The sequence below is a fragment of the Xylanibacter sp. genome (genome assembly GCF_057607445.1).
The window spans coordinates 115,343-173,013 of record NZ_DBLZAX010000001.1; the positions used below are offsets into that span (position 1 = coordinate 115,343).

Genomic DNA, 57,671 nt, shown 5'->3' on the forward strand with positions numbered 1-57,671 from the left:
ATGACCTCAACGGCCAGCAACACCGGCAGCGCCGAGATTACAGTGTATTTCAAGCAGGGCACCGACCCCGACATGGCTGCCGTCAACGTGCAGAACAAGGTGTCTACGGCAACGTCGCTGCTTCCTGCCGAAGTGACAAAGGTGGGTGTTACCACGATGAAGAGGCAGAGCAGCATGCTTATGATATTCGGTCTTTACAGTCCTAAGGGCACCTACGACGAGACCTTTCTTACCAACTATCTCAACATTAACGTAAAGCCGCAGCTGCAGCGTATTTCTGGCGTGGGCGAGGTGAACGTCATGGGAGGCGACTATGCCATGCGCATATGGCTCAAGCCCGACGTCATGGCGCAGTATGAGCTTGAGCCTGCCGATGTAGAGGCTGCATTGTCGAGCCAGAACATTGAGGCGTCAATCGGATCAATAGGCGAAGACTCAAAGAATGTCTACCAGTATACGCTGAAGTATCGCGGACGCCTTGAAAAGGAAAAAGAATTTGAGAATATCGTAATCAAGGCGTTCGACGACGGCCGCGTGGTCAGGCTCAGCGACATAGCCAAGGTTGAGCTCGGCTCTCAGAGCTATACATACACCGGCTCTGTGAACGGTTCGCCCGGTACGACCTGCATGATAAACCAGACAGCAGGCACCAACGCCAACGAGATAATTACCAGTATAAACAAATATCTTGAAGAACTCAAGGAGACACTGCCCGAGGATGTCGAGGTGGTAGAGCTTATGAGCACCAAGAACTTCCTTGATGCCTCTATCAATGAGGTTATTAAGACGCTCATCGAGGCCATCATCCTTGTGGTGCTCGTAGTATACGTGTTCTTGCAGAACCCGCGCTCAACGCTTATTCCAACCATAAGCATCTTCGTGTCGCTCATCGGAACGTTTGCGGCCCTTTATGTGGCAGGCTTCAGCATCAACCTGCTGACGCTCTTTGCCCTTGTGCTTGCCATCGGTACGATTGTCGACGATGCCATAATTGTGGTCGAGGCCGTGCAGACCCGCTTTGACGAAGGCTACCGCTCGCCATACAAGGCAGCCGTTGACGCCATGAACGGTATTTCATCAGCCATCGTAACTTCAACACTCGTGTTCATGGCGGTGTTTGTTCCGGTGTCGTTCATGGGCGGCACGTCGGGCATATTCTACACACAGTTCGGCGTAACCATGGCCGTTGCCGTTGGTATATCTGCCATCAACGCCCTTACGCTGTCGCCGGCCCTGTGTGCTCTTATACTGCGTCCGAACGAAGAAATCATAGAAGGCCGCAAGCCGGGCTTCTCCACGCGCTTCCGCATGGCGTTCGACTCGTCGTTCCGCCGCATCGTGCAGAAGTACAAGTCGGGTGTCAAGTTCTTTGTCAAGCGCAAGTGGGTGGCATGGGCGTCGCTTGGTTTTGTCGTCGTGCTCCTGTTCTATCTTATGTCTACCACAAAGACCGGTCTTGTGCCGTCTGAGGACACCGGGTCAATCTTCGTGAGTCTCGATGCACCGGCAGGAAGCACTCTCGCCGAAACTGCCGAGATTATGGGACAGGTGGAGAAAGAGCTGAAAGACATACCTCAGATAGAGAACTTCAACAAGGTTGCCGGCTTCGGCATGGGTTCGGGCAGCGGCTCTTCTCACGGTATGTTCATCGTCAAGCTGAAGCACTGGGACGAACGCAAGGGCGACGAAAGCAGTGTTGATGCCATAAGCAACGAGATTTACCGCCGCACGGCACACATCAAGAACGCAACCATATTCGTGTTCTCGCCGCCTATGATATCGGGCTACGGTACGGGTAACAGTTTCGAGCTTTACATACAAGACCGCAGCGGTAAGGGCATTGATGCCCTGAGTAAGGTAACCGACGATTTCCTGGCAGAGCTTAACAAGCGGCCGGAGATAAAGATGGCATACACGTCATTCAGTTCCAAATTCCCGCAGTACAGGGTCGACATAGACGAGGCCCAGTGCCAGCGTGCCGGCATAACCACGCAGGATGTCATCAACACGCTGTCGGGATACTTCGGAAGCATATATGCCTCTAACTTCAACCGTTTCACCAAGCTCTACCGCGTCATTATCCAGGCTCCTTCCGACAGCCGCAACAGCATGCAGTCGCTCGACAACATATATGTAAAAACCACGGGAGGCATGGCTCCTGTCAGCCAGTTTGTCAAGCTCAGCAAGACCTATGGTTCCGAGTCGCTCACCAGGTTCAACCTCTTCTCTGCCATCAACGTGCAGGGCATGCCGGCCGACGGCTACAGTTCGGGCGACGTCATCAATGCCGTAACAGAGGTGGCTGCACGCACACTGCCCACGGGCTATGGCTACGAATATTCCGGCATGACGCGCGAGGAGGCACAGATGGCCGGTTCGCACGACACCGTTATCATCTATTGCATCTGCGTGCTCTTCATCTATCTTATATTGTGCGCACTTTACGAGAGCCTGTTTGTGCCTATGGCCGTCATCATGTCTGTGCCGTTCGGTCTGGCAGGAAGTTTCCTCTTTGCCCGCATGTGGGGACTCGAAAACAACATATATCTCCAGACAGGTCTCATCATGCTCATCGGACTGCTGTCTAAGACGGCCATCCTTGTTACCGAGTATGCCACAGAGCGCCGCAAGTCGGGCATGACGCTCACTCAGGCTGCCATGAGCGCTGCCGCCGTTCGTCTGCGCCCAATCCTTATGACAGCCCTCACGATGGTGTTCGGCATGCTTCCGCTTATGTTCGCCTCAGGCGTAGGTGCCAACGGCAACCGCTCGCTCGGTGTAGGCGTGGTCGGAGGAATGGTTATCGGCACGGTTGCGCTGCTGTTCGTAACGCCGGCCTTCTTCATCGTGTTCCAGTATGTTGAAGAGCGGGTGATGAGTAAACGTAAAAATGAAAGAAGTTTATGAAAAATATAAGTCTTGTTTTGTTTATTTTGAGCGGCGTGCTGATGAGCGGCTGCCGCATCTACAGCACCTATGAGCGTCCCGGCAACCTGCCGGTTGACAGCCTTTACCGCGACGTGTCGGCCGATTCTGTTGCCTCGGCCGACACCACCTCGCTGGGCGACATGCCGTGGCAGCAGTTCTTTCAGGATGAGCATCTGCGCGAGCTTATCAGCTACGGACTGAGCAATAACACCGACATGCTTACCGCCCTGTTGCGTGTCGACCAGGCTGAGGCACAGCTCAAGGCCGCCAAGCTGGCCTTCCTGCCGTCGCTCACGTTGTCGCCTCAGGGCTCGCTTAGCTCTGTCGACGGCGGCAAGCCCGCAAAGACCTACGAACTGCCCATAGAGGCCAGTTGGGAAGTCGACCTGTTCGGCAGTCTCCGTAATGCAAAGAAGAGCAGTCAGGCCACTCTCCTTCAGCAGAAAGCATATCAGCAGGCTGTACGCTCTAAGCTCATTGCCATGATAGCAATAGACTATTATGCCCTGCTTTCCATTGACAGCCAGATAGAGATAAGCCTGTCTACCCTTAATGTGTGGCGCGAGCAGGTGCGTACTATTGAGGCCCTGCTGAAGGTAGGCGAAGAAAACGAAAACGCGCTGACACAGGCACGTGCAGGACTTTATGAACTCGAGGCGTCATACAACGACCTGCTGAGACAGCAGCGTGAGGCCGAAAATGCGTTGTGCACCCTGATTGGCACTACGTCGCGCCGCATAGAGAGGGGCACGCTCGACGGGCAGCGCATGCCCGACAGCCTGTCTGCTGGCTTGCCCCTGCGTCTGCTGTCAAGGCGTCCTGACGTTGTGCAGGCCGAGATGACGCTTGCTGCTGCATATTATTCCACCAATCAGGCCCGTTCGGCTTTCTATCCCAGCCTTACTCTTTCTGGCAGCGCAGGCTGGACCAATTCGGCCGGACAGATAGTGTCCGATCCCGGCAGCTGGATTCTCTCGGCTCTGGCTTCGCTCACGCAGCCTATATTCAACCGCGGCAAGCTGGTGTCAAACCTGCGTGTTGCCAAGGACGAGGAGCAGATAGCCTTGCTCAGCTATAAGCAGGCACTGCTTGATGCCGGTCAGGAGGTGAACAATTATCTCTATGCGGCAGAGTCGGCCCAGCGCAGTCTCGACAGTCACAGCAAGCAGTGTGCCGAGCTTGAGCGTACCGTAAAGACATCTGACGCCCTTTATCGCACGGGCAACGCCACATATATCGAACTTCTGTCGGCCCGTCAGGAGCTGCTCAATGCGCGCCTTAGCGTGGTATCAGACATATATAGCCGCTGCGAAGCCATCGTAAATCTTTACAGCGCCCTTGGAGGAGGATGCGAATAAGTTTATTTATATCAATTTGTTTTCTTCATACCTAGGCCCAACCTTCATTTGACGAATAATACATAAACTCTATTGACTTAATGGTCTGGCTACCGGGTTTGGGCCAAGTCGGCATGGCGTTCTGGTGTATCAACCATGTGCCGTGCCGACGTTTTTATGTGTTAGAATGTTATGTTTCTTACAAAGTTTTTGTTTTAAAATAATAATCTATTGTTTTTTGTTTTTATGTTCTGTTAGTTCAATCATTTAAATCTGAAGTTCAGACATTTATATTTGAAGTTCATACCTACTGTTGTTTTTTTATTCTGTACGTATAACATTAATTTGTATCTTTACGCCATGAAAAGTTAGTTTATATGTGAAAGAAACTTCAGAGTTAATAACATTATATTTTAATCTTAAATTTTAGGAGTATGAAAAGAAATACTGCTTTTATAGGAATTCTATTCCTATTTTTGTTGATGTGTTCTTCTGCTGTAGCATCCATACAGTTGGTTAATCCTGTTGTGAATGACTCGGAAAACATGTTGAGAATAACTTTAGTATTGACTGATCAAAAAGGAGTTGCCCTTGATGAATCTAAACTCTATTTTTCTGTTTATAAGGATAATGCAGAATCTCCAGTAACTTTAGAAAAAACAACTTTTCCATATATAGAATCAGACATGACGGAGATTCCATATGGGTATTCAGATTCACAGTTTTATGATATATGGAGTAGCGATGGTACCACTACAATATTTCATCCTTCATCGTGGAGCGGATTTAAGAAACTTGGAGCCCAGGCTATATATCATGATGGCGATAAAACTTATAAGTCAGAAATAGTATGGAGCGACGGAACAATAGGAACTGAAGGTGATGATAGCGGACAGACTGGAGGTGAACCCGGTGGCGAAGAGCCTTCGTTTGACGAGAGTATGCTTATAAGCAATCCTTCTGGAGAAAAGTTTGAGACGGTGCGTAATTCGCTTACATTCTATAAACTTGGCGGTACGTCAATATATACAGGCGAGGATACTGGAGTTATTTCAAATTATGTGAAGGGCGATGATGGTAATCTGTATTTGTTGTGCGTTACAGGAGGAAATTCTACGAATAATTATCTTAAGCTTGAGCCTATAGGTGATAGCAAGTATGTGGCAAAATTGCCTCAGCTTGTGATGATAGAAGAGTATGACGGTGTGAAATATGGATATTATGCAAGCCGTATGGTGAGAGAGAATATCGAGGAAAAGCCAGATAGTATTTTCTATCTTATTTCTGAAACGGAACCTAATGAGCTGAGTTTTACTCTTGAATCAGACGGTACTTTGTCTATGGATACAAAAGACGAGGACGTTATAATGGGACTTACATATTCAGACGGATATTGGACCGGTTATGGCGATGCTATGCTTTCAGATTCTTTAGTATCTTCAAGAAAGAATGTTCTTCCTGAGGGCGTAGAGCTTACTAAATGGATGTTTGAGTATCGGTGGGCTAATTGGAGTGAGTATGGAACTATGAAGAAATTTCTTGATGTAGCTGTTACAGACAAAGAAATATATATAAACAATCCATATAACCAGGATTCAGATCAATGGATTAAGGGCGAAATCGACGGCAACAAGGTTACGTTTAACACACGTCAGCTTCTTGGCCCTGACAATGAAACTAACCGTTATCTTTATTTCCGTGTTGGTAATCTGACTTTAGACACCCAAAGCGAGTATTACTATTATGCTGATGCGGACAAACTTGTTATGAATTTCGATGCAGAGAACAGGACGCTCACCACTGATGATCTTGTGTCTCTTTACATCAGTAGGGGATATGGGCAGCGTGGATATAACGTAAATTATGATTTCCCGAAGTTTACTGCCTATACAGAGAAAGTTTCTAAATTACAGAATCCTTCGTTTACGTTCTTTGCTCCTGATGACAATTACGACAATTATGGCTATTCATATATTCAGGTCAAGATACCGGCTACCGATGTCGATGGAAATGAACTGAATACTCAGAATTTATATTACAGTCTATATGTCGGCGACGATGCAGTTCCTTTTGTTTTCGATGCAGAGACTTATGCTAAAGACTTTACGACGGATGTTACTGAAATTCCTTATAATCATGAAGGTTATGATGTATATCCTGCTTCGGTGGGAAGCGAGCTTCATACAGTGTTCTTCTATTTTTCTACAGCAGACGTGAAACTTGGAGTGCAGAGTATATATTATGCTTCAGACGGAACCGTGTATAAGTCGGATATCGTTTATAACACAAGCACCAGCATTGACGATGTAAGAGCTGGATTTGATAAAAATGCCCCTGTATTTAATATTCATGGCCAGAGGGTAAATCCTGAAAATATGGGAAAAGGTATTTATATCCAAAATGGTAAAAAGTTTATAAAAAAATAATCATGTGATAAATATATTTAGCCCAAATCATCTCGAATGTTAAATTCTTGATTTGGGCTAAATTATGAAAAGAATAATTCATTTCATATTATCTATTTTCTTGAATCAGTGTCCAAGCCAGTTTAAAAAGTCTTTACGCCTTAGGGCACTTATGATTACTTCCTTCTTTTTATCGCCAGCACATACTGTTACATAAAGGCGTTGGTTGTCAATCTTAGTTACATTGTTAATGGCTTTTATAGATGATATCATACTGCGCGAAAGTTGGAAAAAGTCATGATCAGTTACTAAGTCCATGACTTTTTCCATATTTGCTATTTCGGTTATTTCGCAGTTTCCCTCATTAGTATATGCAACAACGTAGCGGTCTTCTATACAGAAAAAAGCGATGTCTGATATATTTATAAATGAAAAGCTCTTATTCTTGGCTATTAGTATTCTGTCAATTTTTTCTTTCTTTGGCAATATAGTCCTGTATCCATCAGACCTGAAAATGTCAGCCATGTCGTCGAGTTTTCTTAGTGAGTGTTCAACGTCTTCCTCTGTTATCGGTTTTAACAGATAGTCTATACTGTTGGTCTTGAATGCTTCAATTGCATATTCGTTGTATGCCGTAGTAAATATTATTGGTATCTTTATATCTGTATTTCTTATTATGTCGAAGCATGTCCCGTCACCTAAGTCAATGTCCATAAAGGCCATGTCGACATTCTCAGATTCAAGAAACTTTATACTTTCGTCTACAGAACTGAGCATTGCTGTAAGTTCATAGTCTGGTCTTACTTTTTCAACTATGTCTTTCAAGTTTTCCCTGGCAAATTCTTCGTCTTCAATTATAATATATTTCATACGGTTTTAATTTAAGTAAGGAACTTTTACAATGAATATATTATTATCATCTTTAATTTCAATCTTTTTTCCATAAGCCTCATACAGCATTTTTAGATATGTGAGGCCTTTGTGTGGTGATGTTGCCGATGTAGTTGGCTTTCGGTTAATTTCGTTGCTCACAGTGAGATAATTGTCTGTAAACTCTATTTTTGCTTTTACTTGTGTGGTACTGCTTACTTTATTGTGTTTTACAATGTTTTCGATAAGTAGTTGCAGCGTAAAAGGAACAATATAGTGTTGCTTTTCTGGGGGCTCGTTATTTTCAGCAGTGAAATTGTTACTATACCTTAACATTAGAATTTTTGCATATTCTTTGGCGAATTTTAATTCGTAATCTAACGTTACCCTTTCATGTCCTTGCTGGTCGAGTACATATCTGTATATGCGTGAGAGCGACAAGATAAACTGTTTTGACTTTTCTGTGTCTTTTCCAACAAGGGCATACAGCATATTAAGGGTGTTGAAAAGAAAGTGTGGATTTACCTGTGCTCGTAAGGCTTCATATTGATATTGTAGGGCTTTCTGCTTGTTCTCGCTAATTTGTTGAATATGGCGTATATGATTCTTTACAAAATATGCAACTTCTAAACCGAGAAGAAGAAAAATGTTGTTAAATACAGTACCTGCCCAGTTTACATGCATGTGCTCTTCAGATACAAAAGAAAGTATTAAAGAAAACAGTAGATTTATTACCGACATACTTACAAATGAAGATACAATGTCTATGGTCAGTCTTTTTAGTGGTGTTTTGAAGGAATCTAGCTTGAATATTATGAAAAGGTTTGTTGTGTAAACTATTGTTATTGGAATAAAATTCAGTAAAAAGTATATTAGAAATTGTTTGAAATTCTCATATGGCCACAGGTTCCGGCTATCAATCAGATTGTAAAATGACTGAAATAGTAAATAGTATGCAGTAATGATACCTATATGCATACATATTCTGTTTTTTAACTTTATTTTTGCTGGCGTATATAATTTAGCCATATTGTTCATGTCGTTTTTCGGTATGTTCAGTTTTCTTGATTTATTAAAAATAGAAGAAGGGGTCGTGACATAAAGTCAAGCGCCCCTTTCTTCAATGCAGTGTCATTTCCTATTCATATCTTTTGTGGAATTCGATGACGGCCTCTATACCCTTGCGGAATATGTCGAGCGGCATGTTCTCGTTGGGCGAGTGAATGGCGTTGCTCTCAAGTCCGAAGCCCATCAGCACCGTCTTTATGCCCAGTATGCGCTCAAAGTCGCTTATGATAGGTATGCTTCCGCCGCGGCGCACTGCCAGGGGCTTCTTGCCGAAGGCCTTCTCAAAGCCCTTTTCGGCAGCCTTATATGCCGGCATGTCTATCGGGCACACGTAGCCCTCGCCGCCGTGCATGGGCGTAACCTTCACCTTTACGTAGTCGGGCGCAATGCTGTTGATGTAGTCTACAAACAGCTTTGATATCTTTTCGTGCTGCTGATGAGGCACAAGTCGGCACGACACCTTGGCGTAAGCCTTCGACGGCAGCACCGTCTTGGCGCCTTCGCCGGTGTATCCGCCCCAGATGCCGCAGATGTCGAACGACGGGCGGCAGCTGTTGCGCTCCAGCGTAGAGTAGCCTTCTTCGCCTTTCAGAGCGTTTACACCTATTGCCTCCATATATTTCTTCTCGTCAAACGGAATCTGATGTATCATGTCGCGTTCAGCCTGCGGCACATCCTCAACGTCGTCGTAGAAGTGGGGGATGGTTATGCGGCCGTCTTTGCCTACAACGGTGGCGAGCATTTCGCATAGAGTGTTTATCGGGTTGGCCACGGCTCCGCCGAAGTGGCCTGAGTGAAGGTCGCGGTTAGGTCCTGTTACCTCAATCTCCCAGTAAGCCAGACCGCGCAGTCCTGTTGTCAGCGACGGCAGGTCGGCACCAAGCATACTAGTGTCAGACACCAGTATAACGTCAGCCTTCAGCAGCTCTTTGTGCTTGCTGATAAATGCGTTGAGGCTCGGCGAGCCTATTTCCTCTTCGCCCTCGAATATAAACTTTACGTTGTGTGTAAGCAGTTTTTCCTTAACCATATATTCAAACGCCTTAGCCTGAATCATGGCCTGCCCCTTATCGTCGTCGGCACCGCGCGCCCATATATGTCCGTCTCTGATCACCGGCTCAAACGGTTCGCTCTTCCACAGTTCCAGCGGCTCAGCCGGCATCACGTCGTAGTGGGCATATATCAGCACCGTCTTTGCATCGTCGCTAACGTGCTTTTCTGCAAACACCAGCGGATTGCCGTCGCTAGGCATCACCTCGGCCCTGTCGGCACCGGCCTCTATCAGCAGTTGGCGCCAGCGTTCGGCGCATGCCAGCATGTCTTGTTTATGACTTTTCTGCGAGCTTATGCTCGGTATGCGTATAAGGCTGAACAGCTCGTCGAGAAATCTCGACTCGTTCTCTTCGATAAATTTCTTTATTTCCATATTCTGAATTTAAGATTAATCCGCCGTAAAGTTACATCTTTTTGCGCAAAGTCAGCGCGTTTGTGCCTAATAAATGTGTCGGTTATCTGTCTTTGGCACCTTGCTGCGGCGTTTATGTTTCGTGTAAAGTTGTGCGTGATGTTATGCCTTGCATACGGCCGTGGCCTGACGGCATTATTGCCGGTCATTTGTTTACCTGAAATTACTCTATGACTTACGGGTGAAAAGTGGCCCACTTTTGCATTAAAAGTGGCCGAGTTACGGGTCGTAAACCGGCCACTAACAGTTTGAAAGTAAATGCGGTTGTATTGGTTAATGAAATGCCTTTAATCATTGTCATGCAGTCGTACTTGTAAGGAAAAGAGTGCGAAAAAGTTACGATTTTTAGCCGATTTTCAAGGATGCGGCTCTCGGGCAATCTCTCTGACCTCGTTATTCTGCGCTTTTGCTTATTGTTGATGATTTCACTTACTGTGGATAACTCGGCTAAATGTGTATAATTATGTTATTTATGAAAATAAGTTTTGTGTGTTACGGCTAATTTCTGTAAATCTGTGATATGAATATACCTACCAGAAATCAAAAGAGTTAGAAGTATTGCCTCATTTCAGGGTAAAGCCCTGGCAACCGTTCAAATTGCCGTGGCCTGCATTGCTTTACTTGCCTGGGTAACTCTTACGGATGTAAAAGTACAAAAATATTCAGACTGAAAGAATATTGGGGATGATTCTTTCTGCTTGTTTTTTGTACCCCTCCTTATGCAGTTTTGGATTTGAAACAATTAACAAGCAAGGAAGCCACGGTAAAAGCGATTCCCGTCCAAACCACACCTGTCCACCCGTAATGCTGCCAAGACAGACCGGAAACGAATGTACCGGCAGAACCACCCAAAAAGTAAATGGTCATATAAACGGTATTGATACGATTGATGGCAGATGCGTCAAGGGCGACTACGCTGGTCTGATTCGACAAATGGATGCATTGCATACCGGCATCAATCAGCAAGATAGCAATTATTATCCACAAATAGCTGTCATTCCCCCAAAATGCCAGTATCCATGCTGCCAACACTACGCATCCTCCGGCAATAGAGAAGAACCTCGCACCGTATTTTTGGACGTAGCCGCTGATGAAAACCACCGTGGATGCACCTGCCAGTCCACACAAACCGAGTGCTCCGATAATGTCGTCGCTAGCAAAAAAAGGTTCCTGTTTCATCCGAAAAGCAAGGCAACTCCACAAAGCGAAGAACGAGCCATAAGCCAATGCCGCCCTCAGCGATGCGATACGTAAGTACGGGTATTGGGAGAGCAGGCGCAACAAAGATTTCATCAACCCTGCATAACTTTCTTGAGAACAGGTAGACAGCGTGGGTAGCATCTTGTGAATCATCAGGAAGCATCCGAGCATAAACAAGCAAGCCACAAAATAGACGGAACGCCATCCCCATACGTCAGCCAGAAAGCCACTGAATACCCGTGAACCAAGAATGCCTATGAGCAGGCAAGATTGTATAATCCCTACGTTGCGCACCTTGTGCGCAGGGAGTGAATAGTAAGATACTAACGGAATGAAAAATTGTGGCATAACCGAAGATGTGCCGGCAAGCAATGATGCGCCCCACACCCAATAGATGTTCGGGGCAAGGGCTATGGCAAGCAAGGCGCACGAAGATATGATATAATTGGTCAATATCAGCTTCTTTCGTGAGACCAAATCACCAAGCGGGATGACAAACACAAGTCCGGTCACATAGCCTATCTGTGTCAATGTCGCTACCATGCTAGCAGAAAAGTCGTTTACCGCGAAATCTTTTGCCATGCTACCCAACAAAGGTTGGTTGTAGTAGCAGTTGGCAACGGAAAGTCCGGTAGCAACTGCCATCAGAGCCAGCAGAGGTACCGGAATGCCTTGGTTCTCTCTTAATTCATACTTCATTTGTCGCCTCCTTTCAGTATGACACGACTTTCAATCCTATCAAGGATGCAATGAGCGTGAAGAGGAAGAAAAGCCGGATGGGAGTGGCGGGTTCCTTGAAAACGAATATCCCAATCAAAACCGTACCAACCGCTCCGATTCCCGTCCAAATGGCGTACGCAGTTCCCAAAGGCAAAGTCTGTACCGCTTTGGCAAGCAAAGCCATGCTCAGTACGGTAGAGGCAAGGAAACCGCTTCCCCACAAATAAAATTCAACTCCTGATGCCGCTCTCGTTTTCCCTAAACAGAATGTGAGGCTCACCTCAAACAATCCTGCCAATAATAAGATTATCCAATTCATACCTATGATTTATTAAATTCGGGCGCAAAAATAAACAAGTAATCCCTAACAGCTTTTTGCATTTGGCAAAAACAGCTTTTGCATTTGATAAAAACAGCTGTTTATTCTCGTTTCCGTATGCTATTTTATAATTTTGCACACCGACAACAGAAATGAACTATGGATATAAAGGAAATCATCAACCAAAGATATGCCATGCCGGACGCATCTTTGAACAGGTTGCGGCAATGCCTGACGGAAGTTTCATATCCCAAAGGATTCCGAGTATTGGAAAACGGCAAGGTGGAGAAAGACATATTTTTCATTAGACAAGGCATTGTACGTGCCTATACTTCGGTGGACGGGAAGGAAATTACTTTTTGGGTCGGCAAAGAGGGAGCAACCCTTGTTTCTATGAAAGGCTATGTAAATGACGAGCCGGGATATGAAACAATGGAGCTGATGGAAGATTCCGTCTTATATGTATTGAAAAGGAAAAAACTGAAAGAGTTGTTTTCGGAAGACTTGCACATCGCCAATTGGGGGCGGCGTTATGCGGAGATGGAGTTGCTTGCCACTGAGGAACGGCTGATTTCTATGTTGTCCGCTATCGCTTCGGAACGGTATAAGGAACTATTGGAGAAAGAGCCTGATTTGTTACAGCGATTGCCGCTGGGAAGTATCGCCACCTATTTAGGCATCACGCAAGCGAGCTTGAGCAGGATTAGAGCACAAATAAAGTGACGTTTCAACCAACGGGAGTATTGCAAGCGGTTTGGGTCTGCCCGAAACACAAACTTGCTACCCTTCCGTTGTTATTATTTATAATCCAAAACCTTTGCCCTTTCAGTGCGGTGTAACAGTCCTCCTAATGGACGAGGATAACTTGTCAAACTGCTCCTTGAACCACTCACCAATCAGTTGCCCGTTGATGGCAAGCGCAAATTTAGCTTTGTCTGTCGTGTCTTTCACTACTTGGAAACCTGCCCTTTCAGTCTTAAACTTGCGCCTGTGTTCCTCCGAATAGAGTTCGCCCTCGTAGAACAGCGGCTTGCCGCTGATGAGCGTGGTGATTTGCCTTTCGTTGAAACCGACTTTAAGACAAAATTTCTCCATGTACACCAACTTTTGGAACAGCGGAAACCATTTTTTTGCTTTAATTTGCTTTAAGACGGTTTTCAACTGTCTGCCCAACTTCTGTGTTTTTCTTCTAACTCCCTAATTATCAAATCCTGTTGCGTTAATCTGCAACAAATCGGCGGATATTCCAGAGATTTTGTGTATCTTTGTATTTCATAAAAGTGCCCTGAGCCTTAGCCTTGTTATGGAGATATGACCAAAGAGGCAGCTGATAAGCTTTATGGCTTAACGGAGCATTTTATATAAATGACGTGTGGCTAATGGCGTTGTTGTTGGCATAAGACAGAAAAATAACGAACATAAAAATAATAAAAGTATGATTATTGATTTTGAGAAGATTAATGAAGAGTCGGTTATGAACTTTAAGGGCGGTGAAGGACAGCTCGACACACGCAACTTTGTTGACTCTGCCAATAAAATAATGATGAGCCGGCTGAAGCCGGGAGCTTCAAGCGGATATCACACTCACGAGAACAACAGTGAGATAGTTTACATAATCAGCGGCGTAGGCCATTTCCGCTATGACGGCACTACGGAGAACGTGAAGGCCGGCGACGTGCATTATTGCCCGATGGGACACTCTCACGCCATGTTCAACGACGGCACAGACGACCTGGTTTATTTTGCCATCGTGCCGGAACACAAACTTTAATTCATAATTCACAATTTATAATTCATAATTGGGTTGCTTAAATGTAGTCGGGCAACCCAATTACTTTTTAATGCAGCAAATACGAATTATAAATTCCATTTTACCGAATCATTTATACTGCTGCGCTTTACCAACAAGGCGAATCATAATTGGCTTGCGCCGAACTTTGTTTTTCCATTCTCAATTCGCCGTTTTCAATTATTTTAGGGATTTCCCTATGTTTTTTAGGAAGTTATAGCGTTGCGTTATTAAAAATAATCCGTAAATTTGTAATGTTTAAAACTTATATATCTGCGCAAAACGCAGGAGCTGACTTATAAATTGGCATTGTCAGAGTTCTGCCGTGTTCAGAACCTTAAACGGAAGGAGAGTTATTTATGAAAAAAACATGTGTATTGCTTTTGTGCTCATCAATGATAGTGGCGGGCTGCACCACAGGTGCGGGCACCGGAGCCTATGCCGGTTCAACGCTCGGCGCGCTGCTCGGATCGGCCATTGGAGGCATTGCCGGCGGACCGCGCGGCAGCGACATCGGCACGCTTGTGGGCATGGCAGGAGGCGCTGCCGTTGGCGGAGCCTTGGGCGCACAGGCCGACAAACAGCAGCAGGAATATCAACGGTATGAAGACGCAAGGTTTGAGCAGAAGTATGCCGAGCACCGTCGGGCTGCCACAGCCGGAAACGACGGATACGACAGGCATTACGATGACAGCTATGACAGCCGGAGTTATGACGGTATGAATAACGGCGGCGGATATGAAGACAGCGGATTCGACCCTACTAACAGCGGCGACGATGTGCTCTACGACTTCAACGGCTCTGATTATACGGGCAACTACACCGCCTCTCATCCGGAACATGTCGTGCCGTCGGCCCGGTATGACGAGATAGGTACGCCGGCAAAGGTGGACGACAGGCTGCCGCTGGAGGTGCGCAACGCACGCTTTGTTGACGACAATCAGGACCACAAGTTGAGCGGCGACGAGCTGAGCAAAGTGATATTTGAGATTTACAACGTGTCGGGCTCAACGGTCTATGACGTTCAGCCAATGGTGGTTGAAACTACAGGCAACAAGCGCATATACGTGTCGAACAGCATACACGTGGAGCGCATCGTGCCGGGCAAAGGCGTAAGATATACGGCAATGGTGAAGGGCGGCAAGAAACTGAAGGACGGCACGGCCTGTTTCCGCATATATGCCGTTCAGGGCAACGGCAACGTGGTGTCTAATGTGAGTGAGTTTAACATTGCAACTGCCCGGCGCTGAGGCTTGCACGGAGTGGGGCAGGGCACAGGCAGAGCTTAAATAAGGAGGAAAGAGCAGATGAAGAAAAAGAAGATTGCCTATATTTCTGTTGCGGTTGTGGCCGCATTGGTTTTGCTGACGTTCGGCGCCGGCTGGTTTATGCTCGACTATGCCCTGAAGCCCGATGAAGGACGCAGGGACACCACGGCGTTTTATAAGCAGATGAGGCAAGAGTATCCATGGACAACTCCCTGGCTCGACAGTCTGAAACATGCCGGAGCGCTGCGCGACACCTTTATAACAACGCTCGACGGCGAGCGCCATCATGCCATCTTCGTGCGTAATCCGCGCTCAATGGGGCGCACGGCCATACTGGTTCACGGATATAAAGACTGCTCTATACGCATGCTGCCAATAGCAAGCATATACGAACGCATGGGGTATAACATACTGCTGCCCGACCTGCATGCCCACGGACTCAGCGACGGCAACGACATACAGATGGGGTGGAAAGACCGCAAGGACATAATACGCTGGATATATGTTGCGCGCGGAATGTTCCGCAGCACCAAGTATCAGCCGCGCATGGTGCTCCACGGTGTGTCGATGGGAGCCGCCACGGTGATGAACGTGTCGGGCGAGAATCTTCCTGACGGCATCTGCTGTTTTGTTGAAGACTGCGGCTTCACGAGTGTGTGGGACGAGTTTAGCCGTCAGCTCGGCGACCAGTTCCATCTGCCCGATTTTCCTGTGCTTCATGTGGCAAGCCTGCTCTGCAAGCTGCGCTACGGCTGGACGTTCGGCGAGGCGTCTCCGCTCAGTCAGTTGGGCAAGCAGCACACGCCTATGTTCTATATCCACGGCACGTCTGACGATTATGTGCCGTCGGCAATGGTGCTTCCGCTCTACAACATGAATCCGGCCTACGAAAACAAGGCCGACAAGACGCTGCGCTATAATGACATCTGGCTCACGCCGGGCTGCGCCCACGCAAAGTCGTATCACGACTATCCGTATGAATATGAACGGAAGGTGAGAAACTTTGTAAGCAAGCATGTCGGAATGTAGTAAGGGTTGAACGGATAACGGAATTTATTAACAGGCGGAGAGCAAAAACATAGGGACGTACCCGAGGTGCATCCGCCTTTCGGCTTAGAATGTTTTTATGTTGATGATATTGCTTTTATTTGGACGCACCTGGGGTACGTCCCTATAGGAAATGTTATTGGAATATCGCTTGTGATTACGTTATAAGGCTATGTAAATCAGTGAGTTATAATGATATTGATGTGAAAATATAGATATAAACAAAACGGACAACAGTAACGCGTTACTGTTGTCCGTTTTATTTTCTGTATGTCAAAATGCTTAGGGACATATCCGTAAGAGCCTGATTAAGCCCTTTATAGATGATGCTTGTTCACGTCATATTGTTTCGGCTATATATACTTATACCTGTTTCTCGGTTGAAGCTTCTTCGAGCAGCAGGCGTATGGCGTTGCGTATGTTGTTGCGTGCGTTGTCTTTCTTCATCGCTTCGGTTATGTCTTCATCGTCAGGCGTTACGGCCGCTACACGCGTAAATCCGGCATCAATCAGAGCCTGTCGGTCGTCCACTTTTCCGGCGATGAGCCATGTCGGCATACCTTTAGCCTTTGCCGCCTTCATCACGTGATAAGGCATTTTGCCCATTAGCGTCTGGCGGTCGGCATGTCCCTCGCCCGTAATAACACAGCAGTCTTTGGTCAGTCGACTGTCGAAGTCGGCCAGGCTGAGCATAAGTTCGGCGCCCGCCTTCATCTCTGCTCCGAGATATTGCATGAAGGCATAGCCCAGTCCGCCTGCCGCTCCCGCTCCGGGCCTGTCGGACAAGTCGTAGCCGAAGTGGCGAGCCGATATTTCGGCAAACTTCATTGCGCGGCTGTCGAGCATCTTAATCATGTCGGGCGTTGCCCCTTTCTGCGGTCCGAACACTGCAGCAGCCCCGTCGGGGCCGTAGAGCGGATTGGTTACGTCAGAAGCAAGAGTGAAGCGGCAGCCGTCGCGCAGTTCTGCGGCAATGTCGTCAAAGTGGCCGCCCCTAGGTGCCAGCTTGTCGGTTATGGCCATCATCATGCCTATGCCCGCATCGCTTGTTGCGCTCCCGCCCAGACCTACAATAAACTTTCTGCATCCGCGCTTGAAAGCCGACGCTATCAGTTCGCCTGCGCCATACGACGTGGCGCGCATGGGGTTGCGCTCCTCCTCGTCTACCAGCGTCAGTCCGCATGCCTGTGCCGTCTCTATTATTGCCGTGCCGTCGGCCGTTATTCCATACTCAGCCTCCGTGAGCCGCATCATTGGGCCGTGTACGGATGTTGTAACGATATCAGCTTTGAGAGCGTCGGCAAATGCCTTCAGCATGCCTTCGCCTCCGTCAGAAACAGGAATGAGTTCTGTCTGAGAACTGTTGTTGTAGTCGGTTATGGCTTCGCTGACTGCCTTTTCGGCTTCGTATGACGTAAGGCAGCCCTTAAACGAGTCTATTGCCAGAATATATTTCATGTCTTATATGGTTTTTTGAGTTTTTCTTCGGTTAATGATCATCTTCTGCACGCCGGTTACATTCATGTGCGATGCGGTCATTGCAGACTTGGCTTTAGGCGTCAGTCATGCAGTCTTTTTTATTAAAACACCGCAGTCAAACTGTTTGCCGGCTGTGCCGCCGTAAAAAATCTGTACAGGCTTTAATTTGCGCAAAGGTAAGCATTTATTATGATTTGCACAAACAATGAAATCATGCATGTTGCATTTATGCAAGTTTTGTCCTTTTTGAAAACAGATGACGTTCCTTTTTGTTTTTCCATTGGTACGGGACATTATGTTAAATAGGTGAAAATAAATAGGACGATATTCGTCGGCTACGAAAAAATGTTGTAATTTTGTGTTACCAAAATCTGTTAAATTTAATATTATGCTCAATTTAGATGATCTTTACAGAGCGCGGTATGTGCTTGGTGAAATATTAAGACGTACTGACCTTGTCAGAGCTCCTAAGCTTAATCCGGAAAGTGATATATATCTGAAACCGGAGAACCTTCAGATAACAGGTTCGTTCAAGATCCGCGGAGCTTATTACAAAATATCTCAGCTTACAGAGGAAGAAAAGAAGCGCGGCGTTGTGGCCTGCTCAGCCGGCAACCATGCCCAGGGCGTGGCTCTCGGTGCTACGTCACACGGCATCAAGTCGCTCATCTGTCTTCCTGAAGGCGCGCCTATCAGCAAGGTTGAGGCTACGCGTCGTCTCGGTGCCGAGATTTGTCTCGTGCCCGGTGTTTACGATGATGCATATCAGCGTGCAATGCAGTTGCGCGACGAGATGGGTTACACCTTCGTTCATCCGTTCAACGACGAACACGTGATAGCAGGACAAGGCACAATAGGTCTAGAACTGCTCGAGCAGCTTCCTGATGTTCAGGCAGTTGTCGTGCCTATCGGCGGTGGCGGTCTGATCAGTGGTGTGGCATACGCCATGAAGTCGCTCAATCCTAAAATAGAGATTTATGGCGTTCAGGCTGCCGGTGCTCCCAGCATGTATGAGAGCATCAAGCAGAAACAGGCTATAACATTGCCTCAGGTGTCTACTGTTGCCGACGGTATTGCCGTTAAGACTCCTGGCGACCTTACTTACGACATCTGCTCAAAGTATGTTGACGATATCTGCACCGTGTCTGAAGACGAGATATGCGCTGCAATCCTGCGTCTGCTTGAAGAGGAGAAGATCGTTGCCGAGGGAGCAGGAGCTGTAAGCGTTGCGGCTGCTATGTTCAACAAGGTGCCTATCAAGGGCAAGAAGACCATCTGTCTTGTCAGCGGCGGAAACATCGACGTTACTATTCTTAACCGTGTTATCAACCGCGGTCTGGAGAAGGGTGGCCGTATATGCACAATATCAATGGAGCTTGACGACAAACCCGGACAGCTCTATGAGGTCAACGGCGTTATCGCAGGCATGGGCGGCAATGTGCTTAGCGTATATCATGAGCGCAGCGCATACAGCAAGAAGATCAATGCATGTGAGCTGAGCGTAAAGATTGAGACACGTAACCACGAGCATGTGGAGGAGATTAAGGAGAGCCTGAAGTCAAAGGGCTTCAAACTTAAATAATCAGCCTTCAATCGGCGTGTACACAGTCATGGCGCGGCAGTTGCTTATGCGTATGGTGTGTCATGCAGAACAATTAAAGCAATAAGACAATAATAACAATAAAATTTTTAAAATTAAAGAGAAATGAAAGCACTACATTCAGACAAAGCTCCAAAGGCTTTAGGTCCTTACAGCCAGGCTATCGTAGCCGGTGGATTCGTATTCGCATCAGGTCAGGTGCCAATCGACCCTGCAACAGGTGAATTTGCAGAAGGCGGTATCAAGGAGCAGACAAAGCAGTCGCTCACAAACGTTACCAACGTATTGGCTGAGGCTGGTATAGACCTTACACATGTTGTTAAGACAACAGTATTCCTTTCAGACATGGACAACTTCGCTGCCATGAACGAGGTTTACGCTACATTCTTCAAGGAGCCGTTCCCGGCACGTTCTGCTGTTGCCGTTAAGACTCTGCCTAAAGGCGCTCTTGTTGAGATTGAAGTTGTTGCAACATTAGAGAAATAATATTGCCAATAATAAAGTTTATGGGGAACCGGCTTTGGCTGGCTCCCCATTTTTTTGTTGTTTGTCTGAATATATTATGTTCGGGCGTATTTATGGCCTCTGGTTTTATTTAGTTTTGCAGTAATGGCTGTGCGCCTATTGCGGTGAGATATAGCTTCTCAGCGCCTCTACATATTCCTCAAAGGCCTTCAGTCCCTTATCGGTTATGAGGCACGTTGTGCGCGGCTTCTTGCCTTGAAATCCCTTTTGGATCTCAATATATCCTGCGTTGCTTAGTTTGTCAAGCTGCACGCTCAGGTTGCCAGCCGTGGCCCTGGTCTGTTCTTTCAGATAAACGAAGTCGGCTTCGTCTACGCTCATCAGTATCGACATAACGGCCAGTCGCAGTTCGCTGTGCAGCAGCGGGTCAAGTGGTTTAAACATTCTCGCTTTTCTGTTATTGTTCTTTCTCGTTCAATTTTGCTTCGTTCTGTCTGCCTTTGGGCTTTCTGTTCCTGTATAATGCGATAGCCCCTGGTATAACCATCATCAGCATTCCGCCAAAGATAACGGCCGCCATCTCTTCCGGTCCGTTACAATCAAGGGCTGCTTTTATGCTGGCATATGAACCACTGCAGGCGAACAGCGATATCATCTCGCTTTTCAGCACGATGCCGGTCATTATGGCTGCAAAAGTCATGCAGATGTTTATTGTGGCAGATATCGGCAGTTCTTGGGCTATAGGGTCATTTCCAAAATTGGTAACCTGACTCGCCACTGTTGAAGTGAATATTACCACTGCAAATGTTCTCCATATATTTTTTGTGATGTCATTTATGAATGATTTTGGTACACCGGCTGTGTCTTCTTCTTTAATCATTTTGTGGTTGATTATCAGCCCGATGAAGACCATCACAATCCATCCGAGATTGCAGTAATAAGAGTTTGTGTAGCTCCACAACAATCCTATAACGGTTGCCGTTACGCATATAAGAATGCCCCATGTCAGAAGAGTTATTGCGCAGTTGCGTGTAATTACTTTTCGGCTTTGCTCAATAGTTTCGCGTATAATCTCGATACTGTGTTCTGCTGAAAGCTTCTTGTTTTCTTCCGTTTCCATATCGTTATTTTTTATATTGTCGGTTAATGATTATTCCGGGTATCACCAGAATGAAAAGCGATGTAATGCATATTGCAAGCGATTCATACGGGCCGGGATACATAAGCGCAAAGTTGGCTGGCACCACTGATGCCACGGAGAATGCGGTTATGAAGGTGTGGCGGAGCACAAGGCCCGTAATCAGCCCCGTGAGTCCCAGCAGAAGTATCAGCACTGTCGTTATAGGCAGCTTGACCATATATACCGTGCTGTCAAACGAAAGTGTGCCTATGACGGCTGCTATGAGTGCAAACAGACCGAAAGATATCCATGATATTTTGAGCACTCTGCTGAAGAAGTTTGTTGGCCTTTTCTTGTCCTTGCGGCTCTTTGCTGCCGTAACGCTCCATCCAATGACGGTCATCAGGAACCAAAGTGCATTCCATGACGGATTGTCCGTTGTCTGCCATAAATAACACACAGCCACAGATGTTATGCATGTGAGTATGCCCCAGAATATCATCGGCATTCCGGCGTTGCGCATTATGTCGGTGCGGCTTTGCTCAATGGCCTCGCTTATTATCTTGAGGCTGCGTTCAGCCGAGAGTTTTTCGTTATTGTCCATTTCAAATTTAATTTTGTTGTTCTTAATATTGTATAATCTCTGGCACCGGCCCGCTTTTAGTGGCCGGTGTTAGGAGGTTGTCAGCCGGTCAGTCTGCCTGCCTGTCATGTCCCTTCATCTTGTCGGGGACATATATAAGCTCGATGTCTACCTTGCTGTTGCTTTCGCTCAGTTCATAGTCTCCGAAGGCGCAGTATTCCATAGGTATATTGTCCTTCTCGTCGAGTTGTCCGTTGCCGTTCTCGTCATGAAAGACATATATGGTGCCCTTCCCGTCGGGCACGTCCTTTATGGTGGTTTCAATCTTGCCTTTCTCGGCTTTAACCTTAGCCCATTGTCCGCTCTTAGTGGCTACAAGTATCTGCCCCTTGTCGTTCGGTATGTTGCTTACGGTGAGCTGCATGTCTCTTTGTGCCGAGGCGGTTGCTGTGGCCATAAGTGCTATGGCCAGCATAGCGGTGTTTAATATCGCCTTTTTCATAGGAATAGGTTTTAACTGTTATAAACTTCATTTACAGTTCTCATACTCGTTTCAGTCACTCTGCAGCTGTGGCTTCACGAGTTTTATCCGGATATATTGCAAATATAAAGCAGTTTATAATATAAACCAAATAAAAGTGAAAATAATAGTTGCTTGGTTTAAATATTTTAACATTATGATGGCCTTATTCAGGGAAAACGCCAAAACGTTAACTCATTGTCGGGAAAATTATATTATGCAGAACGCTGTGATTTACATTGTAAAACACCGTCTTTTGTGTTCTCATATGCCGTGTTTTGCATTATGAAAGGTGCCCTTTTGGATTGTGGTTAGGCATATCTTGACAAGTAACGGCATGATGTATGCCACTTAATGGCGGCAGGGTAGGGGGAAACAAAAAATTTTTTGTAAAAGAAACGTCACTCGTCACAAACGGCCATAACCTGCTGTTATGTAGTCAGTTATAGTGTGACGAGTTGAAAAGACAACTCATCACGGCATGTCTCTTTATCTGATTTGGTCCTGTATGTCCTCTCCTAAATTTTAGAACTTAAACAGGGTATATCTTGATAAAGCTCAAATTGGGTATTTGATTTTGAGTGAAATCTCTTCGGTTAAGCAGACAGCTGTTGAGGGTTGGCTCTGTTATTCGATGAAGAGAATATTATTGTGAAATTTAAGGCATGCATTTTTGTGCTTGACGTATGCCGGTATGTACATCTTGCAGTATTGCTGCGTGCTCGGTTATGCCATATTGTGGCTGAAAATATTAATATGTGATGAGTTGAGAATGCAACTCGTCACACTGTATGTTGTTGAATACGAATGTGTTACGTGCAGATGTGATGAGTGACGTTTCTCTTTAAAAAACTTTTTCTGTTGCGTGTGCGTTGCGAGTTTTGCCGTGTAAGCCACGCGTTATGCATACGGGAAACATAAGTCAGACTATTGTTTTTTGTTCTTCTTGTTATGTTCCTTATGTTCTTTATGCTTCTTGTTTTCCTTATGTTTCTTGTCTTTTGGCTCCTTGCCTTTGTGTTCTTTGCCTTTCTTGTTGTTCGTCTTGCTTTGTTCTGTGCCGTTTCTCATCCATTCCGGCGTGAAGTCGTCGTCCTTCTCCGTTATCTCATAGTCAAGTTCGGGCAGTTCAATTTTTTTCTCGTTTCTGAACGGAACGCCCTTCTCCTCTTCATATTTTTCCACCCTGACCATGGCCACGCCAGCTCTGATTATGCCTATCTCCTTTGCCGCGGCGTATGACAGGTCGATAATGCGGTGACCGCTGCATCTGTCGGCCACTCTCACGACAACGCTTTTGCCGTTTTTAATGTTTGTAACCTTCAGCATGGTGCCCAGTTCGTATTTCTTGTGGGCGCAGATGAGGCTGTCTCTGTGGTATCTTGTGCCGTCGCTCATCCTCCGTCCATGCAGACGGTTAGAATAATAGCTGGCCATACCTTTCTCCTGTGCCGGGAGAAAAGTATGGCCAAGCCATAAAAATGTAATTATGAGAATTATTCTGTTTATCACTTATATCTCTAAGGTATTAGATAATACCCTGCTCGAGCATAGCCTGAGCCACCTTCATGAAACCTGCGATGTTAGCACCCTTAACGTAGTCGATAGTGCCGTCGGGCTGTGTACCATATTTAACACAAGCCTCGTGTATGCTCTTCATGATGAAGTGGAGCTTAGCGTCAACCTCTTCAGCTGCCCATCCTAAGTGAGCTGCGTTCTGTGTCATTTCAAGACCAGATGTTGCAACACCACCTGCGTTAACAGCCTTACCAGGAGCGAACAGTATGCCGTTAGACTGGAATTCGTGGATAGCTTCAGGTGTACATCCCATGTTAGATACCTCGCAGCAGCACCATGTACCGTTAGCGATAAGTTCTTTAGCGTCGTCACCGTTCAGCTCGTTCTGGAATGCGCAAGGAAGTGCGAGGTCACACTTAACAGACCATGCTTTCTTTCCAGGAGTGAATATTGCTTTGCCAGGGAATTTGTCTGCCATCATAGAAACCTGGTTGCGGTTAGAAGCGCGCATTACCAACATGTAGTCGATCATGTCCTTTGTGATGCCTTCAGGTATCTCGCATACGCCGTCCGGACCAGATATTGCGATAACTTTTGCACCGAGTTCAACAGCCTTTGTTGCAGCACCCCATGCTACGTTACCGAATCCAGACAATGCAATTGTCAGACCCTTGATGTCTTTGCCAGCCTTGTGGAGCAAGTGCTGTGTGAAGTAGAGAGCACCGAAACCGGTTGCCTCAGGACGAAGGATAGAACCGCCCCATGTAGCACCCTTACCTGTTAACACACCTGTGTTGTATTCGCGAGCGAGCTTTTTGTACATTCCGTACAAGAAACCGATTTCACGTCCGCCAACACCAACGTCACCTGCAGGAATATCTGTATCAGGACCGATGTTCTTCCAAAGTTCGAGCATGAATGCCTGGCAGAAACGCATGATTTCAGCGTCAGACTTGCCTACCGGGTTGAAATCAGAACCACCTTTACCGCCACCCATAGGCAGAGTGGTCAATGCATTCTTGAATGTCTGCTCGAAGCCTAAGAATTTAAGCATAGATACGTTTACAGCCGGGTGGAAACGCAAACCGCCTTTGTACGGGCCGATAGCGCTGTTGAACTGAACGCGGTAACCGAGGTTGTTCTGTACCTCACCTTTATCGTCAACCCATGTTACACGGAATGTGATGATACGCTCAGGTTCTACCATTCTTTCAACAATCTTGGCTTTCTCAAACTCAGGATGCTGATTGTAAGTGTCTTGAATTGATTCCAACACTTCTCTTACGGCTTGTAAGTACTCTTTTTCGCCCGGATGCTTCATTTCCAGGTCTTGCATTATTTTCTGGACTTCCATAGTATATGTTTTTAGTTAAACTAACATTGTGTCGTTTTCTTGATGACAAATGTAGTCTTTTCTTGTGTAACTGCCAAGGAAAATCCAATTTATTTGATATATGAAACTTACTTTTTGTACTTTTTTACATTATAATTGGCATTTTTGCCCCCTAATGGCTAAAAATAAGCGGAGGCAACATGTGTTACAATGTCGCCTCCGCTGTTGTCGCTATATGAAAAATGTAACTTTTAGTCGATTTTCGACAGAGCCTGCTTCAGGTCGTCAATGAGGTCGTCGGCATCCTCGATACCTATCGACAGACGTATCAGGTCGGGGGCTATGCCGGCTTCTTTCAGCTGCTGTTCGCTCAGCTGGCGGTGTGTGTGGCTTGCCGGATGCAGCACGCATGAGCGGGCGTCGGCCACGTGTGTGGCTATGTTTATAAGCTCGAGCGAGTCCATGAACTTTATTGCTGTGTCGCGGTCGCCCTTCAGTCCGAACGACATTACGCCGCATGAGCCGTTGGGCAGGTACTTGCGGCCCAGCTCGTAGCTTGCGTCATCCTTCAGTCCGCAGTAGGTTACCCATGCCACGTGCGGGTCATTGTGCAGGAACTCTGCCACCTTCTGGGCGTTGGCGCAGTGCTGGCGCACGCGCAGTGCGAGTGTCTCGAGGCCGAGGTTGAGCAAGAAAGCATTCTGCGGCGACGGTATAGAGCCGAGATCGCGCATCAGCTGTGCCGTGAGTTTGGTCATGTAAGCAATCTTGCCGAAGGCCTTTGTGTATGTAAGTCCGTGGTACGACTCGTCGGGAGTGGTCAGTCCGGGGAACTTGTCGGCATGTGCGTCCCAGTCGAAGTTGCCGCTGTCAACCACGCAACCGCCCACCTGTGTTGCGTGTCCGTCCATATATTTAGTGGTAGAGTGGGTAACTATGTCGCATCCCCATTCAAACGGGCGGCAGTTTATTGGTGTAGCAAAGGTGTTGTCTATGATGAGAGGCACGCCGTTCTTGTGTGCGATGCGTGCAAACTTCTCAATGTCGAGCACCTTGCAGCCCGGGTTAGATATTGTTTCGCCGAACAGAACCTTTGTGTTAGGTCTGAAAGCCTTCTGTATTTCCTCCTCGCTGCTTTCGGGGTTGACGAAGGTACACTCTATGCCGAGCTTCTTCATCGTTACGCCGAACAGGTTGTAGGTTCCGCCGTAAATTTCGTTTGACGTTACGATATGGTCGCCTGCCTCACAGATGTTGAACACGGCGTAGAAGTTGGCAGCCTGACCTGACGACGTAAGCATTGCGCCGACGCCGCCCTCAAGAGCTGCAATCTTCTTTGCAACATTGTCGTTTGTCGGGTTCTGCAGGCGTGTATAGAAATATCCTTCCTTCTTGAGGTCGAACAGCATTGCCATCTCTTCGCTGTTGTCATATTTGAATGTGGTGCTCTGAACTATCGGCGGCTGCACCGGTTCGCCGTTTTTAGGTTCCCATCCTCCGCGCACGCAGAGTGTAGACGGTTTCAGATTTTTCTTCATCTTTCCTGTTTTGTTAGTTTATATATGTTATGCTTTTTTGTTATCCTCTATGCAGCGGTCTGTTGCTGAGGGGCTGTCTTCAGCGGCATAATGATGTGCCGCTCATGTCCAGGGGCCGTTCTGCCGGGTTGTTACCTATTGTTTGCTTTGTCGTCGCTGTTGCCTTATTGTCAGCATAAGTGTGCTTATGTTTGTCAAAATGCCATGTGCGTTGCTTAAAATACAATGACATTTAAACGGTATGCACGCTTTGTCTTACATGGCTGACAGCTGGGTTAAGTGTTGCAAAGTTAGCATAAAAATTTGATTGAACGAATATTCTATGGCTTAATTGACTTTTGTTATGATGCGTTTACGCATTACTAATATTATAATAAGGTGTAAATGCCGCCGCATGAACTTTTCGCGGCTTATGGCCGGATAAAATAAAAAAAGCAGAAAATAATCTCATATTTTCCTGATTTTTCAGATTGTTTTCAGATTCGGTTGCTTTATTTGCAAAAAACAAAGGGAGAATATATGCCGCGCGGCGATGTTGCCGACGGGCAGACAGGGCTCCTCTGAGAAAAATAAATGTAAAAAAGAAACAACAGTATAAACAGAAAAAAGGATTATTATGAGAACAATTGATTTTTTGAAGATGACAGCAATCTGCGCTTTCGGCGCACTGGTTACAACATCCTGCAATGACGACGACGATGACGACAAGGTTCAGGTGCCTGGCGTTGTGCAGGAAGCCTTCAGTCAGAAATATGCCGGAGTGCAGCATGTAGAGTGGGAGATGGAGGCTAACGGATATCTCGTTGCCGAGTTTATCAAGGACAGCAAGGAGCATGATGCATGGTATATGGGCGACGGAACATGGATGATGACCGAGGTTGACCACGGCCGCGACCTTACGGCTCTGCCGCAGGCTGTGCAGGACGGATATGCACTTACGGTGTATGCGCAGCAGCAGTGGACTGTGGACGACATCGACGAAATACAGCGCAAGGGCTATGAGACAATTTACAAGATTGAGGTGGAGAAAGCCGGACAGCCCGACCACGACCTCTACTTTGACGTAGCCGGAACACTGTTCAGAGATGTTCAGGACCAGGACGACGACCGCAACGAAGGACTGCTGCCGGGACAGATGCCTGCCGAAATACAGGCTTATGTAGACGCCAACTATGCAGGAGCTATGGTGGTTGACTTTGAGAAGGAGCGCAACGGATACGAGCTTGACATCCGCCACGGCGGCAAGAGCATAGAGATACGCTTTGACAGCTCATACAACTGGGTGCAGACTTCAACCGACTGCAAGAGAGACATTCCTGCCAACATCCTTGCTGCTGTCAACGCCGCATATCCCGGAAAGGTGATTGACGACTGCGACTATATCGAGACAGCTGCCGGAGAGGCTTATTATCTGATTGATCTCGACAACTATGACAAAGACCTTAAGGTTACCGCCGACGGCGCTATAACCGAGGTGATAGATTACTAAATAATTTTAACGCTGCGGGCGGGGGCACATGTTTGTGCCTCCGTTCGTTTTTTAGTGGGATAATGTCAAAAAACTTTGATATTGTTTCACTCTTTTCTTACTTTATTAGTATCTTTGCGGAAAAAGACTTTTAACCCAAATCGTTATTAGTATTCGGTCAGGATTTTGCTTAATATAGAGCGGCTTTTCGTTAGATTTATTTCATGCATAGCGTGCTATGTCAAGAAGAAGCCGGCAAAAAGACGCCAATAGATACAAAAAAACAGGCTGAAAGCATGAAAGCACAAAATAGGTAAAGCTATGTGCGGTCTAATGACCGGTTGGGGTTTAATCTTGTCTAATCTGAGAAAGACTGTAAAGTATGGGCTTGTTTAAGTTTTATTCGCATTTAGCCAAGCCGGTGGCACGTCGCCGTGAGCTGTTCCTGCTGCTTTTGGGCGCAGCCATGCCAACCATGTTGCTGCTGCCTTTTGTCGGCAGTTTCAGCCTGTTTGTCATTATTCTCATGTTCTGGTGCATGCTTGTAGCCACGCTTTATTGTCTTTATAAGGAGAAAAAACATAATAACTGACATAACAATATGAGCGAAAACGAGCCACAGCAGTGGAAAAAATTTTATCTGAAGGATGTGTCGTTCATGAACCTTATGACACATCGCATATTCAATGTGCTTATAGTTGCCAATCCGTATGATGCCTTCATGCTTGAGGACGATGGCCGTGTTGACGAAAAGATATTCAACGAATACACCGAGCTTGGCCTTCGCTATCCGCCGACGTTCACCCAGGTGAGCACCACGGAGGAGGCTGCCGAGGTGCTGGCTTCTACCAGCATCGACCTCGTGATATGCATGCCTGGCAATGCAGACAATGACGCCTTCACGGTGGCACGTTCCGTAAAGGCAAAGTTTCCCGACATTCCCTGCGTCGTTCTTACGCCCTTCTCCCACGGCATAACGCGCCGCATGGTCAACGAAGACCTGTCAATCTTTGAGTATGTGTTCTGCTGGCTGGGCAACACCAACCTGATTCTGTCCATCATAAAACTGATAGAGGACAAGATGAACCTTGAACACGACATTGCCGAGGCAGGCGTGCAGATGATTCTGCTCGTGGAGGACAGCATACGCTTCTATTCGTCTTTGCTGCCCACTCTCTACAGCTTTATCCTCGCCCAGAGCCAAAGTTTCGCCACGGAGGCACTCAACCCCCACAGCGCCGCGCTGCGAATGAGGGGCAGGCCTAAGGTGGTGCTGGCAAGAAACTACGACGAGGCAATGGAACTTTACACGAAATACCGCGACAATACGCTCGGAATAATCTCTGACTGCCGCTTCCCGAAGGGCGAAGAGAAAGACCCCGAGGCCGGACTGAAGCTGCTCCGCGAGATAAGGAAGGACAACGAATACATACCGCTGATACTGCAAAGCAGCGAGAGCGAAAACCGCAAGAAGGCCGAGGCCGAACGTTTTCTGTTTATTGACAAGAACTCAAAGAAGATGAACCTCGACCTGCGCAGACTCATGGAGGAGCACATGGGCTTCGGCGACTTCATATTCCGCGACCCGAAGACGCATGAGGAAGTGATGCGCGTGCGCACGCTGAAGGAGCTGCAGGACAACATCTTCAAGATACCTTACGACTCGATGCTCTATCACATATCCCGAAACCACATGAGCCGATGGCTGTGTGCCAGGGCGATATTCCCCGTTTCGGAGTTTCTGAAGAACGTTACGTGGCACAAGCTGCAGGATGTTGACCTTCACCGCAAGATTATCTTTGAGGCCATTGTGCAGTATCGCCACATGAAGAACATAGGCGTCGTGGCTGTGTTCGACCGCGGAAAGTTCGACCGCTACGCCCACTTTGCACGTATCGGCGACGGCTCTCTTGGCGGAAAAGGCCGCGGACTGGCCTTCCTCGACAACATAATAAAGAGCCATCCTGAGTTTAGCGAGCGCGAAGGCGTCAAGGTGTCTATACCCAAGACCGTGGTGCTCTGCACCGATGTGTTCGACAGGTTCATGGAGAGCAACAACCTCTATCAGATAGCCCTGAGCGATGCCAGCGACGAGGAAATACTGCACCACTTCCTGAAGGCGCAGCTTCCGGACAAGTATATATCAGACTTCCTCACCTTCTTCGAGGCAACCGACCGGCCTATAGCCATACGTTCGTCGAGCCTGCTCGAGGACTCTCACTATCAGCCCTTTGCCGGCATATATTCGACATATATGATACCGAAGCTCGACGACAAGTATCAGATGCTGCAGATGCTTGCCGCCGCCATAAAGAGTGTGTATGCCTCGGTCTACTATCGCGACTCGAAGGCATACATGACGGCCACGAGCAACGTGATAGATCAGGAGAAGATGGCTGTAGTGCTGCAGGAAGTGGTCGGCAAACAATACGGAGACCGCTATTATCCTAATATATCAGGCGTGTTGCGTTCCATCAACTATTACCCTGTAGGCAACGAGACATCAGAGCAGGGCATTGCGAGTCTTGCGCTCGGACTGGGTAAGTATATCGTAGACGGAGGACAGACGCTGCGCGTAAGTCCGTATCATCCTGACCATGTCATGCAGACAAGTAAGGTGGAGCTTGCGCTTAGTCAGACGCAGACACAGTTTTATGCTCTTGACATGAAGGACGTAGGCGACGACTTTAAGGTTGACGACGGATTTAATATTCTCAAGCTTGACGTGGCTGATGCCGACAAGGACGGCGCCCTGACATACATAGCCTCTACTTTCGATCCTTATAACAACATGCTGCGCAAGGGGGCATATGATGAAGGCTGGAAGGTGGTTTCGTTCTGCGGCGTCTTGCAGAACGGGGCTTTCCCGCTGCCCGAACTGATGCAGATGGCTATGAAATACGGAGCCGAGGGCATGAGGCGTCCGGTTGAGATAGAGTTCGCATGCAATATAAACAACGACCGCACGGGAGAATTCTATCTGCTGCAGATGCGTCCTATTGTAGACTGCAAGCAGATGCTTGACGAGGACTTGACCAAGATTGACGACAAGCGGTGCCTGCTGCGTTCTCACAATTCGCTCGGACATGGCGTCAGCAACGAGATAATGGACATAGTATACGTTAAGGCAGACGAGAATTTCACGGCGGCAAACAATCCGCTCATTGCAAGTGAAATAGAGCATATCAACCATAAGTTTGTTGAAGAAAACAGGAACTACATTCTCATCGGACCGGGCCGCTGGGGCTCGAGCGACTCATGGCTTGGCGTTCCCGTAAAGTGGGCATACATCAGTGCTGCCTGTCTGATTGTTGAGGCCGGACTGGCAAACTATCGCATCGATCCGAGTCAGGGCTCACATTTCTTCCAGAACGTAACAAGTCTTGGCGTTGGCTATTTTACCATTGACGATTACAAAGACGACGGTATCTACCGTAAGGATTTGCTCGACGCCATGCCGGCAGTGTACGAAACGGAGTTTGTGCGCCACGTGCGCTTCAGTCGTCCGCTTAAGATAATGATGGACGGCATGAAGCAGGAGGGCATCGTTCTGCTGCCTGAAGATGACTGACGCTTACTTTTTATTATTATATCGCGGCTGTTCCACTTAGTGGTGGGGCAGCCGTTTTTTTGTGCTGTCATGTGTTATGGAGGTGCCTGTATGCACATTTGTTAGACGGTTGCGTATTTGCTTCTGATAAGTTCCATGTGTCGTGAGAACAGAAAACTTTGCGGTCTGAACAAACCGGTTGAGCCCCTGAGACGGCAGTATTTGAAATCAGAATGCATTTTGGCGTGAAAACGGCATAAAATGTGCGGTTTATGTAATTCTCTGATATGTAGTGCTTTACGGCATTTATTGTGGCTTGAGAAACTGAAATTCTGCCTGTTCCGTTGTGAAATGCAGTCTTTTACATGGCAAAACATGGCCTTTTATGTTATGAAAAGCAATGAATTGCAGTGTGAAAACATATCTTTTTGAGCGTAAAACGTCTTTTATGTGTTAAATACATTAACCTTTCTGCCTTTTGATGCCAAATGCCTTAACATTTTGTAAGACTTGAATTTCTATTTCGTCAGAAAACTTTGTAAAAGTTTTTCTTGCCCTTTCTGTCAGCCTGCTCCTGTATGTTCAGTGGCACGTATTGGCAGTTTGTAGTGTCATGGCATGATGTAACGCTTTCATTAAGTAAACGCTCGGCCGGATAAAGGCTGTTGTAAGTCTGCCTGAATGATGCTGAAAGACAAATGAAAGTATCATGGCGCCTGGCGGATGAAAACAATATTAGGCCGGGAGTGCAGATAGGGGTTTAACTCTTTTTACGTAGACAGATGCCCCGAAAGCCGCGTTAAAGCATTATTTTTGCAGTGAAATTAACGCCGTTTTGGCAAAACCGAAGACATAATAATAACAATAAAAAGAAAAAACAGAATATGGACAACAGACAAGAGTTTTATTCGCGGCAGGTAGAAAGCCTGTCGGCCATGATACAGCGGCTGAAGCGCAAGGGGCGCACCTATGTGGCAATGGAACTTGTGACGTTTTGCCTTGCCGTGCTGGCCTTTGTGTTCTTCTGTCTGCGCGGACTGCCCGTAGGTCTGCTTTGCCTTGCCGTGGCGTTTATGGCAGCCTATGTAGTGGCTCGCCGTGCTGACGTGCGCAACAGCGAGACCACCGACATGCTGCGCCGCCGGCGCCAGGTGTATGAGAAGGAACTGAGCTATCTGCGCGGCGACTACAGCTGCTTTGGCAGCGGAAGCCGCTACATCGACTCGTCGCACGCGTTCACTTACGACATGGACGTGTTCGGCCGCGACTCGCTCTTCAACCGCATTAACCGTACGGTAACCACCGGCGGAAGCGACTTTTTGGCTTCATCGTTCCAAAGTCTGCTTAAAGACAAGGCTGAGATAGAGGCACGCCGCCGCGCCATAGCCGAACTGGCGGGCATGGAGAGCTGGCGCACGGAGTTTCTGGCGCTCGGTCAGCGTTTGGCGTCGGACACAAAGAAGAAGGGCGAAGCCATCGACACTGCGATGATAAACCGTGTGGTCAGTGAGATTAGCGCCATGAACATTGCTCCTCAGGCAGGCAGCATGCTTGCTCTCGTGGTGGCATGGGCCGCCATAGCAGGCTTCATTGCCGTCATGGTATTGGCAATAGTGGGCATTGTTCCGTCGTCGCTTGCCGTCATGTGGGGCGTGGTGCAGATGTTCCTCGTCATAGCCCTCAACATGAGGTCGCTGCGCCAAATAAGCCGCGCCGTCGAGAAGTTGCACGCACATCTGCACGACTATATCGGACTGATACGCCACATAGGCTGTGCAGAGTTTGAGAGCGAATGCCTGCGCGACTTGCGCAGCAGGCTGACATCGGGCGACGACGGCGCGCTGACTTCGTTTGGAGAGCTGTCAGATATTCTGAAAAGTCTCGACCGCCGTGGCAACTTCATCGGACTTATTCTGTTCAACATGTTTGCCCTGAGCGACTTTTTCCTCGTGCGCCGTTTCCTCAGATGGCAGCGCCACTATATGGAGCGTATAGCCGACTGGACCGGCTGCGTGAGCCAGATCGACGCTCTTGTGTCGATGGCTGTATACAGCTACAACGAGCAGCAGGCTGTGGCGGCAGAGGTGGTTGAGGCAGACGGAGTGGTGTATGAAGCCAAGGGCATTTATCACCCCTTCCTCGGAGCCAAGGCCGTGCGCAACGATTTCATCATTGATGACGGCAACTATTATATCGTAACCGGTGCAAACATGGCTGGCAAGAGCACCTTCTTGCGCTCTATAGGCGTCAACTACATTCTAGCAATGAACGGAATGCCCGTGTTTGCCGAGTCGCTGCGCGTGTCGGTGTTCAACCTTTTCAGCAGCATGCGCACCGCCGACGACCTGAGCCGCGGCATATCCTACTTCAACGCTGAGCTGCTCCGTCTGCGCCAGTTGATAGAGAGCTGCAAGCATGCAGCCCGCACGCTGATAATACTCGACGAGATTCTGAAGGGCACCAACTCGCTCGACAAGCTCAACGGCTCGCGTCTTTTTCTTCAGGAAATATCCCGCCTGCCCGTGTCAGGCATAATAGCCACCCACGACCTCGAACTGTCGAAGATGGAGGACGATGCCCCGTCGCGCTTCCACAACTGGTGCTTTGAGATAGAGCTGGGCGGTAACATAACCTACACCTACAAGATAACGCCCGGCGTGGCACGCAACCAGAACGCCACGTATCTGCTGAAGAAGATAATCGAGGAGATATAGTTCCGTTTAAGGAGTTAAAGTAGTTAGAGGAGTCAGAGTAGTTAAAGTCATTAGTATTCAGGTTATGTCCGGTTTGTAAAGATAGCAGAAAATTTATTGAAATATATCAACAAAACCAATGACTTTAACTACTCTGACTCCTCTAACTGCTTTAACTCCTTGCCTTAAATATTGATTTAAATCAACAAATCACTGTTATATTGCATTTTATACACTCAAAATATTGCATATTAGTAAAAAATCCGTACCTTTGCATCGTGTTTTTCATAGTATTAGATTTAAGGTTAACAAGGTTGGAGTACAGCGGTACTCCTTTTTTTATGCCCTTATCTAAATAACCGTCTTTTAACAGTTTTGCTTCCTTTATGTTTTTATGCCGCGGCACATGTCTGGCATTCTGCAATTAATTGTAAAACTCACATTGCAAAATATTATGCCGTTTTTGGGCAATGTACAATTAATCTGAAAATTCACCGGAATGCAACACTAAAAGTTGGATTATTCTTTTGTATTGAGAAATTAAAATACTAACTTTGCGCTGTGTAACAGAACGTTTATTTATAAAACATAAAAAAAGGTATTATGGTAAGTTATAAGACACTAGGCTTGGTAAACACCCGCGAGATGTTTAAAAGAGCCATTAACGGCGGTTACGCCATTCCGGCATTCAACTTCAATAACATGGAGCAGCTTCAGGCTATCATCAAGGCTTCTTCAGAACTGAAGTCTCCGGTAATCCTGCAGGTTTCTAAAGGTGCGCGCAACTATGCCAACCAGACACTGCTCGAGTATATGGCTCAGGGTGCTGTAGAGTATGCTAAGGAACTTGGCTGCGCTCATCCTGAGATAGCACTTCACCTTGACCACGGTGACAGCTTCGAGCTTTGCAAGAGCTGTGTAGACATGGGCTTCTCTTCTGTTATGATAGACGGTTCTGCCCTGCCTTATGACGAGAATGTTGCTCTTACTAAAAAGGTTGTTGAGTATGCTCATCAGTATGACGTTACTGTAGAGGGTGAGCTCGGTGTGCTCGCCGGCGTTGAGGACGAGGTTGCTTCTGAGGTTTCTCACTATACAAAGCCTGAGGAAGTTATCGACTTCACAAGCAAGACTGGCGTTGACTCTCTCGCTATCTCTATCGGTACAAGCCACGGAGCTTACAAGTTTAAGCCGGAGCAGTGCACACGCGACCCGAAGACTGGCCGCCTGGTTCCTCCTCCATTGGCATTCGATATTCTTGATGCTATCATGCAGCAGCTTCCCGGATTCCCAATCGTGCTCCACGGTTCTTCTTCAGTTCCTCAGGAGTATGTTGACATCATCAACCAGTACGGCGGCAAACTGCCCGACGCTGTTGGTATTCCTGAAGAGCAGCTTCGCAAGGCTTCTAAGAGCGCCGTTTGCAAGATTAACATCGACTCTGACTCTCGTCTGGCTTTCACAGCTGCTGTTCGTAAGACTTTGGCTGAGAAACCTGCTGAGTTCGACCCGCGTAAATACTGCGGACCTGCACGCGACCTCATGGAGGAAATGTACAAGCACAAGATCACAAACGTGCTCGGTTCAGACAACAAGCTGGCTCAGCTCGACTAATTCTGATATTCGGCACATTAAGAAATATAAGTGCATAGATATTTATAAAAGTGAAAATTCCACAGTGAATTTTCACTTTTATTGTTTCCAGCCCTACTTCTCATCCCGTTTCCTGACATTTATAATTGTTGATATCTTGCGGGATATGCCGTCATGCAGGCATTACTTTCATTTGTATATATGCTGCTATTGTTTGTAAAAGGCACTAAACCGCATTGTGAAACGTATGCTTTTGCATGCCGGAATACGTCCTTTTGCGTTGCGAAAGCTATGCTTTGGCATAGGCTGTGGCCAGTGTCGGTTTAATTGAAAAATATTTTTCTTAGAAACTTATCACTCATCACAAGCGCCATTAACGTTTTGACAGTCAGTGAGATATGGTGTGATGAGTTGAGGCTTCAACTCGTCATACTCTAAGATATTGAGGTCCAATATGTTAAGCACTTATGTGATGAGTGATGAGTTTTTAAGAAAAATTTTTTAGTTCAAGTCTAGCCTGATTCTTGTTCCAGAGAAAATATAAATGCGGCATCACGTACCTGTTGTGCGTAGTGCCGCATTTGTTGCTTTTATAATATATTTATGCGCATATAGCCTCGACGGCTTGTTGCCGTGGTTATAGCGGTTTTCTGCGTTATGTCCTTATCAGGTTGCGTCCCGCGTCAATTCTAAGGAAAATGAACAGCAGTATGGTGAAGCCCCATAATGACGAACCTCCATAGCTGAAGAAGGGCAGGGGGATACCTATGACAGGCGTAAGACCGAGCACCATGCCCACGTTGATGAACACGTGGAAGAGGAATATGCTCAGCACGCAGTAGCCGTAGACACGGCCAAACTTGAACGGCTGCCGTTCGGCCATCTTTATAAGGCGCAGTATGAGCGCAAGGAACAGCAGCAGCACGCCTGCCGAACCGAGGAAGCCTTCTTCTTCTCCCACGGTGCAGAAGATGAAGTCGGTGTCCTGTTCGGGCACGAATTTCAGTTTGGTCTGTGTGCCGTTCAGAAATCCTTTGCCTTTAAGTCCGCCCGAGCCTATGGCTATCTCGCTCTGGTGGACGTTGTATCCCGCTCCGGCAAGGTCTTCGTCGAGGCCGAGCAGAACGTTGATACGCACCCTCTGGTGGGGCTCCATGATATTGTTGAGCACATAGTCGGCCGAATAGAAGAAGGCTATTGAGCCGATTGTGAACAGCAGGATGTAAAGATAGTGCTTTATGCGCCTGTTCATCCAAAGGTAGACCAGATATCCCACAAGACCTGCGCTGACAGCCAGCTGCACCCATACGATGTCGAACGGGATGACGAACACGGCGAAAAGAAGCGCAAGGAGAGTTATGCCTACAGAGTAGACAAGTATGGTCAGGGCCTGCTGCTTGTCCTTGCAGTAGACGTAGACCATGCCCGACGTGAATATCTGTACGAGCAGCAATACGGCAAACTTGCCTATTGATGTCGTAGTGTCGAACATCAGAGCTTCCTCGTAACGTATGCCCACAACGAAATAGATAACCATTGCAACGCCCGTGAACAGTACGCTGCCGGTCATTCCCTCGCGGTAGAACATGAGGAAGAAGGATATGTAGACCAGTGCCGAGCCTGTTTCTTTCTGTGCCACGATGAAGAGCATCGGCAGCAATACCACCGCGAAGGCGGCCGCCATGTCTTTCCATCTGTGCATGTTGAAGCCGTATGTGCTCATAAGTTTCGACACGGCAAGGGCTGTGGCAAACTTGGCAAACTCGGCAGGCTGCAGTCGCAGCGGGCCAAGCACGAGCCATGAGCGCGAGCCTTTTATCTCGTGGGGGTTGAATATCGTTGCAAACAGCAGCAACAGCAGTATGGCGTATATGATATAGGCGAACGTGTCGTAGAAGCGGTCGTCGAGCATCAGCAGCACGAAGCCGAGGCAGATAGACGTGCCTATCCACACTATCTGCATGCCCGAGCGTGTGCTCAGACTGAATATGTCGGTGTCGCCGTAGGTATAGCTTGCACCGCACACGCTCAGCCAGCCGAATGCCAGCAGAGCCAAATATATGCCTATCGTCCACCAGTCGAGCGAACGAAGTACGCTTGGTTGTTTATCTGTTTGCTGCCCCATAACTTATACGTCTGCGCTGGAAGTCGGTCGCCCTCTTCTCTGATTCGGGCGAGAGCTTGCCTTTGATATACTGTTCCATCATAAGTGCACCGATAGGCACACCATAGTCGGCGCCAAATCCGCCGTTTTCTACATACACGGCGATGGCTATCTTAGGATTGTTCATCGGCGCGAAGCCCATGAAGATAGAGTGGTCTTGTCCGTGGTTCTGTGCCGTACCGGTCTTTCCGCACACCTCATAGTCGGCCCTGTCGGCGGCGCGGCATGTTCCTCCGGTTACTGCACGCCTCATGCCTGCCACGATATATTCGTATGCCCTGCGGCTGGCTTTTGTGTAATGTTTCTCTCTGAACTTGGCTTCGAGCTGTTCGCCTTTCACCTTCTTCACCACGTGCGGTGTGTAGAAGTATCCGCGGTTGGCTATCGTTGCCCCGAGGTTGGCTATCTGCAGCGGCGTAAGCAGCACCTCGCCCTGTCCTATGGCGATGCTGATTACGGTCAGGGCATTCCATGAACCCCTGTATGCCTTGTCGTAATATTGTGCGTTTGGTATCAGGCCTCGCTTCTCTCCGGACAGGTCGATGCCCAGTTTGTAGCCGAATCCCATGCTCACCATGTAGTCGCGCCATGTGTTCATGCCTTCCTGTACGTTCTTGTATTTCTTCCTGTTGCCGAGCATATAGTAGAGTCCCCAGCAGAAGTAGCCGTTGCAGGATGTTCCTATTGCTGGTACAAGGCTTATGGGTGAGGCGTGGCCGTGGCATCCAACGTGGAGTCCGCGGCAGTAGAATCCGTGATGGCAGGGGAACGATGTGCCCGGGCCGATTATGCCTTCGGTAAGGAAGGTGAGGCCTTGTGTGGTCTTGAATGTTGAGCCCGGAGGATACATACCCATGATAGAGCGATTGAGCAGCGGCTTCCACGGGTTGCGTGAGAGCATGGCGTGCATCTTTCCGCGCTTGCGTCCAGTTACTGTCCTCGGGTCGTATGTAGGCGATGATACCATGCACAGCACCTCGCCGGTGGACGGCTCGATGGCCACGATGCTGCCTATCTTTCCCTCAAGGAGCCTCTCGCCCAGTGCCTGCAGTTTTATGTCGAGGCTCAGAGTGAGGTCTTTGCCCGGCACAGGCCTGCGGTCGAACTTTCCGTTCATGTAGCTGCCCTGTATCCGGCCGTGGGCGTCGCGCAGCATTATCTGCACGCCCTTCTCGCCGCGCAGCTGCTTTTCGTATGACTTCTCCACGCCCATCTTGCCTATGTAGTCGCCGGGCTGATAGTAGGAATCTTCCTCTATGTCGGCTGCCGACACTTCAGCCACGTCGCCAAGTACGTGTGCGGCATACGGCATGGTGTATTGTCTTACGCTTCGGCGCTGTACGTAGAAGCCCGGAAAACGGTAAATCTTTTCCTGGAATACGCTGAACTCTTTTTCTGACAGCTGGCTCATGAAGAGCTGCTGCGTGAAGCGTGAGTAGCCGGGATTCTTGTTGCGGTCTTTTATCTCCTCCATTCTCTTGATGAAAAACTCTTTTGTTATGCCAAGAGAATTGCAGAATTCGGTGGTGTCGAGTCTTCCTTTCTCCTCGTTCATCACCACCATTATGTCGTAGGCATTCTGGTTGTATACGAGCAGTTTGCCGTTTCTGTCGGATATGACGCCACGCGCCGGAAACTCAACTTTCTTGAGGAAAGCGTTGCTGTCGGCGTTTTTCTTGTAGTCGTCGCTCATTATCTGCAGCGTGAAAAGGCGTATGATGTAGACGGTGACTATGAATATAGCCACTCCCGCAATGACATAACGTCTGTATTCAAGTCCGTATTCCTTGTCCATAATCCGGCCTTTCCTGCTTTTAGAACATTATCTTTTTCTGACGTTTTCGATTACAATTATCAGGATTACGGTGAGCACGGTGCTTCCACCGATGTTTTTGAGCCATTGCAGCCAGTTGAAGAAGTTGAACGACTCAATGGTGAAGAATATGATATTGTAAGCGAAAACGCATATTATCGTGTAGTAGATAAATTTTGCCATGCCCAACGATCTTATCGTAGGCTTGAGGTCTTCAGGCGAGTCACGCTGTATGAACAGATTGAGGACGTATGGCTGCATCAGGCCGAGCAGTGTGGTCGACGTTGCCGCCACGCCCGGAGTGTTGGAGAAAATGTCGATGCAGAGGCCTGTGAAGAAGCTCCAAAGCAGTGTGCCCCATCGGGGATAGTCGTGTCTGAACAGCAGTATGAAATATACATACAGCAGCGGCGTGGCGCAACCGAACAAGTTGATGTGGTTGAGCACCAGAGCCTGTGCCAGACATAGGATGATGAATGTGAGAAACTGTTTTATTATTTCTATGTTCATTCTGTTGTCGTTATCCTTAGTTCTGCTTTATTTTTAATGAGTCTTCAGCCGAGCGGAGCAGGTTGATGCGCTCCTCCATTGCCGAATTGTCAATGATGCATACGTCGCGGATGTTGCCGAAATCAGTTGTAAGACGCACCTGTATTCTGTAAGAGAGTCCGTCGTGCGAGTTGTATACGTGCAGTATCTGTCCTACGATAATGCCCGGAGGGAATATCGAAGAGTAGCCGCTCGTCTCAACAAGGTCGCCGAGACGGAAGTGTGCGTGGCGCGGGATGTCGTCAACATAGGCCAGCTCTGCCGCACCGCCTGTCCAGTGCAGATATCCGTAATAGCCGCGCTTCTTGATGGTGACGCTGATGTTCGACTTGGAGTTGAGCACCGGTATGACCACAGAATAATGCTCTGACACCATGTAAACTACGCCCACGACGCCGTTTCCACAGGCCACGCCCATGTCCTTGCGCACGCCGTCGGCCGAGCCTTTGTCAAGGGTTATAAAGTTGTCTCTCTTGTCGATAGAGTTGGTTATAACCTTTGCCGGTATGAGCTTGTAGTCTTTCAGTATCTCCATCTGTGCGCGCTGAAGGCGTGTAGAGTCGCCCGTGTTGCTCTTTATCTGTTCAGACAGCTTCCTTACTGTCTGCTCGAGATAAAGGTTGCGCGTATTGAGTTGCTGGTTTATCTTTGTCAGGTTGAAGAATGTCTTCACTGCAGCGTCCCATTCGTATACCTTTCCGGTTACGGCATTGGCCGACGAGAAGAACACGCTGCCCTGATAGCTGTTGAATCTGAACAGCAGCGTCAGGCTGATAACTTCAAGTATGACAAAGAGAAACCAGTGGTTATATTTCGCAAGAAATTCCAGTAGGTTGCGCATGGCTTATCTCATCAAGAACGAGAAGCGGTCAACGTTCTTCAATGCAATACCCGCTCCTTTTGCTACGCTGTGCAAAGGATCGTCGGCCACGTGGAACTGGATGTTAATCTTGTCGGTGAGACGTTTGTCGAGACCTCTGAGCAGTGCGCCTCCTCCGGTGAGGTAGATACCGTTCTTTACGATGTCGGCATAAAGCTCAGGCGGAGTCTTCTCGAGAGCAGAGAGCACGGCGTTCTCTATCTTGGCGATGGTGCGGTCAAGACAGTGGGCTATCTCCTGATAGCATACGGGCACCTCCATAGGCAGGGCCGTAATCTTGTTAGGTCCGTGTACTACATAGTCTTCGGGAGCTTCTTCTCCAAGGTCTGTCAGTGCCGATCCTACGTGTATCTTGATGCGCTCGGCCATACGTTCGCTGACCTTGACATTGTGCTGGCGGCTCATGTACTCCTGAATTTCGGCAGTGAGGTCGTCGCCGGCAGTGCGGATAGAGTTGTTCGACACGATGCCTCCGAGAGAAATTACGGCAATCTCGGTGCTTCCGCCGCCGATGTCGACAATCATGTTACCTTCGGGAGCTTCAACGTCGATGCCGATGCCGATGGCAGCAGCCATAGGCTCGAATATGAGGTAGACGTCGCGTCCGTCGGCATGCTCGGCAGAGTCGCGCACGGCGCGCAGCTCAACTTCGGTAGAGCCAGACGGCACGCCTATCACCATGCGGAGTGAAGGCGAGAAGAAACGTCTTCCGGTGTGTACCATCTTGATAAGTCCGCGCATCATCTGCTCACAGGCAGTGAAGTCGGCTATGACGCCGTCGCGCAGCGGGCGTATCGTGCGGATGTTGTCATGAGTCTTCTCATACATCATCTTAGCCTTTTCGCCTACGGCTATCATTTTGTCTGTGCGGCGGTCGAGCGCTACTACAGACGGCTCGTCAACAACAATCTTGTCATCACTGATAATGATGGTGTTGGCCGTGCCGAGATCCATTGCGATCTCCTGGATAAAAGAAAAAAATCCCATTACTTGATAAAGTTTATAGCTATAAATATAATTTTATTGTCTCTTCTTGAAGTCTTGCGTCTTTCGCCCGGCAGGGCGAAAGACGTCGAGCGGATTGTCTTGTCTGTGTCTTATTTTTCAAACCATTCGTGAATGGCGGTGTCGTAGTGGCTGCTTACGCCGAAGGCGCGTGTAGCCAGCATGCGGCGGTCTTCGATGTCGGTCTGTGCGCCCTTCTTGTTGAGGATGTCGAGCAGCACGCCGTATTCAGCCTTGCTGGGCACGATCACCACGTCTTTGAAGTTCTTTGCTCCGGCGCGTATCAGAGATATTCCGCCAATGTCTATCTTTTCGATTATGTCGGCCTCAGAAGCTCCGCTTGCAACGGTCTGCTCGAAAGGATAGAGGTCTACGATAACCAGGTCGATTTCAGGTATTTCATACTGCTTCATCTGCTCCTGGTCGCCTTCGTTGTCGCGGCGGCCGAGGATGCCTCCGAATACTTTGGGGTGAAGAGTCTTCACGCGTCCTCCCAGGATAGAGGGATATGTCGTTACGCTCTCTACGGCCTGGCATTCATATCCGAGCGACTCGATAAACTTCTGTGTGCCGCCTGTAGATAAAAACTTTACTCCTTCTTCGTTCAGCTTAGCCAGCAGCTCGTCGAGTCCGTCTTTGTGAAACACGGACACGAGTGCGGTCTTGATTCTTTTTGTTTCAGCCATGTCTTTAAAAATTATCTGTTTTTTAGAGTGCAAAGTTACTAAAAAACGTTGATTTTACAATATATTTCAACCAAAAATTATAAATGTTTTGATTTAGGACAATAAATGCGGGCAGTGCATGGTGTTTTGGCGTTTGAAATGTGTTTCGCCGGGTTTTGCCGGGCCTTTCCGGCTTTGGCTGCGCCGGACTTGCCTTCTTGTGGTCTGTTGCGTCATGTCTGTATCGTGTTTTGCGTGTATGTTATGGCACGTTGCTGTGCATCTTATGACCTGATACCAAGTGATTTAGCAGTCTTCCGTCCGTGTGCTTTGATGCTTGATTCTGCTCCGGCTGTTGTCTGTCTGAAGCCTCGTTCTATGCCGTGGGGTGTAAGCATTATGGCTGTTTTATGGTGCAATGTGTCATTATGATTTTGTACGCGTTTCTGCTCGAAATAGAATTTGTGCAGCCGTTGTTTTGCGGCTTGTTCGGAATTTTCTTTACGAAACAATGCAAGAACATAGGTTTCACATTTCCGTTTGATGCCTTTCGCTCTGTAAAAGGCAAGCTTTCGCGTCCGTATTGACCGGCTTTTGCTGCTTGAAACGTGGCTTTTCGTACTGCTTTCCGGTGATTTTTATTGCACATTTTGTCTGTGCCCTTCGTATCGTCCGGTATTACAGTGCTTTATGATTGCACACGATTTTTGCGTTATTTTAAGCCGTATGCGTGTCTGTTTCTGAAAAGCTGAGTTCTGGAGCCTTGTTGTAAATCAAAATGCAAGCGTTTTGGGGCTTATTCTGTCAATGTGTCGTGTGCTGCTGTGGCTTGTCGATAGTGGTTTATCTGTTACTGCTTGATTTGGTTGTCTGTTGTGGTCGTCTTGTCTTGTTGTCTATTTTGTGCTTTGTCTGCTTCGTGGTTTCTTTTGTGTGAGCGGCAACTTGTTTTTACGTGCAGGCTTTGTCCGTTCATGCGTTGACCGGTTGCCGCCTTTTTTTGTTGGTGCGTGTGGGGAGGGTTGGGGCTTAAATCGGCTTAAGGGAATATAAAATAAAAGAGCCGCAACGTCTGTTGCGGCTCTTGTTGTAGCGGGGGTGGGACCCGAACCCACGACCTCCGGATTATGAATCCGACGCTCTAACCAGCTGAGCTACCCCGCCATCATTTTTCTTTGCGGTTGCAAAGGTAATACAATTTCTTTAAACACCAAAAAATATTTCAACTTTTTATCAAAATCTTATGCGAAAGACGTAAATTTGTGGCAAATAACCAATGAAATGCCTTTAAACTATGGAGAAAAACAAAGTAAACATTGAACATGAGCTGCGTTCTAAGTCGGCCGGATTTATATGGTCGATGCTGAGCACGCCTGAAGGATTGGCCAAATGGCTTTCGGATGAAGTGAGGCTTAATGGCGATTTGTTTACCTTCACATGGGGTAACGTGTGGAGCGACCATGAGATAAGAACTTCGGCTGTGATAGACAAGAAGAAGTTCGACTATATACGCTTCAGATGGTGTGGCGAGGAGTATAAGGACACGTATTGGGAGCTGAAAATGAACAAAAGTGACGTAACGGGTGATTTTGTCCTGATGATAACCGACTTTGCCCCCGAGGGCGAAAAGGATACCGTGGTGGATATCTGGCAGGCAAATCTCAGTGCGCTTAGACGGGCTACGGGGCTTTAGCGGCTTCGTAGCCTTTGTTTTTTTGCGTGTCCGTCATCCCGCGTTGCGCGGCTTCGCGGCTCTCGCCGGCATATTGTTTCGTGCCGGTGTCCGTGGCTTTGGCATGCCGTTTGCATGCGCTTTTAGGGCGCGGTGCCGTGCCTTGTGCTGTTGACTGCTTTGCGTTGCGGCGTGGCAGGATGGCGGTGCCTTATACATCTTTTATTAAATAAAAAACGCAAAACGTTGTGGTTTGTGATATTTTTGTGCTAATTTTGCAAGCTGGTAAATCTGCTGTATAAATGTCAGAATTAGCATAAAAATGATTCTTAGAGTCAAAAAATTAGATAAATTTATCGCAAAACAGTTCGGACTCCTCTTTGTCGGAACGTTCTTTATATGTCAGTTCGTGCTGATGATGCAGTTTCTTTGGCGCTATGTCGACCAGCTCATCGGTAAGGGTCTGACCATGGACGTGCTGGCCCAGTTCTTCTGGTATATGAGTCTTATGCTCGTGCCGCAGGCGCTTCCGCTGGCCATCCTGCTTTCGTCGCTTATCGCCTTCGGTAACTTGGGCGAGAGCAGCGAGCTTACGGCCATCAAGGCTGCGGGCATATCGCTTATGCAGGCGTTCCGCTCGCTTGTGGTCATCGTCATATTCATAGCCTTGGGCTCTTTCTATTTTCAGGACGTAGTGGCTCCGAGTGCCAACATGTCGTTCTCGAGGCTGCTCCTTTCCATGAAGCAGAAGAGTCCCGAACTGGAGATTCCCGAGGGTATATTCTATGACGGCATTCCGCAGTGTAACCTGTATGTGCAGAAAAAGGACATAAAGACAGGCATGCTCTACGGTGTGATGATTTATAAGATGACCGACAGCTATGACGATGCCGCCATAATTCTGGCCGACTCGGGCATGCTGCAGTCTACGGCAGAGAAAAAGCATCTTGTGCTTACGCTGCACAGCGGCGAATGGTTTGAGAACATGAAGTCGCAGGAGTTTTCGGCAGGCGTAAGCGTGCCTTATCGCCGCGAGACCTTTGTCAAGAAGAGAATAGTGCTCGATTTCGATGCCGACTTTAACGTTGCCGACGCAAGCGCGCTCTCGAACAACGCACGCGGAAAGAGCATCGGACAGATCAACCGCGACGTCGACTCGCTTAATCACGTGTACGACAGCGTCGGCCGTGTGTTCTACAAAGATGCCAAGATGTCGTATTATTCTCCCGTGGCTGTGTCAAAGAAAGACTCTCTGAGAGCCGTCAAGATGGCCGGGACAAAGACTTACAGCTTCGACTCTGTCTACTCGAGACTTTCTGCCGACAGAAAGCTTGAGGCTGTTGATGCGGCCCTCAGCAAGGTGCAGCGCGAAATGAACGACCTCGACTTTAAGGGCATGATAACGGCAGACGGCGACAAGCTTATACGACAGCACAAGATAGAGGCCATCAACAAGTTTACATTGTCGCTTTCGTGCCTGATATTCTTCTTTATCGGTGCGCCCCTGGGCGCCATCATCCGTAAGGGCGGACTTGGCGTTCCGGTGATTATCTCCGTGCTGGTGTTCATCGTGTATTACATTTTCGAGAATACGGGCTACCGCATGTCACGAGGCGGTATGTGGGCAATATGGTTCGGTAAGAGCATCGCTACGGCTGTGCTTACGCCGCTCGCAATATTCTTCACATACAAGGCCAACAACGACTCTGTCGTGTTCAATCTCGATCTCTACCGCAACTTCTTCATGAAGATGTTCGGACTCAGGATAAAGCGTGCCGTGTTCAAGAAGGAGGTTATAATAACCGATCCCGACTATGCGGCCGACTCGGCAACTCTGACCGAAGTGAACCGAGAGATTGGCGACTATGCCCGCGAACACAATCTTTGGCTTGCGCCTAATATAATTAAGGTGTTCTTCAAGTACAGGCCTGACCATACAATCGAGGAAATCAACGAGAAGATAGAGACTGTCATCGAGGATTTGTCGAACACGAAGGACAAGGTGATACTTTCATGTCTTAACGCCTATCCTTTCATGGCAGTAAAGGCACATACGCGCCCGTTCGACCGCAAATGGATGAATGTGGTTGCGGCAATCATCGTTCCGGTGGGCCTGTTCCTCTATTTGCGCATGTGGCGCTTCCGCCTGCGGCTCATGCGCGACCTGAAGGTCATCAGACAGACCAATGATGCCGTGATAGCACGTATAGAAGAGTTAAATAGCTCAGGCACGTCAAAGGCCTGATATATATAATAAGGTAAACGCTGTTTATGGAAAATTTAAAAATTAATACAATCGAAGAAGCTCTTGAGGACTTCAAGAGAGGCGAGTTTGTAATTGTCGTAGACGATGAAGACCGCGAAAATGAGGGCGATCTTATTATTGCCGCTGAAAAAATTACAGCAGAGAAGGTTAATTTCATGCTGAAGCATGCTCGTGGTGTGCTCTGTGCGCCGATAACGATAAGCAGATGCGATGAGCTTGACCTTCCGCGTCAGGTTGTAGAAAACACATCAGTGTTGGGCACTCCTTTCACTGTTACAGTGGATAAGCTCGAAGGCTGCTCTACCGGTGTGTCGGCTCACGACAGGGCCGAGACAATCAAGGCTCTTGCCGATCCGGAGGCTACGCCAAGGACATTCGGACGCCCTGGCCACGTAAATCCGCTTTATGCACAGGACAACGGCGTGCTCAGAAGAAGCGGACACACGGAGGCAACAATAGACCTCTGCAAGCTCTCTGGCCTTTATCCGGCAGGTGCGCTGATGGAGATAATGAACGACGACGGTACGATGGCACGTCTTCCGCAACTCGTGGAGTTCGCAGCAAAATATAATCTTAAAGTCATAACAATTAAGGACCTCATTGCATACAGACTGCAGCGAGAGTCGCTGATAAGCGTAGGCACTATGGTGGATATGCCGACTGAATACGGACATTTCAAGCTTGTTCCGTTCCGTCAGACCAGCAGCGGACTCGAGCACATGGCTCTGATAAAGGGTGAGTGGAAAGAAGACGAGCCTGTGCTCGTGCGTGTTCATTCTTCATGCGCCACCGGAGATGTGTTCGGAAGCATGCGCTGCGATTGCGGACAGCAGCTGCACAAGGCAATGCAGATGATAGAGAAAGAAGGCAAGGGCGTGCTGATATATATGCAGCAGGAAGGACGCGGCATAGGACTTATGAACAAGATTGAGGCCTATAAGCTGCAGGAAGAAGGCCTTGATACAGTTGATGCAAACATACATCTCGGATTCAAGCCCGATGAGCGCGACTACGGCTGCGGCGCGCAGATGCTGCGCAAGCTCGGCGTGCACAAGATGCGACTTATCACCAACAATCCTACAAAGCGTGTAGGCCTTGAGGCTTACGGCCTTGAAATTGTTGAAAATGTTCCAATCGAAATAACGCCTAACGAGTACGATTATAAGTACTTGAAGACAAAAAAAGACCGCATGGGACATACTTTACATTTGTAATTGTAAAAAAAACATTTGTAAAAAAATCATTTTAATAATTGGAATAAAAATATAACATCATTTATTTTTATAGAACGAATAAATTGCTTAAATTTGCAGGAGCATAAATTTAATATATGACAATGGCACAATTATCAGACCGTCTTAATCGCTTGGCACCTTCAGCCACTCTCGCCATGTCACAGAAAAGTGGCGAGATGAAAGCACAAGGTATTGACGTTATTAATATGAGCGTGGGTGAACCAGACTTTAACACGCCAGACCACATTAAGGACGCTGCCAAGAAGGCTGTTGACAACAACTTCTCAAGATATTCACCTGTCCCGGGATACATGGATTTGAGAGAGGCTATTGTTGCAAAGCTTAAGAATGAGAACGGCTTAACATATACAGTCAATGAAATATTAGTGTCTAACGGCGCAAAGCAGAGCGTTTGCAACGCTGTGATGGCACTCGTTAATGAAGGTGACGAAGTTATCATACCGGCACCATATTGGGTTAGTTATCCGCAGATGGTTAAACTGGCAGGAGGAGAGCCTGTAATTGTAGAGGCAGGGTTCGAACAGAACTTCAAGATGACTCCGCAGCAGCTTGAGGCGGCTATTACACCTAAAACTAAAATGCTGATATTGTGCTCTCCGAGTAATCCTACTGGAAGCGTCTATTCAAAGGAAGAACTCGAAGGACTGGCTGAGGTCATAAAAAGACATGAAGACCTGTATGTCATTGCCGACGAGATTTATGAGCATATCAACTATATTGGCAAGCATAACAGTATAGCGCTTGTTCCCGGAATGAAGGAGAGGACAATTATCGTAAATGGTGTGTCAAAGGCTTATGCAATGACCGGATGGCGTATCGGATATATTGCTGCTCCCGAATGGATCGTGAAAGGCTGCAACAAGCTTCAGGGACAGTATACCAGCGGTCCTTGCTCAGTTAGCCAGAAGGCTGCAGTTGAGGCATACACTGCTTCGCAGGAGTGTGTCGAGACAATGAGACAGGCGTTCCACCGCCGTCGTGACCTTATAGTAAAACTTGCAAAGGAGATACCGGGCCTTGAGGTTAATGTTCCCGAAGGAGCTTTCTACCTGTTCCCGAAGTGCAGTAATTTCTTCGGCAAGAGCTATGAAGGGCATGTCATAAATACTTCTACAGACCTTGCGATGTATCTGCTTGAAGTGGCTCACGTAGCTACAGTGGCAGGCGATGCTTTCGGCGATCCTGCTTGTTTCAGAATGAGCTATGCCACAAGTGACGAGAATATTTGTGAGGCTATGAGGCGTATAAAGGAGGCGCTGGCTAAGCTTAAATAACAGCCGAGATAACGATTGCACAAATATATTTTAATGTAAAATACAGAGGAAACGCTGTTAAAACTTATTAATAAATCTTCTTATTGATCATTAATTGTTATCTTTGTGCAGTCTTATTTGGGATCTTGTTTGCAAATATAGGGAAAAACTGTAATTTCATTAATCGGAAACTTTATAACTTAAATTATTAATAACTAAAATTTAAATTCAAAATTATGGCAACTACACAAAAAGCAGCAAGCCCTACAAAGAAAAATCAGGGCTTCCAAGGTATTAGAGCAGCGATCTGGGTTATCGTTGTATGTTTCGTTATTGCGCTTTGCATTTTCAAGTATCTGCTTGGTAATCCGGCAAACTTCGCAGGTAACGATCCCGCAGGTCACCCGACAAACTTGCTCGGTACAATTTACAAAGGTGGTGTTATCGTGCCTATCATCCAGACACTTTTGCTTACTGTAATCGCTCTGAGCATCGAGCGTTGGATCGCTCTTCGTTCTGCATTCGGAACAGGCTCACTTGCTAAGTTCGTTCTTAACGTTAAGGCTGCTGTAAGCAAAGGCGACTTCGCTGAAGCACAGCGCATCTGCGACAAGCAGAGAGGTTCTGTTGCTAACGTTGTTTCTGCTTCTATCCGCGCTTACAAGGAAATGGAAGCTACAGCAGGCATGAAGAAGGCTCAGAAGGTTTCTAAGATCCAGCAGGCTCACGAAGAGGCTACTCAGCTCGAGATGCCTACACTGCAGATGAACCTTCCTATCATCGCAACTATCGTTACACTCGGTACTCTTACCGGTCTTCTCGGTACCGTTATCGGTATGATTCGTTCATTCCAGGCTTTGGCTGCCGGTGGTGGTGGTGACTCTCTGGCATTGTCTACAGGTATTTCTGAGGCTTTGATCAACACCGCATTCGGTATTTTGACTTCTTGGGTTGCTGTTATTTCTTATAACACATTCACAAACAAGATCGACAAGCTGACATACGCCCTTGATGAGGTTGGTTATTCAATTGCTCAGACATACGAAGCCAATCACGCAGACGAAGCTTAATTTTACTAACCCTTTAAAATTTTATTACTATGGGTAAAGTAAAAATTAAGAAAAAAGCGATCTGGATCGATATGACTCCGATGAGCGACGTGATGGTCCTCTTGCTTACATTCTTCATGTTGACATCAACATTCGTTAAGAATGAGGCAGTTAAGGTTCTCACGCCGGGTTCGGTATCGGAGCTAAAGGTTCCGGAGAATAACGTCTTGAGCATACTGATCGACAGTAGGGGCAAGGTGTTCTTGGGCTGGGACAAACCTGGCGATATGGAGGCCGCGCTCAGCACTATGGCTGATCAGTTTGGCGTAAGCCTTAACGGCACTCAGATGAAAAACTCTCGCAGCGCAACCAATATCGGTGTGTCTATGGAAGATATGGGCGCATTCCTGAGTCAGGATGCTGCTCACATGAACGACTATCAGAAAGATAAGGGCGTTCCTACAGACAGTATCGACGGCGGTATGAGCGAGTTCCAGTTGTGGGTTAAGACAGTTACTGACAACAACTCAGATATGAAACTGGCTATCAAGGCTGATGAGAAGACACCCTATAAGGTTATCAAGAAAGTAATGTCTGAACTTCAGGACATGAATCAGAATCGTTACTATCTTATCACTTCTTACAAAAAAGTGGAGGAATAAGTCATGGCAAAGCAGAAAGAAAGCAAACAGAAGAAGATTGACCTACGCGTAGACTTTACGCCTATGGTGGACATGATGATGCTTCTTATCACATTCTTCATGCTGTGTACGTCATTGAGCAAGCCTCAGACAATGCAGCTGACGATGCCAAGTAACGATGAGAACGTGCAGAAAGAGGACAGAACTGCTACCAAGGCTTCGCAGACTATTACAATCTACGTTGCAGGTAATGACAAAATTTACTACGTAGCAGGTATTCCTAATTACAATGATCCTAATTGCCTTAAAGAAACAACTTGGGGCAAGGAAGGTATCCGTAAGGTCCTTATCAACCATGTCACTGAAGACGGTACCATACCGGTGTCTACGATTATGAAGGCTAAGGCCGAGCTCGACAGCAAAAAGTTGAGCAATCCTGGAAAATACCCAGATTCTGTATATAATAGAGAATTGGAGAAGCTGAAGAATGGTGAAGTTGACGGGCAGAAGATTCCTACCCTGACAATCATTATCAAGGCAACTGACAATGCTTCTTATAAGAATTTGGTTGATGCTCTGGATGAGATGCAGATTTGCAGTATAGGTAAGTATGTCATCGATAACATTACTCCTGAAGACAAAGGCCTTCTTACTAAAAAAGGAGTGAAGTAATCGTTGAGTAACATTTAAAATGAAAAGACAATGTCAAAAATAGATCTTATATCTAATGCATGGTGTGACCTCGTGTTCGAGGGAAAGAACCAGGCATATGGAGCATACAAGCTCCGTAAGGGTACCGCAAAACGTAACCTTTGGTCTATCATTATCGTACTTATTGCTGCAGTTGCTATTTTCTCGGCTATAGCTATTAAGAATGTTATTGAGGCGAACCAAAAAGTTGCGATTGTCACTGAGGCTAAATTGTCTAAAATAGACAAGACGCCGAAAGTTGAGAAGAAAAAGGTAACTCCTAAAATCGAGCAGCCCAAAGTTGTAGAGAAGGTAAAGAGCTCTATCAAGTTTACTGCTCCTGTTATCAAGAAGGACTCTGAGGTAAAGCCTGAGGAGGAAATGAAAACTCAGGAAGACCTTCAGAAGACAAAAACTACTATCGGTGCGTTCAACGTAGTTGGTAATGACGAATTTAACGGCGAAGTGCTCAAAGCTAAGGAAGAAATTGCCCAGCCTGAACCTCCAAAGAACGAGGAGGAGAACAAGGTGTTTGACGTGGTTGAAGAGCAGCCTTCATTCCCTGGTGGACAGGGCGCTTTGATGGCTTGGCTGAGAGACAACATCAAATATCCGGTTGTTGCTGCTGAGAACGGTATCCAGGGTAAGGTTATTGTACAGTTCGTAGTAGGTAAGAATGGTTCTATTTCTAATGTGAAAGTCCTGAGGTCTGTTGACCCGTCTCTCGACAGAGAGGCTGTGCGTGTTGTTAGCAGCATGCCTAACTGGACTCCTGGAAAGCAGAACGGTACGTCGGTTAACGTAAGATATACGTTGCCAGTAACATTCAAACTGCAGTAATTACGTGATATGAGAAGAAAACTATTCTACAATTTGGTAGGATTGATGCTGCTGTCGGGCATGTTGGCCGCTTGTGCCGACAAACCCAAAAGCGGCAGAACAGATACTTATTCGTCAGGAGCGATTTCGTTCGCTTCTGACGAAAGTTTTAGTCCTATAATCGACGAAGAAGTTCAGGTCTTCGAAAGTATATATCGGGATGCCAAGCTTACTCCGATTTATACAAATGAGTATGATGCTATAAAGATGCTGATGAATGACAGTCTGCAGCTGGTTATTGCATCAAGAAATTTCACAAAAAATGAGTTGGAGAATCTAAAGTCACGCAATTATTTGCCCGTGGCTATACCTTTGGCTTATGATGGCTTGTCGCTTATCATAAACAGAGAGAATAAAGATTCTTGTATTTCTGTCAAGAACATAAAGCGTGTTCTCAGCGGAGAGGCAAAGAAATGGAGCGATATAGTTCCCGGTTCAAGTCGCGGCGAGATACTTGTGGTGTTTGACAACAGCAAGTCGAGTACGGTTTCATTCTGTGTTGACTCGATATTGGACGGAAAGCTGATAAACAGTCCGAACATTGTTGCCACAAACACGAGCAAGGAGGTTATCGATTATGTCGAGAAAACTCCTAATGCCATTGGTATCATCGGTTCAAATTGGCTTAATGACAAGCGCGACACAACGAACACTACATTCAAGAAGAATATAACTGTTATGTCGGTAAGCAGGTTTGACTCGGCTACAGCCATGAATAGCTGGAAACCATACCAGGCATACTTACTCGACGGACGTTATCCGTTGGTAAGAACGATATATGCATTGCTTAATGACCCTATCAATGGTCTTCCATGGGGCTTTGCCCATTTTATAGAGCAGCCTAAGGGACAGCTGATAATATTCAAGTCAGGCTTGTTGCCTGTACGCGGTGATATTACAATAAGGTCAGTAAATGTAGGCGATGATTAAACCTTTGCATCCTGAGGCAGTCAATATTAATAAAGGCTGCCTTGTTTATGCAAACGGTTCTGAGTGAGAAAACTTAAACTATTTACAATTTAATTATAGCGATTATGAATGCGATTAAATATTTATTGGCTGGAGCCGCTCTCACATTGTTTTCGGCTCCAATGATGGCGCAGGACGTACAGTCTCAGATTGACGCCATTACTAAAGTTATTGTTAACAGCAAGTCTAATCCTGATGCTGCAAAGGACCAGGTTAAGGACTTTATCAAGGAAAACAAGAAGAATGCAGTTGCTATTGCAGGTGTTGGCCGCGCATATCTCGACATTAAGGACACTCTTAATGCCAAGAAATATGCAGAGATGGCTATCGACCGTGACAAGAACAACGCTGCCGGTTATCTCCTTATGGGTGATATCGAGGTTGTAAACAATGATGGCGGTGCTGCTGCAACATGGTATCAGCAGGCTACTCTTATGGATCCGAAGAATCCTCAGGGCTACATCAAGTATGCAAATATTTACCGTAAGCGCAGCCCGGAGCTTTCTGTCCAGATGCTTGAGAAACTTCGTACAGTTCAGCCTGATTATCCTGTAGATGCTGAAGCAGGACACTTCTTCTATACAGCTAACCGCTTTGACAAGGCCATTGAATATTTCTCAAAGGTTGATCTGGGCAAATTCAATGAGAACTATCTGACAGAGTATGCAACTGCCACATATCTTTCTTCTGACTCAAAGAAGAGCCTTGAGATTTCTCAGTATGGTGTTCAGAAGAATCCGCGTGACGCAGCCATGAATCGTCTCTGCTTCTATAACTACACAGACCTCAAGGATTATCCTAATGCCTTGAAGTATGCTGATGCACTTTTCAACAAGTCAGACAGCGCTAAGTTCTCTGCTCGTGACTATCAGTATTACGGATATGCACTGATGGGTGACAGCGCTTTCGACCAGGCTATTGCTCAGTTTGAGAAGGCACTTGAACTTAACTCTTCACTCAATGATGTTAAGAAGCAGCTTTCTGATGCATATATTGCAAAGAAAGATTATGTTAAGGGACTTGCTCTTTATGATGAATATCTGAAAGCTGTTGAGAAACCTTCTGTAGGTGATATCGACGGATTGGCTAAACTTTATGCTGATCAGGCTGCAAGTATTGCAACTCTTAACGAAGAGAAGATTGCTGCTTTGAAGAAGGCTGATGAGGTTTATGGCATGCTCGGAGAGAAATATCCTACCAACCTGCTTTATGCAACAATAATGAGAGCACGTATCAACTCACAGCTTGACCCGGAAACAACTCAGGGCTTGGCTAAACCTTATTATGAGCAGTATATCGAGTTGGCTAAGAAGGAGAATCCTGATAATCCGAAGCTTCTTATTGAGCCTTACTCATATCTCGGATATTATTATTACATAAAAGAGGACAAGGCTAATTCAGATAAGTATTGGAAACTTATCCTCGAGATAGATCCTAATAACACTACTGCAAAGCAGGCATTGGGTATCTAATAAAGTAGTAACAACAATACATAGTTTACATAAATATAGCCTCTGGCGCATTTTAATGCACCAGAGGCTTTTATTTTGTATTGTATGGAATTCTATATATGGCAGCTATTTGGCAGATGCAGAAAAGAAAATCCACCATTTTCCCATCTTTCGGGAAATGGTGGATTTCGTTATGTTTATACCTTAATGTGTATTCTAAAGCCAATCTTGACTTTTACTCCAAATTGTCTTTATGTTTCGGCCGGATTGCCAGTTTTATATTGATTTTATTTCCCTTTGCTTATTTCAGACGCAAGCCATGTCAAGGCGAAGCAGATTGTATGCCCGCTATGTGGGATAAAAGCTGTATGAAACTTCTTAAAAACTGAAAAATCAAACTATGGATGCCTAGATAAACTCTTAGTTTGCAGAGTGAAGCGTTCGGGCTTAAACTCCTTTTAGGTATTTAGGTGCCCTATGTTCAGCGCTTTGATATCTTCAGTCCTATGTCCGAAATGCCGGGCATAATCTCGCGCTTCATGATATGGCGGACGCATATATGAAGCGAATCGCCTTTGCGCAAGTCTATGTCAGAAACAATGAAACTATACTGAAAGCAGCTTACACCACGTCCGAGCACGTTACCTTTGTCATCAGCCAGCCGGCAGTTCACGGTGTCTGTATATAGCATGTGTCCCGGTTCTACGGTGCGGTCGACAACAAGGCTCAGGCCGGTGAAGGGGAACGAGGTGCTGGTGCGAAGTCCAAGTTCAAGACGGTAACGGCCAGACTCCTTCATTGGAGGTACGTCGAAGGCCAGAGTATCGTTCTTTTCCCATCCAGTCAGCTGAGTATGGTTGTATTTGTCGTACACAACATCGCTGTTACATGAGCACAAAGCCATGGCCACGCAGGCCATGGCTGTAAATATATGTAATCTTAATCTCGTCATTGCTTGTCTGCCTTCTCTTGCTTTTCGGCTCCATGAGGCTTCTGCTGTCCTTTCTCGGCCTGAGCCTTGCCGCGTCCTTTTGCTGAAGCCTGGCGTGCCGGGCGGTTCTTTGAACGGCGCTTCTTCTTGCTCTTGTCAAAACGCGTAAGACTCTCGTTGGCCAGCAGGTCAGCAGGATGACTGCTCTGTTCCTTTATGTTGCCGTCGCTCTGCAGCGACATGGGCTTTTCGCCCCTTCTGTTCATGTCTATTATGTCGAGCGCTCTCTTGGCTGTTATTGTCTCGAGGTTGGCCGGCACCTTCTTGTCTGATGAATATGTTACAAGTCCGGCAAGGATGTCAGACTTGAACAGATAATATTCGCCGTCTTGTGTCTCAAGCACAACTTCGCGGCTTGGCAGCCTGCGGCTCGCCTCGATATAGTTGTCAACCTCGTAGTTAAGACAGCATTTCAGTTTTGCACACATACCTGCCAACTTTTGCGGGTTGAGTGATATTTCCTGATAACGGGCTGCACCAGTGCTTACCGACACAAAGTTTTTCATCCAGGTGGCGCAGCACAGTTCACGGCCGCACGGACCTGTGCCGCCAATACGTCCTGCCTCCTGACGCGCTCCGATCTGTTTCATCTCTATGCGCACGTGGAATGTCTCTGCCAGCACCTTGATAAGCTGGCGGAAGTCTACTCGCTCGTCTGCTATATAATAGAATATAGCCTTGTTGCCGTCGCCCTGATATTCAACGTCGCCAATCTTCATCTGCAGATTAAGGTTCTTGGCTATCTGTCGGCTCTGTATCATCGTAGCGTGCTCGCGGCTTTTTGCCTCGCGGTATTTTTCCATGTCCACGGGCTTTGCTATGCGGTATATGCGCTTGATGTCGTCGGCCGATTTCAGATTGGCCTTCTTAATCTGCAGCTCTACCAGTTTGCCGGTAAGCGTAACTACGCCGATGTCGTGCCCCGGGTTTGCCTCTACGGCAACGATGTCACCCTTTCTGAGGTCAAGGTTGTTGACGTTGTGATAATATCCTTTGCGGGTGTTCTTAAACTGCACCTCAACAAGGTCAGTACTTTGGGCGTTGCCCGGTACGTCTGCCAGCCAGTCGTAGGTGTTCAGCTGGCGGTCCTGCCGGCCACATCCTCTCAGGCACAGACCACGGTCGCACCCGTTGTATATAAAGAATTTCTTGTTTTTATAATCCATCTGCTGTTGCAATTAAAATATATATATGTTATTTCGGCATAAAGCCTACGGTTTTCTGATAAGTGAAACTATGATGTGCGTTGCCATATCGAAGAACACTATTTTCGGATTTGCGTTTTGTCCGATGTCTCTTATGGCGCGGCTCATTAGTTCTGAGAGCTCAATTACATTGGCTTCATTGACAAAGCGCGCAAAGTTTCGCGCAAAGTTTTCCTCGTCCTGCGTCATATAGTTGAGTTCGCCTATGCGGAAGTTGTAGACAAAGTTTTCGCGAATCAGGTGTACAAAATATGTGAGCATCCTGCGCTGGCGTTCACGCCCGTATGCCGCAGCCGTATCGCTCCATTTGCGCAGCTCCTTGATGTTGCGCGTATAGGCAAGTCTCATCAGGCTGACAAACATGTCGAGAAATAGCTTTTTCTCACTGTCTGAGTTG

General features: G+C 47.3%; 46 protein-coding genes, 1 tRNA gene and 1 pseudogene (2 of these 48 running past the window's edge). 24 read left to right on the top strand and 24 right to left on the bottom strand.

Annotation, left to right across the window (positions count from 1 at the left end; translation table 11 throughout):
- From ACZMIG_RS00500 to ACZMIG_RS00510, 3 genes are all read left to right on the top strand, one after another.
- Nucleotides 1-2,907, top strand: the 3' portion of a protein-coding gene (locus ACZMIG_RS00500) for an efflux RND transporter permease subunit (RefSeq protein ID WP_288948221.1). 234 nt of this gene lie to the left of the window's left edge; 2,907 of the gene's 3,141 nt are visible here — the last part of the coding sequence; its start codon lies beyond the left edge, outside the window; the stop codon is at nt 2,905-2,907.
- Nucleotides 2,904-4,286 carry an efflux transporter outer membrane subunit gene (locus tag ACZMIG_RS00505; RefSeq protein ID WP_125105467.1) on the top strand — a complete coding sequence of 461 codons (1,383 nt, stop codon included), beginning with the start codon at nt 2,904-2,906 and terminating at the stop codon, nt 4,284-4,286. Before ACZMIG_RS00500 ends, ACZMIG_RS00505 begins: the two co-directional genes overlap by 4 nt.
- A gap of 665 nt (nt 4,287-4,951) precedes the next feature.
- Complete coding sequence (locus ACZMIG_RS00510) at nt 4,952-6,691, top strand: hypothetical protein (RefSeq protein ID WP_487888825.1); 1,740 nt, start codon at nt 4,952-4,954, stop codon at nt 6,689-6,691.
- A gap of 105 nt (nt 6,692-6,796) precedes the next feature.
- On the opposite strand, the gene ACZMIG_RS00515 is transcribed toward ACZMIG_RS00510, so the two are convergent.
- The 5 genes from ACZMIG_RS00515 to ACZMIG_RS00535 all read right to left on the bottom strand — a co-directional run bounded on the left by ACZMIG_RS00515 (nt 6,797) and on the right by ACZMIG_RS00535 (nt 12,312).
- On the bottom strand, nt 6,797-7,540 hold the full coding sequence (locus ACZMIG_RS00515) for a LytR/AlgR family response regulator transcription factor (protein WP_053398832.1): 744 nt from the start codon (nt 7,538-7,540) through the stop codon (nt 6,797-6,799).
- Nucleotides 7,541-7,546: 6 nt separating this feature from the next.
- Nucleotides 7,547-8,569, bottom strand: a complete 1,023-nt coding sequence (locus ACZMIG_RS00520; RefSeq protein WP_162207771.1) for a sensor histidine kinase — start codon at nt 8,567-8,569, stop codon at nt 7,547-7,549.
- 109 nt (nt 8,570-8,678) lie between these two features.
- Nucleotides 8,679-10,034 carry a dipeptidase gene (locus ACZMIG_RS00525; protein ID WP_053398830.1) on the bottom strand — a complete coding sequence of 452 codons (1,356 nt, stop codon included), beginning with the start codon at nt 10,032-10,034 and terminating at the stop codon, nt 8,679-8,681.
- A gap of 756 nt (nt 10,035-10,790) precedes the next feature.
- A complete protein-coding gene (locus ACZMIG_RS00530; RefSeq protein ID WP_021855205.1) occupies nt 10,791-11,972 on the bottom strand; it encodes an MFS transporter in 1,182 nt (393 codons plus the stop codon).
- A 13-nt stretch (nt 11,973-11,985) separates the two neighbouring features.
- Nucleotides 11,986-12,312: a DMT family transporter gene (locus ACZMIG_RS00535; RefSeq protein WP_118931237.1), complete on the bottom strand. Its 327-nt coding sequence runs from the start codon at nt 12,310-12,312 to the stop codon at nt 11,986-11,988.
- 159 nt (nt 12,313-12,471) lie between these two features.
- On the opposite strand from ACZMIG_RS00535, the gene ACZMIG_RS00540 reads away from it, so the two are divergent.
- The gene (locus tag ACZMIG_RS00540; RefSeq protein WP_021964608.1) at nt 12,472-13,035 is read left to right on the top strand and encodes a Crp/Fnr family transcriptional regulator; all 564 of its coding nucleotides are present in this window, start codon (nt 12,472-12,474) and stop codon (nt 13,033-13,035) included.
- A 102-nt stretch (nt 13,036-13,137) separates the two neighbouring features.
- On the opposite strand, the pseudogene ACZMIG_RS00545 reads toward ACZMIG_RS00540, so the two are convergent.
- A pseudogene (locus ACZMIG_RS00545) lies at nt 13,138-13,449 on the bottom strand (MobV family relaxase); the annotation flags it as partial.
- A gap of 298 nt (nt 13,450-13,747) precedes the next feature.
- On the opposite strand from ACZMIG_RS00545, the gene ACZMIG_RS00550 reads away from it, so the two are divergent.
- From ACZMIG_RS00550 to ACZMIG_RS00560, 3 genes are all read left to right on the top strand, one after another.
- Nucleotides 13,748-14,083, top strand: a complete 336-nt coding sequence (locus tag ACZMIG_RS00550) for a cupin domain-containing protein (protein ID WP_487888826.1) — start codon at nt 13,748-13,750, stop codon at nt 14,081-14,083.
- Nucleotides 14,084-14,460: 377 nt separating this feature from the next.
- Nucleotides 14,461-15,351, top strand: coding sequence for a YMGG-like glycine zipper-containing protein (locus ACZMIG_RS00555; protein WP_487888827.1), 891 nt, complete (start codon nt 14,461-14,463; stop codon nt 15,349-15,351).
- Nucleotides 15,352-15,408: 57 nt separating this feature from the next.
- Nucleotides 15,409-16,398: an alpha/beta hydrolase gene (locus tag ACZMIG_RS00560; protein WP_053398828.1), complete on the top strand. Its 990-nt coding sequence runs from the start codon at nt 15,409-15,411 to the stop codon at nt 16,396-16,398.
- A 381-nt stretch (nt 16,399-16,779) separates the two neighbouring features.
- On the opposite strand, the gene ACZMIG_RS00565 is transcribed toward ACZMIG_RS00560, so the two are convergent.
- Nucleotides 16,780-17,874, bottom strand: a complete 1,095-nt coding sequence (locus tag ACZMIG_RS00565) for a glycerate kinase family protein (protein WP_487888828.1) — start codon at nt 17,872-17,874, stop codon at nt 16,780-16,782.
- A 409-nt stretch (nt 17,875-18,283) separates the two neighbouring features.
- On the opposite strand from ACZMIG_RS00565, the gene ilvA reads away from it, so the two are divergent.
- Both ilvA and ACZMIG_RS00575 read left to right on the top strand, forming a co-directional pair.
- The gene (gene ilvA, locus ACZMIG_RS00570) at nt 18,284-19,477 is read left to right on the top strand and encodes a threonine ammonia-lyase (RefSeq protein ID WP_125105670.1); all 1,194 of its coding nucleotides are present in this window, start codon (nt 18,284-18,286) and stop codon (nt 19,475-19,477) included.
- 123 nt (nt 19,478-19,600) lie between these two features.
- Nucleotides 19,601-19,981, top strand: coding sequence for a RidA family protein (locus ACZMIG_RS00575; RefSeq protein ID WP_021855215.1), 381 nt, complete (start codon nt 19,601-19,603; stop codon nt 19,979-19,981).
- A 135-nt stretch (nt 19,982-20,116) separates the two neighbouring features.
- On the opposite strand, the gene ACZMIG_RS00580 is transcribed toward ACZMIG_RS00575, so the two are convergent.
- The 7 genes from ACZMIG_RS00580 to ACZMIG_RS00610 all read right to left on the bottom strand — a co-directional run bounded on the left by ACZMIG_RS00580 (nt 20,117) and on the right by ACZMIG_RS00610 (nt 26,572).
- A complete protein-coding gene (locus ACZMIG_RS00580) occupies nt 20,117-20,404 on the bottom strand; it encodes a winged helix-turn-helix domain-containing protein (RefSeq protein ID WP_487888829.1) in 288 nt (95 codons plus the stop codon).
- 13 nt (nt 20,405-20,417) lie between these two features.
- On the bottom strand, nt 20,418-21,080 hold the full coding sequence (locus ACZMIG_RS00585) for a hypothetical protein (RefSeq protein ID WP_302023845.1): 663 nt from the start codon (nt 21,078-21,080) through the stop codon (nt 20,418-20,420).
- Between the two features lie 4 nt (nt 21,081-21,084).
- Nucleotides 21,085-21,684 (bottom strand): hypothetical protein, encoded by a 600-nt coding sequence (locus ACZMIG_RS00590; RefSeq protein ID WP_484446262.1) that lies wholly within the window; start codon nt 21,682-21,684, stop codon nt 21,085-21,087.
- An 88-nt stretch (nt 21,685-21,772) separates the two neighbouring features.
- Nucleotides 21,773-22,165: a DUF2141 domain-containing protein gene (locus tag ACZMIG_RS00595; protein WP_288948261.1), complete on the bottom strand. Its 393-nt coding sequence runs from the start codon at nt 22,163-22,165 to the stop codon at nt 21,773-21,775.
- Nucleotides 22,166-23,110: 945 nt separating this feature from the next.
- Nucleotides 23,111-23,620, bottom strand: coding sequence for a septal ring lytic transglycosylase RlpA family protein (locus ACZMIG_RS00600; RefSeq protein WP_302023848.1), 510 nt, complete (start codon nt 23,618-23,620; stop codon nt 23,111-23,113).
- Between the two features lie 91 nt (nt 23,621-23,711).
- On the bottom strand, nt 23,712-25,055 hold the full coding sequence (gene gdhA / locus ACZMIG_RS00605; protein ID WP_021855223.1) for an NADP-specific glutamate dehydrogenase: 1,344 nt from the start codon (nt 25,053-25,055) through the stop codon (nt 23,712-23,714).
- 230 nt (nt 25,056-25,285) lie between these two features.
- The gene (locus ACZMIG_RS00610; protein WP_487888830.1) at nt 25,286-26,572 is read right to left on the bottom strand and encodes an O-acetylhomoserine aminocarboxypropyltransferase/cysteine synthase family protein; all 1,287 of its coding nucleotides are present in this window, start codon (nt 26,570-26,572) and stop codon (nt 25,286-25,288) included.
- A 616-nt stretch (nt 26,573-27,188) separates the two neighbouring features.
- Between ACZMIG_RS00610 and ACZMIG_RS00615 the strand changes: the two genes are divergently transcribed.
- The 5 genes from ACZMIG_RS00615 (at nt 27,189) to ACZMIG_RS00635 (ending at nt 35,897) form a co-directional block, all read left to right on the top strand.
- Nucleotides 27,189-28,061: a PepSY-like domain-containing protein gene (locus ACZMIG_RS00615; RefSeq protein WP_082335088.1), complete on the top strand. Its 873-nt coding sequence runs from the start codon at nt 27,189-27,191 to the stop codon at nt 28,059-28,061.
- Nucleotides 28,062-28,422: 361 nt separating this feature from the next.
- Complete coding sequence (locus tag ACZMIG_RS00620) at nt 28,423-28,632, top strand: hypothetical protein (protein WP_487888831.1); 210 nt, start codon at nt 28,423-28,425, stop codon at nt 28,630-28,632.
- 9 nt (nt 28,633-28,641) lie between these two features.
- Nucleotides 28,642-31,611: a PEP/pyruvate-binding domain-containing protein gene (locus ACZMIG_RS00625; protein WP_288948272.1), complete on the top strand. Its 2,970-nt coding sequence runs from the start codon at nt 28,642-28,644 to the stop codon at nt 31,609-31,611.
- Nucleotides 31,612-32,474: 863 nt separating this feature from the next.
- Entirely contained in the window at nt 32,475-34,304 is a 1,830-nt protein-coding gene (locus ACZMIG_RS00630) for a MutS-related protein (RefSeq protein WP_418873997.1), read from the top strand.
- 582 nt (nt 34,305-34,886) lie between these two features.
- On the top strand, nt 34,887-35,897 hold the full coding sequence (locus ACZMIG_RS00635; protein WP_021855229.1) for a class II fructose-bisphosphate aldolase: 1,011 nt from the start codon (nt 34,887-34,889) through the stop codon (nt 35,895-35,897).
- 634 nt (nt 35,898-36,531) lie between these two features.
- Here ACZMIG_RS00635 and rodA read toward each other — a convergent pair.
- The 7 genes from rodA to ACZMIG_RS00670 all read right to left on the bottom strand — a co-directional run bounded on the left by rodA (nt 36,532) and on the right by ACZMIG_RS00670 (nt 44,116).
- The gene (rodA, locus tag ACZMIG_RS00640; RefSeq protein WP_053397313.1) at nt 36,532-38,001 is read right to left on the bottom strand and encodes a rod shape-determining protein RodA; all 1,470 of its coding nucleotides are present in this window, start codon (nt 37,999-38,001) and stop codon (nt 36,532-36,534) included.
- Complete coding sequence (gene mrdA / locus ACZMIG_RS00645) at nt 37,982-39,835, bottom strand: penicillin-binding protein 2 (RefSeq protein WP_021855232.1); 1,854 nt, start codon at nt 39,833-39,835, stop codon at nt 37,982-37,984. The genes rodA and mrdA overlap by 20 nt, the downstream gene beginning before the upstream one ends.
- A gap of 27 nt (nt 39,836-39,862) precedes the next feature.
- Nucleotides 39,863-40,363: a rod shape-determining protein MreD gene (gene mreD, locus ACZMIG_RS00650; RefSeq protein ID WP_021855233.1), complete on the bottom strand. Its 501-nt coding sequence runs from the start codon at nt 40,361-40,363 to the stop codon at nt 39,863-39,865.
- Nucleotides 40,364-40,379: 16 nt separating this feature from the next.
- Complete coding sequence (gene mreC, locus ACZMIG_RS00655) at nt 40,380-41,243, bottom strand: rod shape-determining protein MreC (protein WP_021855234.1); 864 nt, start codon at nt 41,241-41,243, stop codon at nt 40,380-40,382.
- 3 nt (nt 41,244-41,246) lie between these two features.
- Nucleotides 41,247-42,269: a rod shape-determining protein gene (locus ACZMIG_RS00660; protein ID WP_021855235.1), complete on the bottom strand. Its 1,023-nt coding sequence runs from the start codon at nt 42,267-42,269 to the stop codon at nt 41,247-41,249.
- A 110-nt stretch (nt 42,270-42,379) separates the two neighbouring features.
- Nucleotides 42,380-42,973 carry an IMP cyclohydrolase gene (locus tag ACZMIG_RS00665; protein ID WP_021855236.1) on the bottom strand — a complete coding sequence of 198 codons (594 nt, stop codon included), beginning with the start codon at nt 42,971-42,973 and terminating at the stop codon, nt 42,380-42,382.
- Between the two features lie 1,069 nt (nt 42,974-44,042).
- Nucleotides 44,043-44,116, bottom strand: a tRNA-Met gene (locus ACZMIG_RS00670).
- A gap of 130 nt (nt 44,117-44,246) precedes the next feature.
- Between ACZMIG_RS00670 and ACZMIG_RS00675 the strand changes: the two genes are divergently transcribed.
- The 10 genes from ACZMIG_RS00675 (at nt 44,247) to ACZMIG_RS00720 (ending at nt 55,099) form a co-directional block, all read left to right on the top strand.
- The gene (locus ACZMIG_RS00675; protein ID WP_021855238.1) at nt 44,247-44,645 is read left to right on the top strand and encodes an START-like domain-containing protein; all 399 of its coding nucleotides are present in this window, start codon (nt 44,247-44,249) and stop codon (nt 44,643-44,645) included.
- 304 nt (nt 44,646-44,949) lie between these two features.
- On the top strand, nt 44,950-46,869 hold the full coding sequence (locus ACZMIG_RS00680) for an LptF/LptG family permease (RefSeq protein ID WP_487888946.1): 1,920 nt from the start codon (nt 44,950-44,952) through the stop codon (nt 46,867-46,869).
- A gap of 26 nt (nt 46,870-46,895) precedes the next feature.
- Entirely contained in the window at nt 46,896-48,104 is a 1,209-nt protein-coding gene (locus ACZMIG_RS00685; RefSeq protein WP_021855240.1) for a bifunctional 3,4-dihydroxy-2-butanone-4-phosphate synthase/GTP cyclohydrolase II, read from the top strand.
- A gap of 122 nt (nt 48,105-48,226) precedes the next feature.
- Entirely contained in the window at nt 48,227-49,420 is a 1,194-nt protein-coding gene (locus ACZMIG_RS00690) for a pyridoxal phosphate-dependent aminotransferase (protein WP_125105553.1), read from the top strand.
- A 215-nt stretch (nt 49,421-49,635) separates the two neighbouring features.
- Nucleotides 49,636-50,469: a MotA/TolQ/ExbB proton channel family protein gene (locus ACZMIG_RS00695; protein ID WP_021855242.1), complete on the top strand. Its 834-nt coding sequence runs from the start codon at nt 49,636-49,638 to the stop codon at nt 50,467-50,469.
- 29 nt (nt 50,470-50,498) lie between these two features.
- Entirely contained in the window at nt 50,499-51,110 is a 612-nt protein-coding gene (locus ACZMIG_RS00700) for an ExbD/TolR family protein (protein WP_021855243.1), read from the top strand.
- Nucleotides 51,111-51,113: 3 nt separating this feature from the next.
- Nucleotides 51,114-51,761: an ExbD/TolR family protein gene (locus ACZMIG_RS00705; RefSeq protein WP_021855244.1), complete on the top strand. Its 648-nt coding sequence runs from the start codon at nt 51,114-51,116 to the stop codon at nt 51,759-51,761.
- A 30-nt stretch (nt 51,762-51,791) separates the two neighbouring features.
- Nucleotides 51,792-52,619 (top strand): energy transducer TonB, encoded by an 828-nt coding sequence (locus tag ACZMIG_RS00710; protein WP_288949421.1) that lies wholly within the window; start codon nt 51,792-51,794, stop codon nt 52,617-52,619.
- Between the two features lie 9 nt (nt 52,620-52,628).
- Nucleotides 52,629-53,588, top strand: a complete 960-nt coding sequence (locus ACZMIG_RS00715; RefSeq protein ID WP_021855246.1) for a PstS family phosphate ABC transporter substrate-binding protein — start codon at nt 52,629-52,631, stop codon at nt 53,586-53,588.
- A gap of 104 nt (nt 53,589-53,692) precedes the next feature.
- On the top strand, nt 53,693-55,099 hold the full coding sequence (locus ACZMIG_RS00720) for a tetratricopeptide repeat protein (RefSeq protein WP_021855247.1): 1,407 nt from the start codon (nt 53,693-53,695) through the stop codon (nt 55,097-55,099).
- Nucleotides 55,100-55,559: 460 nt separating this feature from the next.
- Here the strand turns inward: ACZMIG_RS00720 and ACZMIG_RS00725 are convergent, their stop codons facing one another.
- The 3 genes in view from ACZMIG_RS00725 to ACZMIG_RS00735 are tightly spaced (at most 45 nt apart) and all read right to left on the bottom strand, a layout consistent with a single transcriptional unit that may run on beyond the window.
- The gene (locus ACZMIG_RS00725) at nt 55,560-56,030 is read right to left on the bottom strand and encodes a gliding motility lipoprotein GldH (RefSeq protein WP_302024352.1); all 471 of its coding nucleotides are present in this window, start codon (nt 56,028-56,030) and stop codon (nt 55,560-55,562) included.
- On the bottom strand, nt 56,027-57,235 hold the full coding sequence (locus ACZMIG_RS00730; RefSeq protein WP_021855249.1) for a PSP1 domain-containing protein: 1,209 nt from the start codon (nt 57,233-57,235) through the stop codon (nt 56,027-56,029). Before ACZMIG_RS00730 ends, ACZMIG_RS00725 begins: the two co-directional genes overlap by 4 nt.
- Nucleotides 57,236-57,280: 45 nt before the next feature.
- Nucleotides 57,281-57,671 carry the final stretch of a DNA polymerase III subunit gene (locus ACZMIG_RS00735; RefSeq protein WP_125105551.1) on the bottom strand. The gene runs 749 nt beyond the window's last position, so the window shows 391 of its 1,140 coding nt (coding positions 750-1,140); the start codon falls outside the window, past its right edge; it ends in the stop codon at nt 57,281-57,283.

What these genes read in the sequence shown, in the direction of transcription:
- ilvA (WP_125105670.1), top strand. Translation starts at nt 18,284, where the DNA reads ATGCTCAATTTAGATGATCTTTACAGAGCGCGGTATGTGCTTGGTGAA.
- gdhA (WP_021855223.1), bottom strand. Translation starts at nt 25,055, where the DNA reads ATGGAAGTCCAGAAAATAATGCAAGACCTGGAAATGAAGCATCCGGGC.
- ACZMIG_RS00575 (WP_021855215.1), top strand. Translation starts at nt 19,601, where the DNA reads ATGAAAGCACTACATTCAGACAAAGCTCCAAAGGCTTTAGGTCCTTAC.
- ACZMIG_RS00610 (WP_487888830.1), bottom strand. Translation starts at nt 26,572, where the DNA reads ATGAAGAAAAATCTGAAACCGTCTACACTCTGCGTGCGCGGAGGATGG.
- ACZMIG_RS00585 (WP_302023845.1), bottom strand. Translation starts at nt 21,080, where the DNA reads ATGGAAACGGAAGAAAACAAGAAGCTTTCAGCAGAACACAGTATCGAG.
- ACZMIG_RS00540 (WP_021964608.1), top strand. Translation starts at nt 12,472, where the DNA reads ATGGATATAAAGGAAATCATCAACCAAAGATATGCCATGCCGGACGCA.
- ACZMIG_RS00665 (WP_021855236.1), bottom strand. Translation starts at nt 42,973, where the DNA reads ATGGCTGAAACAAAAAGAATCAAGACCGCACTCGTGTCCGTGTTTCAC.
- ACZMIG_RS00520 (WP_162207771.1), bottom strand. Translation starts at nt 8,569, where the DNA reads ATGGCTAAATTATATACGCCAGCAAAAATAAAGTTAAAAAACAGAATA.
- ACZMIG_RS00625 (WP_288948272.1), top strand. Translation starts at nt 28,642, where the DNA reads ATGAGCGAAAACGAGCCACAGCAGTGGAAAAAATTTTATCTGAAGGAT.
- ACZMIG_RS00580 (WP_487888829.1), bottom strand. Translation starts at nt 20,404, where the DNA reads ATGTTTAAACCACTTGACCCGCTGCTGCACAGCGAACTGCGACTGGCC.
- ACZMIG_RS00600 (WP_302023848.1), bottom strand. Translation starts at nt 23,620, where the DNA reads ATGGCCAGCTATTATTCTAACCGTCTGCATGGACGGAGGATGAGCGAC.
- ACZMIG_RS00660 (WP_021855235.1), bottom strand. Translation starts at nt 42,269, where the DNA reads ATGGGATTTTTTTCTTTTATCCAGGAGATCGCAATGGATCTCGGCACG.
- rodA (WP_053397313.1), bottom strand. Translation starts at nt 38,001, where the DNA reads ATGGGGCAGCAAACAGATAAACAACCAAGCGTACTTCGTTCGCTCGAC.
- ACZMIG_RS00565 (WP_487888828.1), bottom strand. Translation starts at nt 17,874, where the DNA reads ATGAAATATATTCTGGCAATAGACTCGTTTAAGGGCTGCCTTACGTCA.
- ACZMIG_RS00720 (WP_021855247.1), top strand. Translation starts at nt 53,693, where the DNA reads ATGAATGCGATTAAATATTTATTGGCTGGAGCCGCTCTCACATTGTTT.
- ACZMIG_RS00695 (WP_021855242.1), top strand. Translation starts at nt 49,636, where the DNA reads ATGGCAACTACACAAAAAGCAGCAAGCCCTACAAAGAAAAATCAGGGC.
- ACZMIG_RS00675 (WP_021855238.1), top strand. Translation starts at nt 44,247, where the DNA reads ATGGAGAAAAACAAAGTAAACATTGAACATGAGCTGCGTTCTAAGTCG.
- ACZMIG_RS00730 (WP_021855249.1), bottom strand. Translation starts at nt 57,235, where the DNA reads ATGGATTATAAAAACAAGAAATTCTTTATATACAACGGGTGCGACCGT.
- ACZMIG_RS00595 (WP_288948261.1), bottom strand. Translation starts at nt 22,165, where the DNA reads ATGAAAAAGGCGATATTAAACACCGCTATGCTGGCCATAGCACTTATG.
- ACZMIG_RS00550 (WP_487888826.1), top strand. Translation starts at nt 13,748, where the DNA reads ATGATTATTGATTTTGAGAAGATTAATGAAGAGTCGGTTATGAACTTT.
- ACZMIG_RS00700 (WP_021855243.1), top strand. Translation starts at nt 50,499, where the DNA reads ATGGGTAAAGTAAAAATTAAGAAAAAAGCGATCTGGATCGATATGACT.
- mreD (WP_021855233.1), bottom strand. Translation starts at nt 40,363, where the DNA reads ATGAACATAGAAATAATAAAACAGTTTCTCACATTCATCATCCTATGT.
- ACZMIG_RS00535 (WP_118931237.1), bottom strand. Translation starts at nt 12,312, where the DNA reads ATGAATTGGATAATCTTATTATTGGCAGGATTGTTTGAGGTGAGCCTC.
- ACZMIG_RS00530 (WP_021855205.1), bottom strand. Translation starts at nt 11,972, where the DNA reads ATGAAGTATGAATTAAGAGAGAACCAAGGCATTCCGGTACCTCTGCTG.
- ACZMIG_RS00690 (WP_125105553.1), top strand. Translation starts at nt 48,227, where the DNA reads ATGGCACAATTATCAGACCGTCTTAATCGCTTGGCACCTTCAGCCACT.
- ACZMIG_RS00715 (WP_021855246.1), top strand. Translation starts at nt 52,629, where the DNA reads ATGAGAAGAAAACTATTCTACAATTTGGTAGGATTGATGCTGCTGTCG.
- ACZMIG_RS00590 (WP_484446262.1), bottom strand. Translation starts at nt 21,684, where the DNA reads ATGGACAATAACGAAAAACTCTCGGCTGAACGCAGCCTCAAGATAATA.
- mreC (WP_021855234.1), bottom strand. Translation starts at nt 41,243, where the DNA reads ATGCGCAACCTACTGGAATTTCTTGCGAAATATAACCACTGGTTTCTC.
- ACZMIG_RS00725 (WP_302024352.1), bottom strand. Translation starts at nt 56,030, where the DNA reads ATGACGAGATTAAGATTACATATATTTACAGCCATGGCCTGCGTGGCC.
- ACZMIG_RS00555 (WP_487888827.1), top strand. Translation starts at nt 14,461, where the DNA reads ATGAAAAAAACATGTGTATTGCTTTTGTGCTCATCAATGATAGTGGCG.
- ACZMIG_RS00620 (WP_487888831.1), top strand. Translation starts at nt 28,423, where the DNA reads ATGGGCTTGTTTAAGTTTTATTCGCATTTAGCCAAGCCGGTGGCACGT.
- ACZMIG_RS00615 (WP_082335088.1), top strand. Translation starts at nt 27,189, where the DNA reads ATGAGAACAATTGATTTTTTGAAGATGACAGCAATCTGCGCTTTCGGC.
- ACZMIG_RS00505 (WP_125105467.1), top strand. Translation starts at nt 2,904, where the DNA reads ATGAAAAATATAAGTCTTGTTTTGTTTATTTTGAGCGGCGTGCTGATG.
- mrdA (WP_021855232.1), bottom strand. Translation starts at nt 39,835, where the DNA reads ATGGACAAGGAATACGGACTTGAATACAGACGTTATGTCATTGCGGGA.
- ACZMIG_RS00560 (WP_053398828.1), top strand. Translation starts at nt 15,409, where the DNA reads ATGAAGAAAAAGAAGATTGCCTATATTTCTGTTGCGGTTGTGGCCGCA.
- ACZMIG_RS00710 (WP_288949421.1), top strand. Translation starts at nt 51,792, where the DNA reads ATGTCAAAAATAGATCTTATATCTAATGCATGGTGTGACCTCGTGTTC.
- ACZMIG_RS00630 (WP_418873997.1), top strand. Translation starts at nt 32,475, where the DNA reads ATGGACAACAGACAAGAGTTTTATTCGCGGCAGGTAGAAAGCCTGTCG.
- ACZMIG_RS00510 (WP_487888825.1), top strand. Translation starts at nt 4,952, where the DNA reads ATGACGGAGATTCCATATGGGTATTCAGATTCACAGTTTTATGATATA.
- ACZMIG_RS00685 (WP_021855240.1), top strand. Translation starts at nt 46,896, where the DNA reads ATGGAAAATTTAAAAATTAATACAATCGAAGAAGCTCTTGAGGACTTC.
- ACZMIG_RS00635 (WP_021855229.1), top strand. Translation starts at nt 34,887, where the DNA reads ATGGTAAGTTATAAGACACTAGGCTTGGTAAACACCCGCGAGATGTTT.
- ACZMIG_RS00515 (WP_053398832.1), bottom strand. Translation starts at nt 7,540, where the DNA reads ATGAAATATATTATAATTGAAGACGAAGAATTTGCCAGGGAAAACTTG.
- ACZMIG_RS00705 (WP_021855244.1), top strand. Translation starts at nt 51,114, where the DNA reads ATGGCAAAGCAGAAAGAAAGCAAACAGAAGAAGATTGACCTACGCGTA.
- ACZMIG_RS00525 (WP_053398830.1), bottom strand. Translation starts at nt 10,034, where the DNA reads ATGGAAATAAAGAAATTTATCGAAGAGAACGAGTCGAGATTTCTCGAC.